Genomic DNA, 57671 nt, shown 5'->3' on the forward strand with positions numbered 1-57671 from the left:
CCGTGAAGCCCCTGCGCGAGCTGCTGCCCGCCGTGCTCCCCGCGGGCGCCGGGCCGGAGGGCGCCGGTGGGGTCGAGCAGGAGCGCGCCCTCGGCGGTGAGCGAGCCGGCGTCGGCGCCCGCGGGGAGCACGGCGGGCAGCAGCTCGCGCAGGGGCTTCACGGCGCCGGCCGCGCGCTCGTCGTAGAGGTCGACGACACGCTGGTCGTAGTCGCGGGTCGCCGGGTCGGTCGGGACCATGCCGGAGGCGTCGCCGACTCCGAGGACCTTCTCGCCGGTGAGGCGCCAGTGCACGTAGCCGGCGAGGGTGGTGAGGAAGTCGATCCGCTCGACGTGCGGCTCGGAGTCGAGGACCGCCTGGTGCAGGTGCGCGAGCGACCAGCGCAGCGGGATGTTGGCGCCGAACAGCTCGGTGAGCTCGGCCGACGCGGGGCCTGTGCTGGTGTTGCGCCAGGTGCGGAAGGGGACGAGCAGCCCGCCGTCCGCATCGAAGGGGAGGTAGCCGTGCATCATCGCCGAGACGCCGAGCGCCCCGACGGAGGAGAGCTGCACGCCGTGGCGCGACGAGGCGTCGGCGACGAGGTCCGCGTAGGCGGCCTGGAGGCCCGCGTGGACGGCGTCGAGGGAGTAGGTCCAACGGCGGTCGACGAACTGGTTCTCCCACTCGTGGCTGCCGACGGCGAGGACCACGGACGGGTCGGCCGCGTCGACCAGGCACGCCTTGATCCGGGTGGAGCCGAGCTCGATGCCGAGGGCGGTGGCGCCGCTCGTGATCACGTCGGCGGGGGTGGGCCTGCGCTGGTCCATCATGCTCCTCGCTCGGGCGATGTGACCGTTCACAAAGCCCCGGGTCAGCGTAGGCGAAACGGCTCGGGGTCGGCAAGCGAGGGGCCCGCCCGACGGGGTCCGACTGCTCCTCCTCCGCCGCAAGCCCCTTCCGCCGGGGGCCGCCCGCTTGGTCGCATGAGGCATGCGTGAGATCAGACTCGTCAGACTCGTCACCCGCCTCGAGAACGCCGCCGCCCTCGATCCGCTCGTCGGCCGGGTGAAGCGGGCCGTGAACGCGGTGGTCCGGCCGCAGCCGGTGCGGGACGTGCTGCACGGCGTCCCGGTCGGCCACCCCGTCCATCCGCTGCTCGTCCTCGTGCCCACCGGCGCCTGGGTGTCGGCGGCGGTGCTCGACCTGCTGCCGGGGAACCAGCGCGCGGCGAGGACCCTCGTCGGCGTCGGCGTGATCAGCGTCCTGCCGACCGCCGCTTCCGGCTTCACCGACTGGTCGGAGCTGCACGAGCAGCAGACCCGCGTCGGGCTGGTGCACTCGGCGGCCAACGTGGTCGCGACGGGCCTCTACGCCGCGTCGTGGGTGCAGCGCCGCCGCGGGCGCACCACGAGCGGGAAGGTGCTCGGGATGCTCGGGCTCGCCGTAGTGTCAGGCGGCGGCTACCTGGGCGGCCACCTCAGCTACCGGCAGGCGGCGGGGGCGAACCACGCGGAGGACGTGCCGCACCGCTTCCCCTCCGGCTGGCAGGAGCTCGGCGCCCTGGCGGACCTGCCGGAGCGCACGCCGGTGAGGAGGGAGGTCGCGGGCCTCCCCCTGCTCGCCTTCCGGCGGGGCGAGCGGATCGACGTGCTCTCGAACGTCTGCAGCCACCTCTCGGGCCCGCTCGACGAGGGCGAGGTCTCGGCGGACGGCTCGGGGGAGGCGTGCGTCGCCTGCCCGTGGCACGGCAGCACCTTCTCGCTCGAGACCGGCGAGGTGCTGCGGGGGCCGGCCACCTCGCCGCAGCCGCGGTTCGAGACGCGGGTGCGCGAGGGGCGCGTGGAGGTGCTGCTGCCGCACGCGGGGTGAGGCGGGGGCCGGTGCTGCTCAGGCCTGAGCCGTCGACGCCCGCTCCACCAGCACCGGCGGCACCGGGCGGTCGACGGCGGGCTCCTCGCCGCGCAGCTCCGCGAGCACGACGCCGATCGTGCGGCGGCCGACTTCCGCGAAGTCCTGGCGGATGGTGGTCAGCGGCGGCTGGTAGTGCGCCGCCTCGGGGACGTCGTCGAAGCCGACGACGCTGAGGTCCTCGGGCACGCGCAGTCCCCGCTCGGTGCAGGCGTGCAGGAGTCCGAGGGCCATCTGGTCGTTGCCGGCGAACACCGCGGTCGGCCGGGGCGAGGAGTCGAGGAGGCGGAGGCCGGCGCGGTAGCCGGACTCGGCGCTCCAGTCGCCCTCCACGACGGCGACAGGGTCGAGGCCGGCCGCGCTCATCCCGGCGCCGAAGCCCTCGAGCCGCGCCTGCGCCTCCACCCAGTGCTGCGGACCGGCGAGGTGCGCGATGCGGGTGTGGCCGAGGCCGACGAGGTGCTCGGTCGCCAGTCGCGCTCCGGCCGCCTGGTCGACGAGGAGCAGGGAGTCGGCGCCGCGGTCCGTCGCGCCGAGCGTCACCGAGGGGACGCCGATCGCGAGGCTCTCGATCGCCTCCAGCGCGCGCTCCTGCGGGGCGAGGACCACGATCGCCTCCACCGACTCCCGCTGCAGGTGGGCGAGACCGTCGGCCAGCGACTCCGCGTCCGGCGCCGCGTTCACGACCGGGACCCGGTAGCCCGCGTCGCGCGCCGCCTGCTCGATCGCGGCCATCGCGGTGGCGGTGCCGTAGAAGCTGTGGCTCTCGGCGGCGAGGATCCCGATCAGGCCGGAGCGGCTCGTCGCCAGGGCGCGGGCGGCGGCGCTGGGGCGGAAGCCGAGGTCCTCGATCGCGGCGAGCACGCGCTCCCGGGTGCGCGGCCGCAGCTGGGGGCTGTCGTTGAGCACCCGCGAGACCGTCTGGTACGACACTCCGGCCCGCACCGCGACGTCGCGGATGGTCGGCGCGCGGTCGAGGGGCATGGCCACACCGTAGCGGTGCGTGCGCCCCCGCCCCCTCCCGCGAGACGCCTCCCGGGTGCGCGTCCGTCGGCGGGTCGCGTACCGGAGTGGCGTGCCGCGGGCGCGGGTCAGGGGCCGCCGAGCCAGTGGTCGATGCGGTGGTGGTCGGGGGTGAAGCCGTGGTCGACGCCCCAGAGGACGGCCTGCGTGCGGCTGGTCGCGCCGATCTTGCCGTAGACGCTGCGGATGTAGGACTTCACCGTGTTGGGGCTGAGGTAGGTGAGGGCGGCGACGTCGGCGTTGCTCTTGCCCTGCGTGATGAGCGCGAGGATCTCCGACTCCCGGTCGGTGATGCCCTCGTGGCGGCCCGGCCAGTCGAGGCCCGGTGCGCTGCCCGCCCGCCGTGGAGGATCGCTGACGACGACCTCGCCCGCCGCCACCCGCTCGAGCGCGGCCACCAGCTCCCGCGCCGGCAGGGTCTTGGAGAGGTAGCCGTGGACGCCCTGCTCGAGGGCGTCCGCGATGAGCGTCGGCGCGAAGTTCCAGGTGTAGACGACCACGTGCTCGGCCCGCTCGTTGCGCACCAGCTCCGCGATCTCGTGGTGGTCCGACTCCGGCTGGGCGAACGAGTCGTAGAGGACGACGTCGATCCGGTCGGAGAGGGAGGCGTTCGCGTCGATCTCGGCGACGACCACCCGATCGCGGTAGTGGTCGAACATGTGCGCGAGGCCCGTGAGGACGACGTCGTAGTCGTCGACGAGCGCGACGGTGAGGGGCGCACGGCGGGTCATGGTCGGACGCTACCGCACGGCTCGTCGGGGCGAGCACACCCCGAGGGGTGTACCGCCGCCTCCTCCGGGGTGGTTGCGTAGCCACCGGTCCCGCAACCGCGGAACCGACCAGCGGGCCCCCACCCGCACAACGGAAGGACGACCGCCATGCTCGGTCTCATCATCAGCCTCATCGTCGTCGGACTCATCGCAGGAGCGCTGGCCCGGCTCATCGTCCCCGGGAAGCAGAGCATCAGCATCGGCATGACCATCGTGCTCGGCATCGTCGGCTCGTTCGTCGGCGGCTTCCTCGGGTTCCTGATCTTCCAGCACGACCCGATGGACGGCTTCTTCCAGCCGGCCGGCATCATCGGCTCGATCATCGGAGCGATCATCGTCCTGCTCGTCTACACCCGCTTCGCCGGCCGCTCCGCCGCGCGCCGCTGACCCGCAGCGCACGGCGACAGCGAGGTCGCTGCCGACCCGCGCTCCGCGGGCGTGCAGGCACCACGCTGACCGGCGGCCCCGGCCCGGCTCCCTCCACGGGCCGGGCCGTCGTGCTGTCCGCGGGGTGCCCGGGCGTCGACCGCGGTCTCCGACGCTGCGTCCGCGGGTGCCGACGCTCCGTCCGCGGAGCCCGCGCCGCGTCCTCCGACCTCCGTGGATCGGCGGCCGAGTCCGTCGACGCCGCGTCGGTGGCGGCCGAGTCCGTCGCCCCAGAGTCGGCAGCCGCGCAGCCCGTCGCCGCCCAGCCGCCGCGCACCGGGGTGCGCGATGCTCGGGCGATGCCGCTCGTCGTCCCCGATGCCCTCGTCCCGCTCGCGCTCCGGCTCGCCCGTGCGAACCGCACCTTCGTCAGCGCGGAGGGAGCCCGTCGCCGCATCCGGGAGCGCGCGCTCCGTCCCGCCTCCTACGGCCCGCCGCCCCGCCTCCGGCCCGGCGTGCGCGTCGACGTGGAGCAGGTCGGCTCCTGGCCGGTCTACACGATCCGCCCGCGGGTGATCCGCGGCGGCGTCGTCTACGTCCACGGCGGCGGCTGGGTGAACGAGATCGCGCCCCAGCACTGGTGGCTCGCCGCCCGCATCGCCGACGAGGTCTCCGTCGCGGTGACCCTCCCGATCTACCCGCTCGTGCCCTTCGGCACGGCGCTCGAGGCGCGCGACGGTGTCCGCGCCCTGGTGCTGCGGAGTCTTGAGCGGCACGGGGCGACCTGCCTCGCCGGCGACTCGGCGGGCGGCCAGATCGCCCTCTCGACGGCCCTCGCCCTGCGTGACGAGGGGGTGGTCCTGCCGCGCACGACCCTCGTCTCGCCCGCGCTCGACCTCTCCTGGAGCAACCCGCGGATCCCCGAGGTGCAGCCGACCGATCCCTGGCTCGGCACCCCGGGCGGTCGCGTCCTCGCCGAGAGCTGGCGCGGCGCCCTCGACCTGCTCGATCCCGTGGTCAGCCCGCTGTTCGGCGACCTGGCGGGCCTCGGCCCCCTCACCGTCTTCACCGGCACGCGGGACGTCCTCAATCCGGACGCCCACGTGCTGGCCGAGCGGGCGGCGGCCGCCGCGGTCCCGTTCGAGCTCCACGAGGCCGTCGGGCAGGTCCACGTGTACCCGCTCGTGCCCACGCGGGCCGGCCGCGAGGCGCAGCACGACCTTGTCGAGGGGCTCCGCGCGGCGGTCTGATCGGAGGCTCGCCCAGGCGTCCGGCAGGCTCCTCTCAGTCCGTCTTCCGGACGGCGGACGGCGCCGCCGCCCGCTCGTCCACGACGTCGAGGCGAGCCAGCGCGTTCGCCGTCCCTCGGCGGCCCCGTGACGCGACCAGGCCGATCATCGCGGCCGCCGCGAGGGCGAAGGCGAGCAGCGACCAGAACCCGCCCTCGACGGCGAGCAGGGTCGACCAGCCGCCCGATCCCGCCGCCCAGCGCACGAGCCGCTGCCAGAGGAGCGGTCGCGGCTCGGGACGCAGGCGCACCACGGTCTCGCCGAGGGTCCGTCCGGACCGCAGCACGATCACCAGCTGGAGCAGCGGAGCGACGAACGGCAGGGCGCCGAGAACCACGTCCCCGGGGCTCGAGCGCGTGTCCACCCCCGCGAGCACGAGGCCGACCCCGGTGATCGAGACGAGCGCGCCCGTGATGAGGCTCAGCGCGAGAACGTCGCAGAACATGCCGAACGCGCGGCGGCGGATCGTGACCGGGCGGGCCAGCTCCGGCACCGCGCCCTCGGTCCGGCGGGTGAAGAGGAGGAGGGCGGGGGAGAGGAGGGTGCCGAGCAGGGCGCCGGCCGTGTTGGCCAGCAGGTCGTCGACGTCGAAGAGCCGGTAGGCGCACGGGTAGAGGAACCAGTCGCCGGTGAGCTGCGTGACCTCGATGAGGAGCGAGACGGCGAAGCCGGCGACGGTGCCGCCGATCAGCCCGGCGACGAGGCGCCCGCGCAGAGCGAGGTGGCGGACGAGCATCCCGAGGGGGACGAAGAAGACCACGTTCAGGAGCACCTGCGCGGACGCGGGGTTCGTCAGCAGCGCGCGGGGCCCGTCGATCCCGCCCTCCTTCGCGATGTCCGCGACGAAGGCGAACAGGCGCAGCTGCGGACCCGATCCGGTGCGGCAGGCGGCGGCGACCGTCGCCTCGTCGGGCAGGGGGAGGAGCGTGTAGGTGACGAGGGCGAGCGCGTAGACCACGGCGGCGAAGGCCAGCACCGCGTTGCCGATCCCGAGGACGCCGCGGCGCCGGTACTGCAGGGCGGCCCAGGGCACGAGGCCCACGAGGGCGACGGCGGAGCCGAACAGGAGGGCGAGCACGGCGGAGGTCATGCGTCGACAGTAGGAGAGCGGAGGCCCTTCTCGACCGCCCGGCGCATCAGGGGCCTCTGACAGCGCGGTTCGTCCCTCCCCAGCGCGGGATCCGGGCGCTCCTCCACGGATCCGAGCGATCCCCGCCCGCCGCCTCCACGCCCTGCTAGCGTTTCCTGGGTCGCGTCCAAGAAACGCGTGCACCCCCGACCCCTCCACGAAAGACGTCATGCCGCTGCGCTCCCGCCTCCTCGCCCTCCCCGCCGCCGTCGCGGCCGCCGCGCTCCTGCTCAGCGGCTGCACCGCCGAGACGCCCGACGCCTCCAGCACCCCCGTCGACGGCGGGACCCTCACCTACGCGTCCGGCGACGCCGAGCCCACCTGCCTCGACCCGCACGTCGGCGGCAACTACCCGCAGGCGCTCCTCGCGACACAGGTGCTCGAGTCGCTCGTCTCGCGCGACGCCGACGGCACCATCACGCCGTGGCTGGCCGAGTCGTGGACCGTCTCGGACGACGCGCTCAGCTACGACTTCACCCTGCGCGAGGGCGCGACCTTCACCGACGGCACCGCCCTCGACGCGGAGGCGGTCGCCGCGAACATCGCGCACCTGCAGGACCCGGCGACCAAGTCCTCCACCGGCTACCTCGCCGTGGCGAAGGTCGCCTCCGTCACCGCGGTCTCGCCGACCGTCGCCCGCTTCACCCTGACCGCGCCGGACAGTGCGCTGCTCGAGTCGCTCGCGCAGCCGTGGACCGCGATCGAGTCGCCCGCCGGCATCGCCCGCGGCGAGGAGGCGAACTGCGAGGCGCCCGTCGGCACCGGCCCCTTCACCGTCTCGGAGTGGGTCAAGCAGGACCACGTGACCCTCACCCGCAACGAGGCCTACGACGCGTCGACCGGCCCGACCGGGGACGGCCACGAGGGCCCCGCGCACCTGGCGAGCATCACCTGGCGCTTCATCCCCGACTCCGCCACCCGCTACGCGGCGCTGCAGTCGGGCGAGGTCGACGTGCTCGACAACGCCCAGCCCGACACTCTGAAGGCCGCGACCGGAGCCACCGACCTCGTCGAGCTCGACGCGCCCCGGCCCGGCTCGGTCAACCGCCTCGAGCTCAACTCCGGGCAGGCGCCGTTCGACGACGAGTCCGTCCGCGAGGCGTTCGTCCGCGGCGTCGGCGTGAACGACGCGATCGACTCCCTCTTCTTCGGCACCGCCGAGCGCTCCTATTCCCCGCTGTCCAGCCGCGAGGCGACCGCGTACTCCGACCCGTCGCTCTTCGAGGACGCCGGGCCCGACTCCGAGACGGCCGCCGCCGAGGACCTGCTCGAGAAGGCCGGCTGGGTGGACTCGGACGGCGACGGCATCCGCGAGAAGGACGGCACGCCGCTGACGCTGCGCTTCCCCGTCAGCACCAACCAGTCGATCCCGGCCGAGCAGTCGCTGTTCGAGCAGATCCAGGCATCGGCGAAGACCCTCGGCTTCGACGTGCGGATCAGCCTGCTCGACCTGTCGAGCTGGTACACCGCGCTCGCGTCGAACGAGTACGAGCTGGTGAGCGCCCCGTACACGAAGGTCGGACCCGACGTGCTGCGGATCCTCTACTCCTCCTCGGGCATCACCCCCGCGCCGAGCGGCTACTTCGCCAACCACGCGCAGATCGCCGACCCCGCGCTCGACTCGCTGCTCGAGCAGGCGAGCGCCACCACCGACGAGGACGCCCGCGCCGACCTGTACGAGCAGGCGCAGCGGATCGTCCTCGAGGGCTACTGGATCCTGCCGCTCTACGACCAGCAGAACCACTACCTGCACCGGTCGGCCGTCCAGGGCCTCGTCGCCCTCGACACCGTGTCGACCCCCTGGTTCGCCGACGCCTGGGTCTGACCCGGCCCCGGAGAGCCGCCTGCACCGATCGAAGAGCGGACGCATGCCGGTCGAGTAGTCGCCGCGGCGGCGCACCGAGACCCCGCGATCGGGACGGGCGGATCTCGATGCGCCCGCTCCGCGGGCTGCTCGATCAGCAGGGGTCCGTCCTCCATGCTGGTCGAGTAGCCGCCGTCGGTCGCGCATCGCGTGCTCCGGAGGGAACGGACCTCGACGACGCCCCCCTCCACCGCCCCGACCAGAGAGGACGCCCGCCCGCATGATCCGCCGCGCGCTCCTCCGCCTCGGCGGCGCCCTCGTGGTGCTCTGGGCCGTCGCGACCGCCGTCTTCGTCCTCATCCGCCTCGTCCCCGGCGATCCGGCGCAGGCGATCCTCGGCGGTCCGGGCTCGCAGGCGTCTCCCGAGGCGCTCGCCGCGGTGCGGGAGCAGTACGGCCTCGACCAGCCGCTCCTCGTGCAGTACCTGGTGCAGCTCGGCAGGCTCGCGCGCGGCGACCTCGGCACCTCCTACTCCCTGCGCACTCCCGTCGCGCAAATCCTCGGCGAGCAGCTGCCCGGCACCCTCCTGCTCGCCGTGCTCGCGCTCACCGCCGCATGGATCCTCGCGCTCACGACCGCCCTCTGGTCGACCCGGGGCGGACGGCTCGCCGCCGCGATCGGGTCCGGCCTCGAGCTCACGGCGGCCGCGCTCCCGCACTTCTGGCTGGCGACCGTGCTGATCGCCGTCTTCGCGACCGCGCTGCGCTGGCTGCCCCCCGTGAGCACCGGGTCGCCCGCCGGGCTGGTGCTGCCGACGCTGACCCTCGCGATCCCGCTGGCGGGCTTCCTCGGCCAGGTGATGCGCCGCTCCCTCCTCGACGCGCTGGAGTCGCCGTTCGTGCTCGCCGCTCGGGCGCGCGGCGAGGGCGAGCTCGGCGTCCGCGCCCGCCACGCCCTGCGCCACGCGGTGCTGCCGGGGGTCTCGCTCTCGGGCTGGGCGTTCGGCTACCTGATCGGCGGGGCCGTGGTGGTCGAGACGATCTTCGCGAGGCCGGGGCTCGGCCGGACTCTGCTTGCGGCGGTGACGGTCCGTGACGTGCCGGTGGTGACGGGTGTCGTGCTGGTCACGGCGCTGGCGTACATCGTCGTGACCCTCGCCACCGATCTGCTGAACCGCGTGATCGACCCGCGGCTGGCCCGGCGGGAGGCGGTCGCGTGAGCGAGCTCGAGCTGCGCGCCGCCCGCCCGCTCCGCCGGGGTCCCTCCCGCCTCCGCGCCGGCGAGGTGCTGGCCGCGTTCTTCGTCGTGCTGCTCCTGCTCGCCGCCGTCGCGCCCGGGCTGCTCGCCCCCTCCGATCCGCTCGCCGTCGCTCCGCGCGACGCCTTCACCCCACCGGGTGCCGCGCACCTGCTCGGCACCGACGAGTCCGGTCGGGACGTCCTCAGCCGCCTCATCGCGGGGGCCGGCGCGTCCCTCCTGATCGGCGCCAGCGCCACCGCGATCGGCCTCGTCCTCGGCGCGGTGCTCGGGGTGGTCGCGGCGTTCGGCGGCCGCGTCGTCGACGGCGTGATCGGCCGCGTGCTCGAGGTGCTCTTCGCCTTCCCCGCGCTCCTGCTCGCGCTGCTCGTGATCGTGGTCACGGGTCCCGGAGTCGTCCCCGCCACCATCGCGGTCGGCCTCTCGACCGCGCCGGGGTACGCCCGCATCCTGCGCACGCAGCTGCTCGGCATCCGCGACTCCGGCTACGTCGAGGCGGCGCGCGTGCTGGGGCACGGACCCGTCCGCATCCTCGTCCGGCACGTCCTCCCCAACACCTTCGGGCCGCTCGCCGTGCTGGCGACCCTCGGCGTCGGCCAGGCGATCGTCTGGGCCTCGGCCCTCAGCTACCTGGGCCTGGGCGCCGAGCCGCCCGCGCCGGAGTGGGGCGCGATGCTCTCGGCGGGCCGCACCTACCTCGCGAGCGCGTGGTGGCTGACCGTGTTCCCAGGACTGGCGATCGTGCTGACCACGATCGCGACGACGATCCTCGGCGGGCGTCTGCGGGGTGCGCGGTGAGCGCGGTCGTCGTCGAGGGGCTCCGGGTCGCCTTCGACGGAGTCGAGGTGGTGCACGGGGTCTCGTTCCGCGTGGACCCGGGGGAGTGCGTCGCGATCGTCGGCGAGTCCGGGTCCGGCAAGAGCGTCACCGCGCGAGCGCTGCTGGGGCTGAGCGGAGGCGCCGTGACCGGGAGCGTCCGCGTCGGCGGGACCGAGGTGGTCGGAGCGGGCGAGCGGGAGCTGCGGCGGCTGCGCGGCGGATCCGTCGGCTTCGTCCCGCAGGACGCGCTGCTCTCGCTCGACCCGCTGCGCCCGATCGGCCGCGAGATCGGCGACGTGCTCCGCCTCCACGGCCGCCTCCCCGCGGCCGAGCGGGCGCAGCGGACGGTCGAGGCCCTGGCGAGCGTCGGCATGCCGGAGCCGGCCGAGCGGATGCGGGAGCGCTCGGGCGACCTCTCCGGCGGGCTCCGCCAGCGCGCCCTCCTCGCGGCGGCCGTGGCGCTCGATCCGCCGCTGCTCGTCGCCGACGAGCCGACCACCGCGCTCGACGTCACCGTCCAGGCCCGCGTGCTCGAGCTCTTCGCCGAGCAGAAGGCGCGCGGCCGGGCGCTCGTCCTGGTCTCGCACGACCTCGCGGTGGTGGCGGGCCTCGCCGACCGCATCCTCGTGCTGGCCGACGGCCGCGTGGTGGAGGAGGGGACCGCGGCCGAGGTGCTGCGCGCGCCCCGCAGCCCCGAGGCCCGCGCGCTCGTGGCCGCCGTCCCCGCCGGGCGACCGCGCGGCTCCCGGCTCACCGACCCGACCGCACCGGCGACTCCGCCCGAGACCCCCGGGGAGGTCGTGGTCGCGGCCCGCGGACTCGCCGCCCGCTTCCCGCTGCCCGGTGGAGGAGTGCGGGTCGCGGTCGACGACGTCGACCTCCGGCTGCGGCGCGGCGAGACCGTCGGGCTCGTCGGCGAGTCCGGGTCGGGCAAGAGCACGGTGGCCCGGCTCGTGCTGGCGCTGCGGCGTCCGGACGAGGGCGCCGTCGAGCTGTTCGGCGAGCCGTGGTCGGCAGCGACCGAGCGCTCCCGCCGTCCCCGCCGCCCGCGGATCGGCGCCGTCTACCAGGACAGTCTCTCCTCGTTCGACCCGCGCTGGAGCGTCGGCCGCCTCCTCCGCGACGCCGGCGCCGCCTCCGTGCCCGCGCTGCTCGAGAGCGTGGGGCTCGACCCCGCCCTGGAGCGGCGCTCGCCGCGGACCCTCTCCGGCGGTCAGCGCCAGCGCGTCTCGATCGCCCGGGCGCTGGCGACGCGCCCCGACGTGCTGATCTGCGACGAGCCCGTCTCGGCCCTCGACGTGTCGGTGCAGGCGCAGATCCTCGACCTGCTCGACGACCTGCAGCGCCGTCACGGCCTCGCCCTCCTCCTCATCTCGCACGACCTCGGCGTGATCGCGCACATGAGCGATCGCATCGCCGTGATGCGCGAGGGTCGGATCGTCGAGGCGGGGCCGGCCACGTCGCTCCTCGCCGTACCGCAGGAGGAGTACACGCGCCGCCTGCTCGCCGCCGCCCCTCGCCTCGAGCGCTGAGCCGTCCGCGGCGCGGCCCCCGCGCAAGCCCGCGCCGCGAATCCGCCGCACCTCCACCACGTGTCGGACCTGCGGCGTAGCGTTGCCGAGGTGATGCGCCCGACGACCCAGACCCTCGGCCAGCTCCGTGCCTCCGGGCACGTGCAGAAGAGCCTCCGCACCGAGATCCGCGACAACCTGCTCGATGCTCTGCGCGAGGGCCGCGACCCCTGGCCGGGCCTGCACGGCTTCGCCGAGACGGTCATCCCGCAGGTCGAGCGCGCCGTCATCGCCGGCCACGACATCGTCCTGCTGGGCGAGCGCGGCCAGGGCAAGACCCGCCTCCTGCGCACCCTCGTCGGCCTGCTCGACGAGTGGACGCCCGTCATCGCGGGGTCCGAGCTCGGCGAGCACCCCTACGAGCCGATCACCACGGAGAGCCGCCGCCGAGCGGAGGAGCTGGGCGAGGACCTGCCCGTCGCCTGGAAGCCCCGCGAGGAGCGCTACGTCGAGAAGCTGGCCACGCCCGACACCAGCGTCGCCGACCTCATCGGCGACGTCGACCCGATGAAGGTGGCCGAGGGCCGCAGCCTGGGCGACCCGGAGACCATCCACTTCGGCCTCATCCCGCGCAGCCACCGCGGCATCGTCGCGATCAACGAACTGCCGGACCTCGCCGAGCGGATCCAGGTCGCCATGCTCAACGTGATGGAGGAGCGCGACATCCAGATCCGCGGCTACGTCCTCCGCCTCCCCCTCGACGTCCTCGTCGTCGCGAGCGCGAACCCGGAGGACTACACGAACCGCGGCCGGATCATCACGCCGCTGAAGGACCGCTTCGGCGCCGAGATCCGCACCCACTACCCGACCGCCCTCGTCGACGAGGTCGCCGTCATCCGGCAGGAGGCGGACCTCGTCGCGACCGTGCCCGACGCGCTCATCGAGATCCTCGCCCGCTTCACGCGGGCCCTGCGCGAGTCGAGCTCCGTCGACCAGCGCAGCGGTGTCAGCGCCCGCTTCGCCATCGCCGGCGCCGAGACGATCGCCGCCGCCGCCCTGCACCGCGCCACCCGCCGCGGCGAGGAGGAGGCGGTCGCCCGCCCCATCGACCTCGAGACCGCCGTCGACGTGCTCGGCGGCAAGATCGAGTTCGAGTCGGGGGAGGAGGGCCGCGAGGACGAGATCCTCGACCACCTGCTCCGTCAGGCCACCGCCGAGACCGTCCGCGCCCACCTGCGCGGCGTCGACCTCGGGCCGCTCGTCGAGGCGGTCGAGAACGGCGCGATGATCACGACCGGCGAGCAGGTGACCGCCCGCGAGTTCCTGGCCGGCCTGCCGCTGCTGGGCGAGGCCCGCGTGTACGACGAGGTCGCCGAGCGCCTCGACGCCGTGGGGGAGGGGCGCCGCGCCGGAGCGGTCGAGCTCGCCCTCGAGGGCCTCTACCTCTCGCGCAAGCTGAGCAAGGAGACGGGCGGGGGCGAGGCCGTCTATGGCTGATGCTCCGCGCGGCAACCGGCGGCTGAAGCGCGACGCGCGCTACGCGAAGTACGACGGGGGACCCGATCCGCTCGCTCCTCCGGTCGACCTGAAGGAGGCCCTCGACGCGATCGGCGAGGACGTGATGGGCGGCACCTCGCCCGAGCGCGCCCTGCGCGAGTTCCTCCGCCGGGGCACCCGCGACCGCGAGGGCCTGGACGACCTGGCCGCCCGCGTCGCCGAGCGGCGTCGCGAGCTCACGCAGAGGAACAACCTCGACGGCACGCTCCGCGAGATCCGCGAGCTCCTCGACAAGGCCGTCCTCGCCGAGCGCAAGCAGCTCGCCAGCGACACGCAGATGGACGACGGCGACCGCGCGCTCGCAGAGATCCAGCTCGACAGCCTCCCGCCCTCACCGGCCGCGGCCGTCTCGGAGCTCCGCGACTACCGCTGGCAGAGCCCCGAGGCGCGCGCCGACTTCGAGCGGATCCGCGAGCTCCTGGGCCGCGAGATGCTCGATCAGCGCTTCGAGGGGATGAAGCAGGCCCTCGAGAACGCGAGCGACGAGGACCGCGCCGCGATCGACGCGATGCTCCGCGACCTGAACGAGCTGCTCGAGGCGCACGCGCGCGGGGAGGACACCCCCGAGCAGTTCGACGCCTTCATGGAGCAGCACGGCGAGTACTTCCCCGAGGGCCCGGAATCGGTGGACGAGCTGATCGACGCGCTCGCCGCCCGCGCGGCGGCGGCCCAGCGGATGCGCAACTCGATGACCGCCGAGCAGCGCGCCGAGCTCGACGCCCTCGCCCAGGAGGCCTTCGGCACGCCGGAGCTCATGCAGTCGCTCGGCCGCCTCGACGAGACCCTGCGGGGGCTCCGTCCCGGCGAGGACTGGGGCGGCTCCGAGCGGATGGACGGCGAGCAGGGGCTCGGCCTCGGCGACGGGACGGGCGTGTTCCAGGAGCTGGCCGACCTCGACGCCCTCGCCGACCAGCTCGCGCAGACGGACCGCTCCTCCCTCGACGACCTCGACCTCGACCTGCTGGCGAAGCGCCTCGGCGAGGACGCCTCCGTCGACGCGCAGACGCTGAAGCGCCTGGAGCGGGCCCTGCGCGACTCCGGGACCCTGCGCCGCGGCTCCGACGGCCGCCTCGCCCTCAGCCCGAAGGCCATGCGCCAGCTCGGCAAGGCGCTCCTGCGCGACATCGCCGAGACCGTCTCCGGCCGTCAGGGCGCCCGCGACGTCCGGCGTGCGGGCGCGGCGGGCGAGCGCTCCGGAGCGACGCGCTCGTGGGAGTTCGGCGACACCGAGGCCTGGGACATCCCCCGCACGGTGACCAACGCCCTCACCCGCAGCGCCGGCGAGGGCCGACCGGTCGGCTCGGGGGTGCGCATCCTGATCGACGACGTCGAGGTGCAGGAGACGGAGGCGCGCACGCAGGCCTGTGTCGCGCTCCTCGTCGACACGTCGTTCTCGATGGCGATGGACGGCCGCTGGGTGCCGATGAAGCGCACCGCGCTCGCCCTGCACACCCTGATCAGCAGCCGGTTCCGCGGAGACGCGCTGCAGCTCGTCGCCTTCGGCCGACGCGCCGAGGTGATGGACGTCGAGCAGCTGGTGGGCCTGGACGCGGAGTGGGACAAGGGCACGAACCTGCACCACGCGCTGCTGCTGGCCAACCGGCACTTCCGCAAGCACCCGAATGCGCAGCCGGTGCTGCTCATCGTCACCGACGGCGAGCCGACCGCGCACCTCGAGCCCGACGGCGGCATCTTCTTCGACTACCCGCCGGACCCGCTGACGGTCGCCGTCTCGGTCCGCGAGCTCGACGCGTCGCTCCGCCTCGGCGCGCACACCACGTTCTTCCGCCTGGGCGACGACCCGGGCCTCGCGCGCTTCATCGACTCGCTCGCCCGCCGGATCGGCGGCTCGGTGGTGAACCCGGAGGCGGAGGACCTGGGAGCGGCCGTCGTCTCCTCCTACCTCGGCGCTCGCGGCGCGGGTCCGGGAGGCGGCGGAGCGCCGGGCGAGGAGCTGTTCGGCCGCGGCTGGAGCTTCTGAGCCCCTCAGGATGCAGGAGGGACCCGCTCCCGCGCCTGAGGATCAGCGCGTCCCCGTCGCTCCTGCGGCGTTCGTCCTGATCTCCGACCGCCCCCGGCTCAGAACAGCGGCCAGGGCACCGCGGGCATCCCGCCCCGCGGGCCCGGGAAGCGGCCGAAGGAGCCGAGCCGCTCGCAGCGCTTCGCGAACGCGGCGACCTCGTCCTCGGTGAGCAGCTCCGAGAGCGCCTCGCCGAGCGGTCCGTCGATCTGCGCGCGCAGGAGCGCCAGCGCCGTCAGCTCCTCCTCGAGCAGCGGTTCGCCGATCCAGCCCCAGAGGACCGTGCGCAGCTTGTGCTCGGAGTGGAAGGTGAGGCCGTGGTCGACCCCGTAGCGGTGGCCGTCGGGCAGCGCGAGCACGTGTCCGCCCTTCCGGTCCGCGTTGTTGGCGACCACGTCGAACACGGCCATCCGGCGCAGCGCCGTCGAGTCCTCGTGCACGAGGGAGATGTCGCGGTCCTCCTCGTCGCTGCCGTCGAGGACGTGCCGCCATCCGTCGGGCACGGCGTCGGCGGGCACCAGGTCGACCGCGTCCTGGTCCGGATCGATGTCCTGCCAGAGCTGGACCATGCCCGGCCCGAGCGGACCGTCGCGGAGCCACGTGCGCGGCACCACGTTCCAGCCGAGCGCCTCCGAGACGAGGTAGGCGGCGACCTCGCGGCCCGCGAGCACGCCGTCCGGGAAGTCCCACAGCGGCTTCTCGCCCGAGATCGGCTTGTAGACGACGGACGTCTCGCCGAGCTGCGCGAGGAACGTCGCGTTCGAGGCGATCGTGATCCGGCCGGCCAGCTCCAGCTCGCCGTCGAGCCCGCCCGGGTCGCTCATGCGGGCGGGCAGTCGTGCCCGTCGGGATCCATCGGCTCGCCGCAGCGGGGGCAGAGCGGACGTCCGGCGCCGACGACCTCGAGGGTGCGCTTCGCGAAGGCGCGCGCCGTCCCGACCGGGATCTTCACCTGCAGCATCTCGGTGGGCTCGGGCTCCTCCTCGGAGTCGTCCTCCGCCTCGGTCAGCGGGTAGGCCTCGATCACGATCTGCGCGGTGGACGGGTCCCAGCCGAGGCTGAGACCGCCGACGCGGAACTCGGGCTCCACGGGCTGGTCGAGGGGGTCGTTGTCGACGAGCTCCGGGGGAGTGCCGGCGGGGACGCTGACCGGGTTGCCCTGGGCGGTCATCAGCTGGTCGAGGATCTCGTCGATCTTCTCGGCGAGGAGGGCCGACTGCTGCTTCTCGAGGCCGACGCTGACCACGCGGGGCCCGGTCTTGGCCTGGAGGTAGAAGGAGCGCGAGCCGGGTGAGCCGACGGTCCCCACGACGACGCGATCGGGCCAGTCGAATCCGTGCACGATCGGAGGCATGCCCCCAGTCTACGAGCGCCCGCCTCCGCAGTGGCTGCGCGCGTCGGCCTCGGGCGGTCTGCCGATCGAGCGGCCCGCCCCTCCTGCTGACCGAGCCCCCCGCGGAGCGGGCGCATCGAGATCCATCGTCGGCGAGCACCCGCATCCCTGCCGCTCGATCGAGCCCTGAAGCGGCCCTCCCGAACCCGCGCCTACTCGTGCCCCGCCCCGCCCCCCACGGCGGCGTCCGCCACAGGGGCCGCCTTCCGCAGCCAGCCCAGGTCCCCGGCGTCCGTGTTCATCGAGACGACCTCGGGCCGCCCCGCGCCGTAGCGGATGATCGACACCGACGCCGGTCCGACGCTGAGCCTCTGGAAGAGGTCGAGGTGCATGCCGAGCGCGTCCGCGAGGATCGCCTTGATCGTGTCTCCGTGGCTGACCGCCGCCCACACCGCGCCGGCCCCGTGCTCCTCCGCCACCGCCGCGTCGTGCCGGCGGATCGCCGACACGGCCCGGGCCTGCATCGCGAGCATCCCCTCGCCGCCGGGGAACACCACCGCGGAGGGCTGGTTCTGCACCGTCGCCCAGAGCGGCTCCGTCGCGAGATCCCGCAGCGAGCGCCCCGACCAGTCGCCGTAGTCGCACTCGGTGATGCCCTTGTCGATCACCGTCGCCGGCGATCCCGTCTGCCGCTCGAGGACGAAGCGCGTGGTCTGCCGGCACCGCTCGAGCGGGCTCGACACCACGGTCGCGAGCTCGACCGCCGCCAGCCGCTCCCCGGTGCGGGCCGCCTGCGTGCGTCCGACGTCGTCGAGCCGCACTCCGGCGGTGCGTCCGGCGAGGATCCCCGCGGTGTTCGCGGTGGTGCGTCCGTGCCGGACGAGGAGGAGCGTGGGCATGGGGCCAGCGTAGGCGGCCGCGCTCCCGCCCCGCCCCGCCGAGGGGCCGGGGCCGCGCGACTCCATCGCGGGACGGATGCCCCGGCCGCAGCGCCTGCCTAGGGTGGAGGAGCGGCCGCCCACCGCGGCCCGGAAGGGACACACATGGACGGGACGACGCCCCCCGGCATTCCCCAGGACGGCACGGACACCGAGAGCCCCGCCGCGCGCACCGCCGCCGACGGCACCGCTGCCGAGCACACCGACTCCGAGCACACCGACTCCGCGACCCCCGCGTGGGCCGCCCCCGAGGCCTCCGGCCGCCACGGCGAGGTCGCTCTGCGGATCCGCGGCCTCCGCAAGCGCTTCGGCGACAAGGAAGCCGTGAAGGACATCGACCTCGACGTCCCCGCCGGGTCCTTCTTCGGGCTCGTCGGCCCCAACGGCGCGGGCAAGACGACGACCCTCTCGATGGCCACGGCCCTGCTCCGCCCCGACAGCGGCGTCGTCACGATCCACGAGGTCGACGTCTGGAAGGACACCCTCGAGGCGAAGCGGCTGATCGGCGTCCTCGCCGACGGCGTCAAGCTGTTCGACCGCCTCACCGGTCTCCAGCTCGTCACCTACTACGGTCTGCTCTGCGGGCTCGAGCGCTCCGTCGTCGTCGAGCGGACCGACGACCTCCTCGCCCTGCTCGGCCTCGATCCGGCCGACCGCACGCTCGTCGTGGACTACTCCGCGGGCATGACCAAGAAGATCGCGCTCGCCTGCGCGCTCGTGCGCGCCCCGCGCCTCCTGGTGCTCGACGAGCCGTTCGAGTCGGTCGACCCGGTCTCGGCGGCGAACATCCGCGACATCCTCACCGGCTTCGTCGCGTCGGGCGGCACGGTCATCGTCTCGTCCCACTCCATGGACCTCGTCGAGCGGATGTGCGACCGGGTCGCCGTCATCGCCGACGGCCGCGTGCTCGCCTCCGGCACCCTCGAGGAGGTCCGCGCCGGCTCCAGCCTCGAGGAGCGCTTCGTCGAGCTGGTCGGCGGCCGCACCCACCAGGAGGGACCGGCATGGTTGCGCATCTCCTGAGGCTGCGGCTGCTCCTGCTCCGCAACTCGCTGACGCGGAACGTGTGGCAGCTGATCGGCGTGATCCTCGGCGGTCTCTACGCGATCGCGGTGCTCGGCCTGGTCGCGGCCGGCCTGGTCGCGCTCGGAGGCACGGACCCGGCGTTCGCGAACGTCGCGATCGTCCTCGGCGGCTCCGCTCTGATCCTCGGCTGGGTGCTCGGGCCGATCTTCCTGTCCGGCTCCGACCAGAGCCTCGACCTGCCCACCCTCGCGACCTTCCCGATCCCGCTGCGGACCCTCCTCCTCGGGCTCGCCGCCGCGGGCCTCGCGGGCATCCCCGGCGTGGTGACCTCGCTCGGCGCGCTCGCCTCCGCCGCCGCCTGGTGGAGCCGTCCGATCGGCATCCTGCCCGGCCTCGTCGCCGCGGTGATCGGCGTCGCGACCTGCGTGGTCGCGTCCCGCCTGATCGGCGCGCTCACCACGGGCCTGGGCTCGAGCCGCCGCTACCGCGAGGTGATCGGCGGCGTCGTGCTCGTCGTCGTCATCCTGCTCGGACCGCTCTTCTTCGGCCTGACGAACGTGATCCGCGACGGCCTGGACGTCCTGCCCGTGATCGCGGGCGCCCTCGGCTGGTCGCCGCTCGGCGCGATCTGGGCCGTCCCCGGATCCGTTGTCGCGGGCGACTGGGTCGCGGCGATCGCGCGCCTGCTGATCGGGCTCGCGACGCTGGCCGTCCTCGTCTGGGCGTGGGCCCGGGCGCTGCGGCACGCGCTCGCGGAGCCCGCCGCGTCCGGCGCGCACTCCGCCTCCGGATCCGCGGGCCTCGGCCTGTTCGGGCGCTTCCCCGGCACCCCGACCGGCGCCGTCGCCGCGCGTGCCCTCGGCTACTGGTGGCGCGACCCGCGCTACAGCCGCGGGCTCCTCGTCATCCCCGCCGTCGTCGTCCTCGCGGTGTTCTACTCCGCGATCGGCAGCGGCGGCGACACCTTCGTGCTGCTCTCGGCCGTGCTCGTCGGCCTGATCTTCGGCGTGACCCTCTGCGCGGACGTGTCGTACGACGGCACCGCCTGGGCGGCGCACGTCAGCTCCGGAGTGACGGGGTCGGCCGACCGCGCCGGTCGCGTCGTCGCCGCCGCGATCATCGGCGTCCCTGCGGTCGTCGTCGTGGCGGTGGGCACCGCGCTGTACGCGGGACGCGCCGACGCGATCCCGGCCGTGCTGGGCATGGCGCTGGCCCTCGTGCTCAGCGGGTTCGGAGTGTCGAGCGTCGCCTCGTCGCTCGTGGTCTACCCCGTGCCCGGGCCGGGGGACAGCCCGCTGAAGACGCCGCCGGGCTCCGGGATGATCTCGAGCGTCGTGATGCTGGGGAGCATGGCCGCGACCGGTCTGCTGGCGCTCCCGTCGATCGTCCTCGGCGCGATCTCGCTCATCGGCGGCGACCCGGCCTTCGGCCTGATCGGACTGGCGGCCGCACTCGTGCTGGGCACCGTCTTCGCGCTGGTCGGCATCCGCGTCGGCGGTCGGATCGTCGACCGCCGAGCGCCGGAGCTGTTCGCCGCCCTCGTGACGATCGGCTGACGCGGGTGGCGGGGCGCGGGTGGGCGGTGCCCGCCCCGCTCCCCGTCACCGCCCCGCTCCTCGCCCCCGCGAGTGCGCGGAAGTCGTCGCACTCGAGCTCGAGTGCGACGACTCCTGCGCACTCGCGGGAGCCGACGAGGACCGCGCGCCCGCGAGTGGCCGCGCGCCCGCGAAGGCCCGCACACGGGAGCCGCGGCAGAATGTGGACATGCGCAGCCTCGAAGTCCTCCTCGATCCGGAGTCGGAGGCTCGCGTCCGCGGCCAGTGGGAGGCGCTCGAGGCGGCCGGCATCCCGAGCCTCGCGCTGCACACGTCCGCCAGCAACCGCCCGCACCTCACCCTGGTCGCCGGGCCCGAGCTGACCGCCCCGGAGCCGGGCGCGCTCGGTCCGCTGCCGGCGACGGTCGACCTGGGCGCCGTCCTCCTCTTCCCGCACGCCGGGCGCTTCGTCCTCGCCTGGGGAGTGGTCCGCTCGCCCGCCCTCGACGCTCTGCACGATCGGGCCACGCGCCTCGTGCCGGGCGGCGTCGACACCTCGCTCCCGGACGCCTGGACGCCGCACATCAGCGTCTCTCGCCGCCTCCGCGCCGAGCAGCTCGGCGCCGCCGTCCCCCTCCTCGGCGAGCCGTTCACCGTCGGCCTCGCGGGCGTCCGCTTCTGGGACGGCGACACCCGCACCCTCACCGACCTCTGAGCCGGACGCCGCAGAAGCCCCCGACCACCCCGCATCCGCCTCCCCAGCTCCCTCCCTGCAGCCCTTCTCCACAGTTCCCCGGACCCCCGGGGCGGCGTCGGAGGCGGCGGGTAGAGTTCCCCGGGTGACAGAGCCCACCGCGACAGCCCTCCCCGCCCCGCCGCTCGCCGACCCCTCGGCGGAGTCCCGCGGCGGCGTCCGGAGCGACGCGGCGAGCGGCGCCCCGGGATCCGGATCCTCCGAGGCGCAGGCGATCCTCGAGAAGGTCTTCGGCTACGGCTCCTTCCGCGGCGAGCAGCAGGCCATCGTCGAGCAGGTCATCGGAGGCGGCGACGCCGTCGTCCTGATGCCCACCGGCGGCGGCAAGTCGCTCTGCTACCAGATCCCCGCCATCGTGCGCCCCGGCACCGGCGTGGTCGTGTCCCCGCTCATCGCGCTGATGCAGGACCAGGTCGACGCCCTCCGCGCGAACGGCGTCCGCGCCGAGTTCCTCAACTCCACCCAGGACGCGGGCGAGCGCAGCCGCGTCGAGCGCGCCTACCTCGACGGCGAGCTCGACCTGCTCTACGTCGCCCCGGAGCGCCTGGGCAACGAGGGCATGAAGCAGTTCCTCGCCCGCGGCCGGATCGCCCTCTTCGCGATCGACGAGGCCCACTGCGTCAGCCAGTGGGGCCACGACTTCCGCCCCGACTACCTCGCACTGGGCGAGCTCGCCGAGCGCTGGCCCGACGTCCCGCGCATCGCCCTCACCGCGACCGCCACCGAGGCGACGCACCGCGAGATCACGTCGCGCCTGCACCTCGGCGCCGCCCGCCACTTCGTCTCGAGCTTCGACCGCCCGAACATCCAGTACCGGATCGTCAACAAGGTCGAGCCGCGCAAGCAGCTGATCGACTTCCTGCGGCGCGAGCACGCGCACGACGCGGGCATCGTCTACGCCCTCTCCCGCAAGAGCGTCGAGGCGACGGCCGAGGCGCTGCGCTCGGCGGGCTTCGACGCCGTCGCGTACCACGCGGGCCTCGACTCGCGGGTGCGCGCCGCCGCCCAGTCGCGGTTCCTCCGCGAGGAGGGCGTCATCGTCTGCGCGACCATCGCCTTCGGCATGGGGATCGACAAGCCGGACGTGCGGTTCGTCGCGCACATCGACCTGCCCAAGTCGGTCGAGGGCTACTACCAGGAGACGGGTCGCGCCGGCCGCGACGGACTGCCGTCCACCGCCTGGCTCGCCTACGGCCTGCAGGACGTGGTGCAGCAGCGCCGGATGATCGACGAGTCGCCGGGAGACCTGGCGCACCGTCGGCGGATGTCCGCGCACCTGGACGCGATGCTCGCGCTCTCCGAGACGGTCCAGTGCCGCCGGGTGAACCTGCTCGCCTACTTCGGCCAGGAGAGCACCGCCTGCGGCAACTGCGACACCTGCCTCGAGCCGCCCGCCTCCTGGGACGGCACGGTCGCGGCGCAGAAGTTCCTGTCGACGGTCGTCCGCCTCAAGCGCGAGCGCAACCAGCAGTTCGGCGCCGGACACATCATCGACGTCCTCCGCGGCAAGACCACGCCGCGCACCACTCAGCACCAGCACGACGGCCTGGCCACCTGGGGCATCGGCGCCGAGCTCAGCGACACCCAGTGGCGCGGAGTCGCCCGCCAGCTCCTCGCGCAGGGCCTGCTCGGCGTGAACGACGACGGCTTCGGCACTCTCGTGCTCACGCCCGCGTCCGGCTCCGTCCTCAGCGGCGAGCGGAAGGTCGAGCTGCGGCAGGAGCCGGAGAAGCCGGCCCGTTCCAGCGGATCCTCCCGCTCCGGGCGGTCCACCGTCGCCGAGCTGTCGGGCGAGGCTCAGCCGCTGTTCGAGCGGCTCCGGGAGTGGCGCGCCGCGCAGGCCCGCGCGCAGGCGGTCCCGGCCTACATCGTCTTCAACGACGCGACCCTCCGCGAGATCGCGACCGCCGAGCCGGCGACGATGGACGCGCTCAGCATCATCGGCGGCGTCGGCCAGAAGAAGCTGCTCACCTACGGCGAGGCCGTTCTCGCCGTCGTCGCGGGGGAGAGCCCCGAGATCGCCGTCCCGGAACCCGGTGAGGAGGCTCCCGCTCCCCGCCGCGCGCCGGCCGGCCGTGGCGGGTCGTCCCGCTCGCAAGGGGCGAAGCCCTCGTTCGGCCGCGAATCGTCCGGTCCGCCGGTGTCCGCCGCGCAGCCGCCGGAGGACGACTGGGTGCCGCCGGACGAGCCCGACTGGGAGCCCGGCTGGGACAGCTACTGATCCATCGCTGAGGCGCGCGGTTCACCGCCCGCGACGGAGGCGGGCGCCGGCGCGGGCGATCGTGTTCCGGCGCCCACGTCGGCGATCGTGCCCACCTCGGCACCGACGCGAGCGTCCTCGGTCCGAGGCGCCGGCGAGCGCCCTCAGCCGCCCGCGCCCGTCGACGCCATCCACCCGCCGAGCAGCGTGCAGCAGAACGACACCGCGAGACCCGCCACCGGCACCCAGAACGCGATGCGCCGCCGCACCAGCAGCACGATCGAGACGACCAGCGCCGCGAGGAACGGCACCCACACTCCTCCTGCTGCGAGGACCATCCCGCCCTCGATCAGGCCGATGTCGCAGGCGTTCGATCCGCCGCACGAGTCGCTGGCCATCGCGAAGAACAGCCCGAAGAACGACAGCAGCAGCGTCACCGCGGAGGCCACGAGGATCAGCACGATCGTCAGCACCAGGTCCCAGACGCGGACCGGACGCCGATGCGGCACCCCGGATCCCGGCGCCCCGGATCCCGGAGTCCTGGTTTCCGGCACCCGGTATTCCGGCGCGGCGGGAGGCCCGGGAGGCGCTGCCGCGACGTCCGAGGGCGGCGCACCCGGAGTCCCGAGAGACGCGGGCGAGCCGACCACGGGCGGCCCGGCCGCCGGCTGTCGGGCGGGCGGAGGGGGAGGCAGCGGCGGCTCGCTCATGCCGAGAGACTAGCGAGGCGGCCTTCGGTGCGGCGTCGCTCCTCTGCTGGGATCCGCAGGGACAGTCCGTTCAGCACACGGACGAGCCGCCCCCTCCTCCGCTCCCGTCGGCAGGGACAGCCCCAGCGCACAGACGAGGCGCCCCGCCCCCGCCTGGTCGGTTCCGACAACGCGCTTCCGCCTCCGCCCGGCGCCGTTTGTGCCCGGGCGACGGAACGTTTCCGCCGCGCCGCCGCGCGACCTACCGTGCGAGGACCGCCTCCGCTGCCGCGCCCGTCGGCGCACGACGCACCGGGAGCGGCCCGAACCGCAGACGGTCGAAGGGACACGAACACCATGGTCAGCACCGCTCCCCACCCCCGCTCCGCCGCCGACGCCGCCGACCGGGCGGCCACCGGACGCACGCGGGCCCGGCGCTCCCGCTCGGGCTCCATCGCGCCCACGCCGCCGGTGGACTCCCTCGGCTCCGAGGTCGACGCGCGCCTGGACGAGGACGGCGCCCCCGCCGTCGACGTCGCCGCCCTCGGCGAGACCCTGCTCGGCGCCTGGCGCGAGCAGCGCCTCGCCAGCCGCGCCCTGACCGCCCGCCCCGAGCTGCACCGCACCGACGGCCTCCCGATGAAGGAGCACCGCCTCCGCGTCTCGGAGCAGATGCGCGTGCTCGCGGCCGAGGGTGGCGTGCACCGCGCCTTCCCGGTCGACCTCGGCGGCGAGGCCGACCACGGCGGCAACATCGCCGGCTTCGAGGAGCTGGTCACCGCCGACCCGTCGCTGCAGATCAAGTCCGGCGTGCAGTGGGGGCTCTTCGGCGCCGCGGTCCTGCACCTGGGCACCCGCCCGCACCACGAGAAGTGGCTGCCGGGGATCATGAGCCTCGAGATCCCGGGCGCCTTCGCGATGACCGAGACCGGCCACGGCTCCGACGTCGCGTCGATCGCCACGACCGCCACCTACGAGGACGGCGAGTTCGTGCTGCGGACGCCGTTCCGCGCGGCCTGGAAGGACTACCTCGGCAACGCGGCGGTGGACGGGCGCGCGGCGGTCGTCTTCGCGCAGCTGGTCACCCTAGGGGTGAACCACGGCGTCCACGCCTTCTTCGTCCCGATCCGCGACGAGCAGGGCGCGTTCCTGCCCGGCGTCGGCGGGGAGGACGACGGCCTCAAGGGCGGTCTGAACGGGATCGACAACGGCCGCCTCCACTTCGACGGCGTCCGCGTCCCGCGCGAGAACCTGCTGAACCGCTACGGCGACGTCGCCGCCGACGGCACCTACTCCTCGCCGATCGCGAGCCCGGGCCGCCGCTTCTTCACCATGCTCGGCACGCTCGTGCAGGGCCGCGTCTCGCTCGACGGAGCCTCGGTCGCCGCGGCGAAGATCGCGCTGACGGTCGCCGTCACCTACGGCGATCAGCGCCGCCAGTTCACCGGCGGGGGCGAGCGGGAGGAGGTGCTGCTCGACTACCAGCGGCACCAGCGCCGCCTCCTGCCGCGCCTGGCCACCACCTACGCCGCCGCCTTCGCGCACGAGAAGCTGCTGACGGCGTTCGACGAGGTGTTCTCCGGCGCGAACGACACCGAGCAGTCGCGGCAGGACCTCGAGACCCTCGCCGCGGGGCTGAAGGCGCTCTCGACCTGGCACGCTCTCGACACGCTGCAGGAGGCGCGCGAGGCCTGCGGAGGCGCAGGCTTCCTCGCCGAGAACCGGCTCACGCAGCTGCGCGCCGACCTCGACGTCTACGCGACCTTCGAGGGCGACAACACCGTGCTCCTCCAGCTGGTCGCCAAGCGCCTGCTGACCGATGTCGGACGCCGCTTCAAGGGCGCCCAGCCCGCGGAGCTGGCGCGGTACGCCGCCTCGCAGGTCGCGGGGGCGACCGTCGACAACTCGGGTCTGCGCCGTCTGGCCCAGGTCGTCGCCGATCGCGGATCGACGGCCCGTTCGGTCGGCCAGCTGCGGGAGGACCAGCGCGAGCTGCTCACCGGCCGCGTCGAGAGCATGGTCGCGGGGATCGCCTCACGGCTGCGCCCGGCGTCGAAGCTGCCCTCCGACGAGGCGGCACGCCTGTTCAACGCGCACCAGAGCGAGCTCATCGAGGCGGCGCGCGCGCACGCCGAGCTGCTGCAGTGGGAGGCGTTCACGGAGGCGCTCGCCGGCGTCGAGGACGCGGGCACCCGCACCGTCCTCACCTGGCTCCGCGACCTGTTCGGCCTGGGCCTGATCGAGAAGCACCTCGACTGGTACCTCATCCACGGGCGCCTGTCGTCGCAGCGAGCGGTCGCGGTGACGTCCTACATCGACCGGCTGCTCGCCCGCATCCGCCCGCACGCCGCCGACCTGGTCGCGTCGTTCGGCTACGGGCCCGAGCACGTGCGCGCGGCGATCGCGACCGGCGCCGAGGCGGAGCGCCAGGAGGAGGCGCACGCCTGGTACGAGGCCGCCCGCGCCTCCGGCACCCTCCCCGCTCCGGAGAAGCGCCGCTGAGCCCCTCCTCGAGATGCCGCTCCGGTACGCGACACGTCGCGCGAGGCGTACCGGAGTGGCATCCCGTGGCGACAGGACGGGGAGGGGCGCGTCAGGACGCGAGGAACGCCAGCGCCTGGTCGCGCTCGGCGCGCAGCTCGAGCACGGACTCGTCGATCCGCGCGCGGGAGTGCGCATCGATCTCGAGCCCCTCGACGATCCGCCACTCGCCGTCGACGGAGCGGACCGGGAACGAGGAGATCAGCCCCTCCTCCACCCCGTAGGAGCCGTCCGACTCGACAGCGGCCGAGGTCCAGGATGTGCCGTCGACCCAGTCGCGCACGTGGTCGATCGCGGCGGAGGCGGCGGACGCGGCCGAGGAGGCGCCGCGGACCTCGATGATCTCGGCGCCGCGCTTGGCGACCCGCGGCTCGAACTCCGTGTGCAGCCACTCGGCGTCGAGCAGCTCGGGCACCGGCCGTCCGCCGACGGTGGCGTGCGTCGCGTCGGGGTACTGCGAGGCGGAGTGGTTGCCCCAGATCGCGACGCCCTCGATCGCGTCGACGGGGGCGTCGAGCTTCGCGGCGAGCTGCGCGAGCGCCCGGTTGTGGTCGAGGCGCGTCATCGCGGTGAAGCGGCCGGCGGGGATGTCCGGGGCGCTGCGCCGCGCGATCCAGGCGTTGGTGTTGGCCGGATTGCCGACGACCAGCACGCGGATGTCGGAGGCGGCGTGCGCGTTCAGCGCGGCGCCCTGGGGTCCGAAGATGCCCGCGTTCGCGGCGAGCAGGTCGGCGCGCTCCATGCCCGCGCTGCGCGGCCGGGCGCCCACGAGGAGGGCGACGCTCGCGCCGTCGAACGCGGCGGCCGGGTCGTCCGTCGCCTCGATCCCGCGGAGGAGGGGGAAGGCGCCGTCCTGCAGCTCGAGCGCCGTGCCCGCGGCCGCGCGGAGGCCGGAGGGGATCTCGAGCAGGTTCAGGCGGACGGGGACGTCCGGTCCGAGGAGCTGACCCGAGGCGATGCGGAACAGGAGCGCGTAGCCGATGGCGCCTCCCGCTCCCGTGACCGTGACCGTGACCGGAGTGCGCTGCTGGTTCATGCGCCGAGCGTATTCCCGCCGGCTGGGGGAGGGGGAGGAGTCAGCCGGACGGCGGGCCCTCGGCGGGAGGCGCCGTCGACCCGCGGAGCACGAGCTTGTTGCGCAGCCGCACGTGCGGCTCGGCCACGCTCCCGCCGTCGATCAGCGTCAGGAGCGCCCGGGCGGCCGCGCGCCCCACGCGGTGCAGCGGCTGCCTCACCGTCGTGAGCGCGGGGACCACCCGGGAGGCGTCGGGCACGTCGTCGTAGCCCACGACCGACAGCTGCCCCGGCACCGAGAGGCCCAGCGCCCGGGCCGCCTCGATCACGGCGATGGCGGAGGCGTCGTTCGCGGCGAGGACCGCCGTCGGGCGGTCGGGCAGCAGCAGCAGCTCGTGAGCGGCGACGAGGGAGGGGTCGTGCCGGTAGTAGCCGACCCGTACGAGCGCGGGGTCGTAGGGGAGGCCGGCGTCCGCGAGCGCCCGCTGGTAGCCGGCGCCGCGCCGGTGCGACGACTCCAGGTCGGGGCGGCCCGCGACGAAGCCGATGCGGCGGTGGCCGAGCCCGATCAGGTGGCTCGTCGCCAGCTGCGCTCCGCCGAAGTCGTCGGTCGCCACCGAGTGCAGCTCGGTCTGCGCGGTCAGCGGATCCACGACGACGAGCGGCAGGTTCGACGAGGGGATCACGCCGGAGGGAGTCACCAGGATCGCTCCCGCTACGTGCGCCTCGGTGAGGCGCCGCAGGGACTCCTGCTCCCAGCCCGCCCGGCCCCGGCGGCTCGCCCCGCTGCCGGCGAGGAGGTCGAACCGGGTCCCCCGGAGCGCCGTCGCCACTCCCTGGAGCACCTCCGTGCCGAACGGCTCGAAGTCGCCCAGGAGCACGCCGATGACGTCCGAGCGCTCCGCGCACTCCGTCGTCGCGACCTCCTGCTCGGCCTCCGCCGTCGCCGCCCCTGCGGACATCCTCGTCCCCTCCCGCCGTCCCCGCCCGGCCGCGGCGGAACGCGGTCATCGCCTCGCTGCGCTGCTCCGGACGGTTGAGAACACGTCCTTGCAATCGGGAATGTTCCCGGTAACATTGCCTCAAGACTAGCTGAGGGAAAGCTCAGCAGTCGAGAGAGACGAGTGTCGGGCAGCCTTTCTCCCCTCAGTGCTGAGGGGGTCGAGAGCTGGAGCTCGCGTGGCCAGGCTGTGGAAGCCGCCGCGCACGAGCCGTCCGCCGCTCTCCGCGCGTCCTGCGCTCCAGGCGCGGCCGAACGCCCCTCGGGCTGCGCCGCGCTCCGTCCTCTCGCGGCCTCGGGCCGCGCCACCACTCCGCGCCGTCCGGCGCTCGACCTGATCGGCGACGATGCCGATCGAGTGAGGAACACCATGTCCACGCGACGCACCCCCCGACCCCTCTGGCTCGTCCGCTCGGGCGCCGCTCTCGCCGGCTGCCTGCTCCTGTCCGGCGTCGCCGCCGCGGCTGCGGCCGCCGACACCGAGTACGGCTCCGACGACGTCGACGTGAACGTCAGCATCGAGGAGCTGGAGCAGCCCGGCGCCCTCTCGATGTCGATCGACGGCACCTCCGCCACGCTCGCCGAGGAGGGCTCCACCCCGATCGTGCGCGCGTTCACCGGGCAGCTGCCCGACGTGACCGTGACGGACACCCGGACCGTCGACGAGATCCCGGCCGGAGCCGGCTGGTACGTCCTCGGCTCGGCGAGCGCCTTCACCGGCGACGCGGACCAGGAGGACATCTCCTCCGACCACCTCGGCTGGACGCCCGTCCTCGTGGACGGCGGCGAGTCGGGCCTCGTGTCCGAGGGCGACCCGGTCGACACGATCCTCGACGAGGGCGCCGACGCCGTGGGCCTGTTCGACCAGGAGCTGCTCGCGCTGTCGCTCGACTCGCAGGAGACCGCGACGGACGGGTCCTGGACCGTGTCCGCGGGCCTCACCCTGAAGACCGAGGCCGACGTCGCCCCCGGCGACTACTCCTCCGTCCTGACGCTGTCGCTGTTCGAATGACCCCGATGCGCGCAGTCGCCTCCACGGCGATCGGCGCCCTCCTCGCAGCGGGCCTGCTCGCCTCCGGCGCGGCTCCGGCGACCGCGGCCGGCGCCTGGTCGCCGAAGGCCTCCTACACGTCGACGGACCGCGGCGACGGCACCTACTCCGTGCCGCTGCTGAACGCCGACGTGCCCGACGTCAGCGTCGAGCGCGTGCCCGCGTCCGAGAACGACGAGGGCCGCGACATCTACTACATGATCAGCACCACGATGCACCTCAGCCCGGGCGCCCCGATCATGAAGTCCTACGACCTCGTCAACTGGGAGATCGTCAACTACGTCTTCGACCGGCTCGAAATCGGCGACCGCTTCTCGCTCCGGAACGGGCAGAACTCCTACGGCAACGGCCAGTGGGCCTCGTCGCTCCGGTACCACGACGGCCGCTACTACGCGGTCTTCAACACCAACAACCTCGGCGGCTCCTACCTCTACTCGACCGACGACATCGAGGACGGCGCCTGGACCCGCACGGCCCTCGGCCGCGCCTTCCACGACCCGTCGCTCTTCTTCGACGACGCGGACGGCGGCACGCCGTACATCTTCTACGGCTCCGGATCCACCAGCGCCGTGAAGCTGAGCGAGGACCTGACGACCGTCGTCGCCGAGTACCCGAACATCCTCCGCACCTCGGATTACCCGGGGGCCGGCTACCTCGGCGGCCTCTTCGAGGGCGCGCAGGTGCAGTACATCGACGGGCAGTACTACATCGTCATCATCACCTGGCCCTCGGGCCAGGGCCGCCAGGTGGCGCTGTTCCGCTCGTCCGAGCTGCTGGGCCGCTACGCGACCGCCGACGGCAGCAACCCCTACGAGGGCAAGGGCGTGCTGAACTCCAGCGGGTTCGCCCAGGGGAGCCTCGTGCCGATCGCGAAGGAGGACGGCTCGACCGCCTGGCACGGCATGTTCTTCCGCGACAGCTTCCCGACCGGCCGCATCCCCGGGCTCATCCCGGCGACGTGGAAGGACGGCTGGCCGACGTTCGGGACGAACGGCTCGGTGCCGGTGGGCGGGAGCTTCCCGAAGCCGATCCGCCTCAGCCCCGAGGAGGAGCTGTTCGAGCGGCAGAAGAGCATCGTCGTCTCGGACGACTTCGACAACGACGCCCCGGCGAAGGCCTACCAGGACGAGTCGTGGACTATCCCGCCCGCGCCCGCCTACGACGCGTCGCTGCTCGGCGTGCAGCTGCTCCAGAACCCGGGAGCGGAGTCGGGGACGGCGCCGTGGGCAGGCCAGTTCGGCGCGACGCTGTCGGCCGACACGACCGACCCGGCGTCCGGCACCGCCGCGCTCCGCGTGGGCACCCGCACGCTCAACGGCTCAGGCCCGAGCCAGGTGCTCGCGAACAAGCTGCAGCGCGGCGTGACCTACACCGTGTCCGCGAAGGTGAAGTACACGACCGGCCCCGCGTCGGTCCGCTTCAACCTCTGCGCCGACTTCGGCGCGGGACCCGTGACGATGGCGTCCGCCGCCGTCACGCAGGGGCAGTGGACGACGATCACGGGGACCTACACGGTGCCCGAGACCGCGAACGTCGGCAGCGTGAAGTTCGCCGTCGAGACGCCGTGGGGCAACCCGCAGCCGGCGTCCTCGAGCACCGAGTACCTGCTCGACGACGTCTCGCTCGTCGGCGCCGCCCCCACCCTCGAGCGCCCGACGGCCGCCGAGATCCAGCCGAACGGCTCGACCCTCGCCCTCCCCTGGCAGTGGAACCACGCCCCCGACAACCGCTACTGGTCGCTGACCGAGCGCGAGGGCTGGCTCCGCCTCACCAACGGGAAGGTGCTCAGCGGAACGGCCGCGCACACGCGTCTCTCGGGCTCGCCCGAGATGACGTACCTGGAGGAGGCGCGCAACACGCTCTCCCAGCGCATCGTGGCTCCGAAGCAGTCGGCGGAGGCGGCGTTCGACGTCTCCGGGATGAAGGACGGCGACGTCGCCGGCCTCGCGGCCTACAACCGCGGCTTCTCCTACGTCGCGGTCAAGCGCGTGGACGGCGTCACCACCGTCGGCGTCGTGAACCGCAGCCAGCCGTTCGCGACCACGTTCGACCAGGCGGCCGTGGAGTCCTTCCTCCCCGGCACCACCGCCGCCCTCGGCGACGCCTCGCAGGTGCGCCTGAAGGCCGACCTCGAGCTCTCGGCCCCGGCCGGACAGCTCTGGACGACCTTCTCGTACAGCCTCGACGGGACGAGCTGGACGAAGCTCGGCAGCCGCGTCGGCCCGCAGACCCTCGACGGTCAGCTCACGCACTTCATGGGCCACCGCCTCGGGCTGTTCAGCTACGCGACGAAGACCGCCGGCGGCCACGTCGACGTCGACGAGTTCCTCCTGAGCGACACCCTCTCCTCGGAGGGGAAGGCGCTCGACCGCTCGCAGCTCGACGCGGCCGTCGCCCACGCGGCGACGCTCCGCTCCGACGACTACCCGGCCGACGCCTGGTCCGACCTCCAGTCGGTCCTCGCGAAGGCGCAGGCGGTCGGCACCGCGGGATCGCAGAACCAGATCGACGCTCCGGAGCGCGCGCTCAGCTACCAGCTGGCCCGCCTCGGGACGCTGAAGGAGGCGTCGCTCGACGTGACCGCCGCCGCCGCGACCCGCTGCATCGCCGGGAAGGTCGTCGTGACCGTGCGGGCGACCAACGCCGACGACGTGCCCGTCGCCCTCCGGATGGAGAGCGCCTCCGGCACGAAGACGGTCGCCGCGCTCGCACCCGGCGCCACGACGAGCCACGCCTTCACCACGCGGGCGGCCTCGGTCCCCGCCGCCGAGGTGGTCGTGACCGCGACCGCCACCCTCGACGGCGAGCCGGTGACGACCACGGTGAGAGCGCCCCACCCGGCCGCGTCCTGCGGCTGAGCACTCCGGGGGCGGCCCGCGCGGCCGCCCCCGCCCCCGAACGCGTCAGCGGCACCCGTCGCCGACGATCTCCTGCACGACACGATCAAGGAGGATCCGTGAGATCACCACAACGAGAAGCCGCTCCGAAGGGGCGGTTGCGGCTGAGGCTGCTGGCCACGGCCGCGCTGACCGCGCTCCTGGTGGCCCCCTTCGCCGCCCAGACCTCGTCCGCCGCTGAGGCGGAGCTCATCGTCAACGGCGGCTTCGAGAGCGGCATCAGCAGCTGGTTCGTCAACAACGGCAACGCCGCCGACGCCGGCACCATCGCGACGACCACGGATGCGCGCACCGGCACCGCCGCAGCGCTCGTCACCGGCCGCACGACCACCGGCGCGGGCGCCATGCAGGACCTCAGCGGCAAGGTCGTCGCCGGCCAGACCTACCAGGTCAAGGCGCAGATCAAGTACGAGAACGCCGCGAGCCCCGCGACCAAGCAGTTCTTCGCCACCATGCACTACGGCGGAGGCACCTACACGAACCTCGCGAGCGTCACCGCCACGAAGGGGCAGTGGGCGACGATCAACGGATCGTTCACCATCCCCGCCGGGCAGAGCGTCGCCACCGCGCGCCTCTTCTTCGAGACGCCGTGGACCGCGACTCCGTCTGCCGCGCCCGAGACGCACCTCATGGACTACAAGCTCGACGACGTCTCGCTGGTCGGAGCGGCGCCGCCCGCGCCCGCCTCGCGCACCATCGAGGTCGTGGGCAAGATCCCGGGCGACCACAACCCGCTCATGGGCTGGAAGTTCGGCGCCGACGGCTTCGGCTTCGTCGAGAACGGCCGCGTGTACATGTACATGACGAACGACACCCAGGGCTACGCTCCCAACCCCGCCACGGGCGTCTCGGCGGGCATCGACTACGGCAAGATCAACCAGATCACCGTGATCTCCTCGGACGACCTCGTCAACTGGACCGACCACGGCGAGATCCAGGTCGCCGGCTCCACCGGAGTCGCGCCCTACACCGGCAACTCGTGGGCTCCCGGCATGGCGAAGAAGACCGTGAACGGCGTCGACAAGTACTTCCTCTACTACGCCAACGGCGGCGGCTCCAGCAACGTGATCACCGGCGACTCACCGGTGGGCCCGTGGACCAGCCAGCGCACCTCCACGCTCATCAACGCGTCCACCCCGGGCGCCGAGGCGGTCGCGTGGAAGTTCGACCCGGCACCGCTCGTCGACGACGACGGCCAGGGCTACCTGTTCTTCGGAGGCGGACCCGCCTCGACCGCGCTCCCCGCGGCCGAGCGCTTCAACAACCCGAAGAACATCCGCGTGATCGAGCTCGGCGACGACATGATCTCGACCCAGGGCACTTCCGCTGTCGTGGACGCGCCCGTCGCATTCGAGGCGGCCCAGGTGTTCAAGCGCCAGGACAAGTACTACCTCTCGTACTCGTCCCACTTCGGCGGCAACGACTTCGGCGGCAACCAGACCCGCGAGCCCGGCTACCCGGGCGGCGGCGAGATCGGCTACATGATCTCGGACGACCCGATGTCCTGGCCCAAGGAGAACTACGCCGGCGTGATGTTCCCGAACCAGAGCCGCTTCTTCGGAGCCGGCACCGGCGGCAACAACCACCAGTCGGTCTTCGAGCTGGGCGGCAAGTACTACTTCACCTACCACGCGCCGACGCTCAACAAGCGGATCAACGGCGACACCACCCAGGGGTACCGCAGCCCGCACATCCAGGAGCTGCAGTTCAACGCCGACGGCACGGTGCAGCAGGTGGTCGGCGACTACAAGGGCGTCGACCAGGTGAAGGACTTCGATCCGTACCGCACCTTCCCGGCCGAGACCATCGGCTGGAGCAAGGGCATCGCGACGGCGCCGCTCGACACCCCCGCCGCGGGCGCGACGCAGAACCTCGTGCTGAAGGACCTCGACAACGGCGACTGGACCGCGCTGTCCGCCGTCGACTTCGGGGACACCGGAGCCGCGACGTTCACCGCGAAGGCCAAGGCGCTGCAGGCCGGCGGCACCGTCACCGTCCGCCTCGACTCCGAGACCGGGCCCGTCGCGGGCACCGTCGCGGTGAACGGGACGACCGGTGAGTGGACCGACGTCAGCGCCGCGCTGACCGGAGCGACGGGAGTGCACGACGTGTACTTCAGCTACTCCGGACCCTCGGGCGACCTGTTCGAGCTCGACACCTTCGCCTTCACCGAGGGCGAGCCGGCTCCGGCGCTCGACATCACGGCGAGCGCGGCGACCCGCTGCATCGCGGGCAAGGCGATCGTCACCGTCCAGGCGAGCAACGGCTCCGACGTCCCCGTCGGCGTGACCTTCACGTCGACGTCCGGCACGAAGTCGTTCACCTCGGTGGCGCCCGGCAAGACCGTGTCGCACGCCTTCACCACCCGTCAGGCGAACCTGCCCGCCGGTGCGGTGACCGTCGAGGCCACGGCCACGATGAACGGCGCCCCCGTCGAGACGGAGGTGAGCGCTCCGTACGCGGCGCGCCCGTGCTCGTAGCGCACGGCTGAACCACCGGGGAGCGCCCCCGGCCCTGCGGGGCCGGGGGCGCTCCTGCGCGTGCGGGGGAGATCTCGATACGCCTCCGGGGCTGCTCGATCAGCATGTTCGCCGTACTGCTGGTCGAGCAGCGGCGCCTCGAGACCCCAACTCGGTCAGCGGGCGTCGGCCAGGCGCATCGTTCCGCCGGCCTGGGCGGCGAAGGCGCGGGCGGTCGCCGCGATGGTGCGCTGCATGACCCGCGCCGCGGCGGTCGGCGCGAGGTCCGCCGGGCGCGCAAGGCTGATCGTCCGGGTCAGGGTGGGCTTCTCGAGCGTCGGCTCCTCGAGGCGGATCGAGCGCAGCCCCGGGCGCCCCTGCAGCACCATCGCCGGGACGACCGCGACGCCGAGGCCCCGCTCGGCGAAGCGCAGCACCGCGTCCATCTCGGCGCCCTCCAGCACCACGTCCGGCTCCAGGCCCGCGGCGGCGAACGCGGCGTCGGTCGTGCGGCGCAGGTCGTAGCTGGAGTTGAAGACGATCTGCGGGAGGCGGGCGACCGCCGCCAGGTCGAGCGCACCGGTCGCGGCGAGGGGAGGCTCCGCGGCGGAGGAGACCACGACGAGCTCCTCGACGAGCAGCGGCGTCACCGTGAAGGCGCCGGGAGCGGCCGCGGTCGAGGTCGTCACCAGCGCCAGGTCGAGCTCGCCCCGTGCCAGCCGGTCGAAGAGGCTCCGCGACCCGTCCTCGGCGAGGTGCAGCTCCACGGCGGGATGCGCGGAGTGGAACGCGTGCAGCACCTCCGCGACGAGGCTGATGCAGAGCGTCGGCGTCGCGCCGAACCGCACTCGGCCGCGCTCGAGTCCGGCCAGCTCGGCCAGCTCGCGGCGCACCGATCCGGCGTCGGCGAGCATGCGCCGGGCGAGCGGCAGCAGCAGCTCCCCGGCCGGTGTGAGGGTGCTGCCGGAACGCGCCCGGTGGAAGAGCTCGGAGCCGAGGTCCTGCTCCAGCGCGGCGATCCGGCGGCTCAGCGAGGGCTGCGCGAGATGCAGCTCCTCGGCGGCGCGGGTGAAGCTGCCGAGGCGGGCGACCTCGACGAATCCGGTCAGCTGCTCGAGATCCACATGCATACCCTATGCGCATGGCTGTGCCCAGCATTATGCATTGGAGTAATCGAAGCGCCGTGCCTAGCGTGGAAGCATGACCACTTCAGAGACCACCGCACCGGAGCGCCGGATCTCCACCTCCGTCCTCGTCATCGGCACCGGCGGATCGGGCCTGCGCGCCGCGATCGAGCTCGCCGAGGCGGGCGTCGACGTCCTCGCGCTCGGCAAGCGCTCGAAGTCGGACGCGCACACCTCCCTCGCTGCCGGCGGCATCAACGCCGCCCTCGCCACGATGGACCCCGACGACAGCTGGCAGCAGCACGCGGCCGATACCATCACCGAGTCCTACCAGCTCGCCAACCCGCACACTGTCGAGATCGTCACCTCCAACGCCGCCCGCGGCATCCAGGACCTCGAGCGCTACGGCATGCCGTTCGCCCGCGAGGACGACGGCCGCATCTCGCAGCGCTTCTTCGGCGCGCACACCTACCGCCGGACCGCCTTCGCGGGCGACTACACCGGCCTCGAGATCCAGCGCACGCTCGTCAACCGGGCCGCCCAGCTCGAGATCCCGATCCTGGACACCGTGTACGTCACGCGCATCCTTGTCAACGAGGACGGAGCAGTGTTCGGCGCCTACGGCTTCGACCTCGTCGACGGCACCCGCTACCTGATCCACGCGGATGCGGTGATCCTCGCCGCGGGCGGGCACAACCGCATCTGGCGCCGCACCTCCTCCCGCCGCGACGAGAACACGGGCGACTCGTTCCGCCTGGCCGTCGAGGCCGGCGGTCGCCTGCGCGACCCCGAGCTGGTCCAATTCCACCCGTCGGGCATCATCGAGCCCGAGAACGCGGCCGGCACGCTGATCTCCGAGGCCGCGCGCGGCGAGGGCGGCATCCTCCGCAACGGCCTCGGCGAGCGCTTCATGGGCAAGTACGACGCCGAGCGCCTCGAGCTCTCGACCCGCGACCGCGTCGCCCTCGCCTGCTACACCGAGATCAAGGAGGGTCGCGGCACGCCCAACGGCGGGGTCTGGCTCGACGTCTCGCATCTGCCGCGCGAGACGATCATGACCCGGCTGCCGCGGGTTTACCAGACGATGCTCGAGCTGCAGATGCTCGACATCACGAAGGACCCGATCGAGATCGCGCCCACGGCGCACTACTCGATGGGCGGGGTCTGGGTGCGCTCGGACGACCACAGCACCGACGTCCCCGGGCTCTACGCGATCGGAGAGGCCTCCAGCGGACTGCACGGCGCCAACCGCCTCGGCGGCAACTCGCTGATCGAGCTGCTGGTGTTCGGCCGGATCGTCGGGCAGGCGGCGGCGGAGTACTCCGCCTCACTGACCGCCCAGACGCGCTCGGCCGCGTCCGTCCAGGTCGCCCGCGACGAGATCGCCGGCCTGCTCGCGGCCGACGGCACCGAGAACGTCCGCGCTCTGCAGCGCGCGATCCGCAACACGATGACCGAGCACGCTGGAGTCGTCCGCGACGAGGAGGGCCTGCTCGCCGGGCTCGCCGAGCTGGACGCGATCGAGGCGCGCATCGCCGACATCGGCGTGCACCCGGACATCGCCGGCTTCCAGGACCTCGCCCACGCCTTCGACCTCAAGTCGGCCGCGATGGCCGCGCGGGCCACCCTCGAGGCAGCGCTCGAGCGCCGGGAGAGCCGCGGCTGCCACAACCGCAGCGACTACCCGGACATCGACCCGGCCCTCCAGGTGAACCTCGTCTGGTCGCCCTCCGCGGGGATCACGCGCGAGGAGATCCCCGCGGTGCCGGAGGAGATCCAGGCGCTGATCAGCGGCGAGGTCGCCACCGCGGGCAAGCTGCTCGAGTAGCCGGAACCGCGACGGCACGACGCCGGTCGCCCTCACCGCCTGCTCGCCGGGCACCACCGGCGCCCAGGCGCCCCCCGGGATCCTCCTGGGGACCACGGACAAGGTCACCGCCCTGGATCCCGCCGGCTCCTGGGACCTCGGCTCGGCGACGCTGCAGAACCAGGTCTTCTCCTGGCTGCTGACCTCCGCCCCCGGATCGACGGATCCCGTGCCGGACCTCGCGGCCTCGGCCGAGTTCACCGACCCCACCCACTACCGCGTCGCCCTGCGCGAGGACGCCGCCTTCGCCAACGGCAATCCGCTCACCGCCTCGGACGTGGTCTTCACCTTCGAGCGCCAGGTGGCGATCGCCGCTCCGAACGGCCCCTCGTCGCTGCTCTCGGACATGGTCTCGGTCCAGGCGGAGGACGACTCCACCGTCGTCTTCACACTGGCCACCCCGGACAACGCCCTCTGGCCCCAGATCCTCACCAGCCCCGCCGCCGCGATCGTCGACGAGGACGTCTTCTCGGCCGACTCCCTCACCACCGACGACGACATCGTCGCCGGCGACGCCTTCAGCGGGCAGTACTCCATCACGAGCTACACGCTGAACTCGCTCGTGCAGCTCACCCGCAACGACTCCTACGACGGCCTCCTCGGCGCCGCCGCCAACGAGTCCGTGATCGTCCGCTACTAGGCGGACGAGAGCAACCTCAAGCTCGACATCCAGCGCGGCGAGATCGCGGTCGCCTACCGCACGCTGAACGCGACCGACACGGAGGACCTCCGCGGCGAGGAGGGCCTGACGGTGCACTCCGGTCCCGGTGCCGAGATGCGCTTCCTGGTCTTCAACCCCGAGACCATGCCCTACGGCTCCGCGACCTCCGAGGCCGACGCCGACAAGGCGCTCGCCGTCCGCACCGCCGTCGCCGACCTGATCGACCGCGACGAGCTGTCGGACCAGGTCTACAAGGGCACCTACGCGCCGGTCTACTCGATCGTCCCCAGCGCCCTGACCGGATCGACGCCGGCGTACGAGCAGGCCTTCGGCGACGGGAGCGGCGGTCCCAGCGCGGACGAGGCCGCCGCCGCGCTCCAGTCCGCCGGGATCACCGGTCCCGTCGATCTCAAGCTGCAGTACAACACCGACCATTACGGCTCCAGCACCTCGGACGAGTACGCGCTCATCAAGAACCAGCTCGAGCGCAGCGGGCTGTTCACGGTCGACCTTCAGTCGACGGAGTGGACGCGGTACGTGAAGGAGAAGTCGACCTCCTACCCGCTCTACCAGCAGGGCTGGTTCGCGGACTACCCGGACTCGGACAACTACCTGAACCTGCTCTACGGCACCGACGAGGCCCCCTCCATCCTCGGCGCCGCCGTGAAGGACGACGCCTACAACGAGGTCGTGCTGCGCGAGCGGAGCCTGGCCCCCGGCGACGAGCGCACCGCGGCGATCGAGGAGGCGCAGCGCCTCGCGGCGGAGAAGGCGATCACCGTGCCGCTCCTCGAGGGCACGGAGACCGTCATCGCCTCCTCCACGATCTCGGGCATCGACGACACGCTCGACGGCTCCGGCCGGTTCCGCTTCGGGCTGCTCCGGAGCGAGTGATCGGGACGCGCTGATCGGCCGGACGGGCCGCGGCGCCGCAGAGGGGGAGACCCTCGGCGGCAGCCGCGGCCCGTCCGTGCGTCCGGGGGCGGCTCTGCGAGGACGGCTCTGCGAGGACGGGGCACCCGGATCGATCAGCGCGCCAGCGCCGCCAGCTCCGCCCGGGTGCGGGCCCCGGCCTTGCGCAGCAGGTTCGACACGTGGAACTTCACGGTGTTGCCGCTGATGCCGAGGTCGTCCGCGATCCGCTGGTTCGAGGCGCCGAGCGTGATCAGGTTCAGCACCTCCCGCTCGCGGGCGCTGAGCTCGGCGAGGTCGAGCCCGTCGGGCTGCGCCGGCGGATCGAGGGGGAGGCGGATCGACAGGGTCGACCCCCAGCCCGCGGTCGACGCGACCGAGAGCTCCCCGTCGAGCCCGCGGACGCGCTCGGCGATCGGGCGCAGGGCGTCGTCGCGGGTCGTCAGCTCGCCCTGGCCGTCGTCGCGGATCTCGATGAGCAGGTTGAGCCCGTCGCAGTCCCACTGGATCCGCACCCGGCGCGTCTGCTCCGACTCCACGAAGGCCAGCACGGCGCTCCGCACGATCGCGCGGGCGGCGTGCGCCACCTCGCCGGGGAGGGCGCGCCCGGTGGCGGGCGGCTCGACGAACTGCACGTCGAGGTCGCCGAAGCGCACGAGCGGACGCAGGTCGCTCCGGAGCCGCGCGAACGCGCCCACGACGGGCTCCAGCATCGCGCTGCGCTGCTCGTCCGAGGCGGTGCGCAGCTCGACCAGGGCGTTCGCGGCGATGTCGATCGCGACGGTGCGGGCCGCACGGTCGTCGAGGCGCTCGGCGCGCAGGGCGGCGAGCACCGACTCCAGCGCCACCGCGTGCCGGTCGGCCTGCTCGGCCACCGTGCGGGCGTGCTGCTGCAGCAGGGTGCGGGAGGCGGGGGACTCGGCGGGATCCATCCCCCGAACCTACCCGTCCTACCCGCGAGCGGCACCGCCCACCCGATCGGGTAGGTAGTCCTCCTCGATCAGGTGGCGCGCGGATCCGGTCGCCGGGCGCACTGTGGACCCATGCCCGCTGACGACCGCACCACCGACCCCGCAGAGGCGCTCGCCGTGATCGCCGCCGAGGTGTCCGCCGCGACCGCCTCGCTGACGACCGACCGGCTCGAGCCCGTCCTCGAGCTGCTCGCCGGCGCCGACCGCGTCTTCGTCCACGGCGCCGGCCGCTCCGGCCTCGCCCTGCGGATGACCGCCATGCGCCTCATGCACCTCGGACTCGTGGTGCACCTAGTCGGCGACGTGACGACCCCGGCGATCCGCGGCGGCGACGTGCTGCTCACCGCGAGCGGCTCCGGCACCACCGGGGGCATCGTCCGCGCCGCGCAGGCCGCCGTCGACGCCGGAGCGCGGGTCGCGGCGATCACGACCGCCGCCGACTCCCCGCTGGCCGGGCTCGCCTCCGCCGTGGTGGTCGTGCCCGCCGCCGACAAGCTCGACCGCTCCGGGGCCGCCTCGGCGCAGTACTCCGGCGGGCTCTTCGAGCAGGTCGTCGTGCTCACCGGCGACGCCCTGTTCCACGCGCTCTGGCAGCGCCGCGGCGACAGCGCCGACGAGCTCTGGCCGCGCCACGCGAACCTCGAATGACCCGACTCCCCACCTCGACAGGAAGAAGAACCCCGTGAAGCTCCAGTTCGCCATGGACACCCTCAGCACCGACGCCGCCCTCGAGCTCGCCGCTGCCGCCGCCCCGCACGTCGACATCCTCGAGCTGGGCACCCCGCTCATCAAGAGCGCCGGCCTCTCCGCCATCACCGCCATCAAGGAGGCGCACCCCGACAAGACGGTCTTCGCCGACCTCAAGACGATGGACGCGGGCGAGCTCGAGGCCGACATGGCCTTCGCGGCCGGCGCCGACCTCGTGACGGTCCTCGGCGTCGCCGGCGACAGCACCATCTCCGGCGCGATCGCCGCCGGGAGGAAGCACGGCAAGGGCGTCGTCGTCGACCTCATCGGCGTGCCCGACAAGGCCGCCCGCGCCCGCGAGGTCGTCGCCCTCGGCGCCGAGTTCGTCGAGATGCACGCCGGTCTGGACGAGCAGGCGGAGGAGGGCTTCACCTTCGAGACCCTGCTGCGCGACGGCGAGTCCTCCGGCGTGCCGTTCTCGGTCGCGGGCGGCGTGAGCACCGCCACCATCGAGTCGGTGCAGCGCGCCGGCGCCCTCGTGGCCGTCGCGGGCGGGGCCATCTACGGCGCCCCGGACGTCGGCGAGGCCGCCGCGGCCCTCCGCGCCGCCATCGTCTGACCCGTCGGCGCCGCCGCCCCCGAGGCCCGCTGATCCGGGTCGCGAGGGCGGCGGCGCCCGCCTCCGCGCGGGAGGCGGCAGCGCATCCCCGCCGGACGCCCGGTCCCTCTCGACTCGCCGACGACGCGGTCCTACAGTGGCTGCGACGACCCTCGACTCCCGCCGCGGGACCGACGGCGCCGTCGCGAGCGGAGGGAAGCCGTGTCCTCGACCGCCCCCGTGCCCGGACCCGCCGTCGACGCCTCGACGAGGCTCCGCGACTTCCACCAGATCCTCCTCAACACCGCCGTAGCGAACGTGACGACGAGCTTCCTCTGGTTCGCGCTCACGTTCTGGGTGTACCTCGAAACGCGCTCCGTCCTGGCGACCGGGATCATCGGCGGCGCCTACATGCTGCTCGTCGCGGTCTTCGCGATGGCCTTCGGCACGATCGTGGACCGGCACCGCAAGTTCCGCGTCATGGTCTTCGCCGGGGCGGTCACGCTCGTGTCGTTCGGCGTCGCGGGCGGTCTCTTCCTCGCGCTGCCCGAGGCGGCGCTCCTGGACTTCCGCGCCCCCTGGTTCTGGGTGTTCTCGGGAACGATCCTCTTCGGCGCCGTCATCGAGAACATGCGCAACATCGCCCTGTCCACGACGGTGACCCTGCTGGTCCCGGTGGAGGGGCACGCCCGCGCGAACGGCCTCGTCGGGACGGTCCAGGGCCTCGCCTTCGTGGTGACGAGCGTCTTCAGCGGGCTCGCCATCGGCCTGCTCGGCATGGGGTGGACGCTGGTGATCGCGATCGGTCTCTCCGCCGCCGCGCTCCTGCACCTCCTCTTCCTGCGCATCCCGGAGGACCGGCCCGCGCCGACGGGGGAGAGGGCGCCGCTGATCGATCTCCGCGGCAGCATCACCGCGGTGCGGGCGGCGACCGGGCTGTTCGCGCTCATCGTCTTCTCGACGTTCAACAACCTGATCGGCGGCGTCTACATGGCGCTGATGGACCCGTACGGCCTCGAGCTGTTCCCGGTCGAGCTGTGGGGCGTGGTGCTCGGAGTGACGGCGACCGGTTTCGTCATCGGCGGTCTGCTCGTCGCGAGGTTCGGTCTCGGGAGGAACCCGATCCGGACGATGCTGCTGCTCGTGATGGCGATGGGCCTGATCGGCGCGGTCTTCACCCTCCGCGACTGGTGGTGGCTCTACGCCGGCGGCATCTGGATCTACATGACCCTGATCCCGGCGGTCGAGGCCGCCGAGCAGACGGTGATCCAGAAGGTCGTCCCCTTCGAGACCCAGGGGCGCGTCTTCGGCTTCGCGGCGGCGTTCGAGTCGGCCGCCGCTCCGATCACGTCGTTCCTCATCGCCCCGATCGCCGAGTTCGCGCTCATCCCGTACATGGAGTCGCCGGCCGGGCGCTCGGCGTTCGGCGGGCTGCTCGGCGACGGCATCGGCCGGGGGATCGCGCTGGTGTTCCTGGTCGGCGGAGTCGTCATGATCATCGCGGCCGGCGCGGCGATGCTCACCGGCTCCTACCGCGTCATGTCGGCGCAGTACCTGCGGGAGGCCGCGGCGAGCGGGGAGGCGGAGCCCGTCGGCACGGAGGCGCCGGAGACGCACCGGACCGCGCCGAGCACCGTCGAGCAGAACCGCTAGCGCCCGCAGACGCCGCCCGTCATGCGCCTCCGGGGGGTCCGGCGGACCGGACGGCGCCGACACGAGGAAGACGTGCCGGACGCCCCCTCCCCAGGGTGCGGCGTCCGGCACGTCGGCTGCGACCACCCGGTCGAGGGGCCCTCCTCGACTCCCGAGCGCTCCGCTGCCCCGCGCCTCCGGAGGGAGACATCGGGGCATGCGGCGCCGGCGGGGGGGAGGGCTCTGGTTCCCCGCCCCGCCGGCGCCGGCCGCCCGCGAGGGGCGGCGAGGATGCTCGTTCGGGCGTGCCTCGAGTGACGGCTACATGCCGTCACTGAGCATGGACTGCACCAGCTTCACGTGGCGCTCGAGGTTCAGCTGGCTGAACTCGCTGTTGTAGTTGAGGCCGTAGTTCAAGATGTGACCCGGGGTGCACTGGATTGTCGCGTCCGGTCCGTCCCAGGTGCGCAGCAGTGCCAGGGCCGAGTCCCAGCTGCTGTTCTCGCAGTTCGTGTTGAAGGTGGTCGACGTGCCCAAGCCCACGGTGTGCGAGATCTCGTGCATGGCGGTGCCCTCCACCATGTAGACGCGCTCCTTGCCGAAGCGGATCTGGCCGTAGATGTTCGCATCGGCCGTCGGGGTTCCGGGGCTGTACGAGACGGTCAGGGAGCGGGAGATGTTGCTGAGGCGGTTGTAGCGCGCCACGGCGCGGTCCATCGCGTCGGTGATGCGGGCGTAGGCGTCGGCCTCGTCCGCGGTCGGGCTCGCGACGCGGTTCAGCGTCCAGGTGATCTTCTGCACGGTCGGATCGGTCAGTGCCCAGCGCTGGGCCTTGGAGCCGGTGCAGGTCCACTGCTGAATGGGGGAGCCGTCGATCTGGCGGAAGTCCTTGTTGTCGAGGCAGAGGTCGCTGTGCCGATTGGCGATCTCGGCGTAGCCTCCGCCGACGGAGGTGATCCGCCACTGCTGGGCGGTGCTTCCGTTGCAGCTCCACTGCCGCACCTCCGAGCCCGGAGTGGTGCCGAAGTCGAAGTTGTCGAGGCAGAGGTTGCTGAAGGTGTTCTTGATCTCGGCGTAGCCGGTGCCGAGGTCGGTGACCTGCCAGCGCTGGTTGCTCCCCTCGGTGCAGCTCCACTGCCGCACCTCGGCTCCGGGCTGAGTGCCGAAGTCGAAGTCGTCGAGACACATGCTGCTGTGCTGGTTGCGGATCTCCTGCGCCGATCCGAGGCCGACCGGGGCGGTGGCTGCAGAGGCGGGCGAGCTGATGCCGAAGGTCGTGATGCCGACGACGGCCGCGATCAGGGCGCCGATCAGGCGCTTGGAGGGGTGGGACTTCGTTGTCCGGGACATGGGTGCCTTTCACAGACATCCGGCGTCCCCGAAGGGACGCGGATGAGGGTCGCAGGAAGGAGCCGTGTCCGAAGGGATCGGAGCACGGCAGAGGATGCGCCGGAGCGACCGGGATGGTGATCCGGTCGTCCCGCCGCGGGACGCGTCAGCGCCGACGCTCCGAGTGGGATGGGAAGCTGATCACGACCTGCATGTTGACGTGGACAACCATCGACCGGTCGCGGAGCCGGTGTCAAGTGCCGGTCTCGAGCGGATCCGGTCCGAGCCCCGCCGGGCGAGGGTGATCCGTCCACGCGGATCCCCGTGCTCGCAGGGAGAGAGCGCTCACACCCGCCGTCGCTGCGGCATCGCCCGGGAATCCGCCATTGTTACCGTTAACAAAAGTCGGTACGGTGTCACCTGAAGTGGGCAAGCGCGTCCTCGCGCCTCGCGTCCCACTCCGACCGGTTCGAAGGCGAACCTGAGAGGAACGTCGATGATGACGACAGCACCACCCTCCCGCCGCACCCTCCCGCCGCAGGCCCACGCCCGGCCCCGATGACTGTCGGCCCGGCCGACACCTTCCACGCGGTGACCGCGGTCGGCGCCCGCAGCGCGCGACGTCTCGTCCTCGCACCCACGTCGACCTCCGCCTCCCGATCACGGGTCGCCAGGCCCGCGTCCCGGGCCGCCTTCCGGCGATTCCCTCCCCGCCAGACGGACGCCGGACTCACCACTCCGCCGGCCGATCGCGCGGGCTCCGTCCTCCCCCTCCGACCCCTCACCTGAAGGACCCCCCATGTCACGAACCCCCCGGCAGGAGCGCACCCGGCGCTCACGCCTCCCCCGAGCGGGCGCCGCGCTGACGCTCGCCATCGCCTGCCTCGGCGGCGTACTCGGACCGATCGGCGCCGCCGGCGCCGCAGAGACCGTCCCCGCTCCCGCGCTGCAGTACTCGTTCGACGGCATCGGCGCGACGCTCGCCAATGGAGCCGTCGTCGCCGACTCCGCTCCGGGCAACCACCCCGGCACCCTGATCAACTCCGGCGCGACCAGCGTCGCGGGTCCCTCCGGCGCCTCCACCGACCGCGCTCTCTCGCTCCCGGGCGGATCGAGCACGTCGGCCGCGCCGCACGTCCGGATCGCCCCGGGCCTGATCCCCGCCGGCACGCAGGACGTCACGATGTCCGCCTGGCTGCGCTGGAGCGGTGCTCCGGACTGCACCTGGCCCTTCACGCTCGGCTCCAGCGTCGACTCCCACGTCCTCTCCACCACGAAGTGCGGACCGGCCGGCTTCGGCGCGATCAAGAGCGGCTCCGAGGTGCGGGCCGCAGGCAACACTCCGGTCGCCGCGAACCGCTGGGTGCACATGGCGGTCGTCGTCAAGGGCGGCCAGTCGGTCTCGACCTACTTCGATGGAGCTCTCGTCGGCCAGGGCAGCACGACCTTCACCGCCGCGTCCGCGATCGGAACGTCCACGTTCTCCGGCTTCCTCGGCAAGTCGTTCTACGGCGCGGACGCCTACTGGGCCGGTGCCATCGACGACATGCAGGTCTGGACCTCCGCGCTCACCGCCGGCCAGGTGCAGCAGAGCGCCGCATCCGTGCACTCGGTTCTCGCGAACCAGGACGCCGCCGTCTCGCTCGGCGACACCTCGAACGTGACCTCGAACCTCGCACTCCCCACGACCGGCGCCAACGGCTCCACGATCACCTGGACGTCGAGCGCCCCCGGCGTCGTCAGCACCAGCGGCGTCGTCACCCGGCCCGCCGCGGGCAGCCCGGACGCCACCGTCACGCTGACCCCGACCGCCGTCCACGGCGGCATCACCGTCGTCGGCCGTGCGACCACCGTCTTCGTCCCGGCGTACGCCGCCGGTGACAGCGCCGAGGCCGAGCTCGCCCGGGCCGTCGCCGACGGCATCAGCAACGATCCCGCTCTCGCCGGACCGGTGCGCGGCAGCCTGAACCTGCCCTCGACCGGAGCCGACGTCGCCGCCACCGCCGCGCGCGCGAACAGCTCCAGCGCCGTGGTCAGCTGGACCTCGTCGAACGAGGCCGTCATCACCTCCGCCGACAAGGGCACCGCGCCGAACGTCGTCGCGAAGGGCTCGCTCACGCGTCCGTCCGCCGACACCACCGTCACCCTCACCGCGACGGTCACCGTCGCCGGCACCACGCCCCTCGTGCGGACCCTCACGCGTACCGTTCCGGCCGCGGCTCCCGTGGCCGCGAGCGACCTCGACGCGTACCTGTTCGCGTACTTCACCGGCGACAGCATCGAAGGCGAGAAGATCCGCTTCGCGACCTCCGACGGCAACGACTCGCTCACGTGGAAGACCCTGAACGACGCCCAGCCGATCCTCACCTCCACCATGGGCACGAAGGGGCTGCGCGACCCGTTCGTCTTCCGCTCGAAGGAGGGCGACCGCTTCTTCCTGATGGCCACCGACCTCTCCGTCGGCACCACCGGCTTCGGCGGATCGACCAACCGCGGCAGCCGCTACCTCGAGATCTGGGAGTCCACCGACCTCGTCAACTGGGGCCAGCAGCGCCACGTCGAGGTCAACCTGCCCAACGCGGGCATGACCTGGGCACCGGAGGCCACCTACGACCCCACCATCGACGCCTACGTCGTCTACTGGACCTCGGCCCTCTTCACCGACAGCACGCGCAACGTCGAGGACGGCAACGGACCGCAGATCCTCACGTCCACCACCCGCGACTTCCGCGACTTCACCACCCCCGAGGTCTGGTTCAAGGCCGCTGACGTCCCCTCGCTCAACAAGAGCAACGGACTGATCGACGCCACGATGCTCAAGGACGGCGACACCTACTACCGCTTCACGAAGGCGACCCAGACCAGCGGCTGCCCCTCGCCCGACATCATCGGACAGAAGTCGACGAACCTCCGCGCCACCACCGCCTCCGGTGCGTGGAGCCTCATCGACACCTGCATCGGCCGCACCGCCGGAACGCCGGAGGTCGAGGGTCCCGAGATCTTCAAGACCAACGAGGGCGACCGGGCGGGGTACAAGTACTTCCTCTGGACCGACAACTACGGCGGACGCGGCTACATCCCGCTCGGCACGAACTCGCTCGAGGGCGACATCCAGTGGACGATCCCCAGCAGCTTCTCGCTGCCGACGTCGCCCCGCCACGGATCCGTCGTCTCCATCACCGCGAAGGAGCGCGACGGGCTCGCCGCGAAGTGGAACCCGTCGCTCCTGGTGACCTCGATCGACGCCGTGGCGCGGACCGTTCAGGCCGGATCGACCACCGTCGACCTGCCCGCCACGGTGGGCGCGACGTTCAAGGACGGCCACCGCGAGACGGTCGCCGTGACGTGGGCGACCGCCGATCTCAGCTCGCTGAAGAAGGCGGGCGACACCGTGCAGGTGCGCGGACAGCTCGCCAACTCGGCAGCGACGCCGGCCATCGCCACCATCACCGCCACGGCTCCTCCCGGACCGTCGCTGACGGCCTCGGCCGCGAGCCGCTGCGTCGCCGGCAAGGTGACGGTCACCGCGACCGGCACCAACACGAGCGGCTCCACGGTCGAGATGACCGTCGGCTCGCAGTGGGGGAGCAGGACCTTCGCCGGGGTCGCTCCCGGCAAGTCCGTGTCCGCCGCCTTCACCACCCGGGCGACCTCGGTCACCGCGGGCGAGGTGAGCGTCGCCTCGAAGGACGCGAACGGCACCAGGACGGCCACCGCGCCGTACTCGGCGCTCACCTGCCGCTAGGCCGGTGACAGGGGAGGGGCGGCGTCCAGCCGCCCCTCCCCTGACCTCCTCCGTTCCGGGGCCTCCGGCCACCGGAGCAGGGGAGCAGGGACCCTGGGTCCGTGCTCCCCGCATCCACCTCTCCCACGGAAGTAGACGAACAATGCGGTTCCGACGCACGACGGCCCTCCTGGTCGCCGCGAGCCTGACAGCGGGAGGGGCTGCGCTCGGCGCGGCACCCGCACAGGCCGCGGTGCCCAGCCCGGTCCTCTCCTACGACTTCTCCTCGTCCGCCGCCGTCGGCTCCGCCGTGGGCGCGGGCACGACCCTGACCGACTCCGCTGCGGGCCGCTCCGCCACCGTGCGCGGGACCGGAGCGACGACCGTCGCCGGTCCGCGCGGCGGCACCGACCGCGCACTCCGCCTCCCCGGCGGCGCCGCAGGCAGCTCCGCCGCCTACGCCGAGATCGCGCCGGGACTGACCACGGCGGCCACCACCGACGTGACCATGTCGGCCTGGCTGCGCTGGGAGGGGAACCAGAACTGCAGCTGGGCGTACGCGCTCGGGCAGTCGACCGAGCGGTACCTCTTCACCACGCCCCAGTGCGGAAGCAGCCTGATCGGTGCCGTGAAGAACGGCTCGGAGCAGCGCGCGGCCGACTCCGGTCCCGCCGCCACCGGCCGCTGGAGCCACGTCGCCGTGGTCCTGCGCAGCGGCGTCAGCGTCTCGACCTACGTCGACGGCCGGCTCGCCCAGACCACCCCGACCTCCGCGACCGGAGCGGCGACTGTCGGCACCTCCGCCTTCTCCGGCCTCCTCGGCAAGTCGTTCTACGGCCCCGACCCTCTCTTCGCCGGGGCGATGGACGACGTGCACGTCTACTCCTCCGCACTGACCCAGGACCAGGTGCGCGAGGACGCGGCTCCGGCCGCTGCCGCGATCGCTGCATCGGACGCCGCCGCGGCGACCATCGCCGTGACCGGACCCGTCACCAGCGACCTCTCCCTCCCGACCCGCGGCGCGGGCGGCTCCGTCCTCACCTGGGCGAGCAGCGACCCCGCGGTGATCGGCACCGACGGCTCCGTGCGCCGCCCGGCACCCGGCTCGGCGAACGCCACCGTGACCCTGACCCCGACCGCGACGTTCGCCGGATCCGCCGCCACCGGCACCGCGCGAACCGTCACCGTCGCCGCCGACACCGAGGCCGACGCCACGGCGCGCCTGCGCACGGCCCTCGTCGTCCCGCCGACCGTCGCCTCCGGAACCGCTCTTCCCACGGTCGCCGGCTACACCGTGTCGTGGAGCGCGGACGGTGCCGGCCTGTCCGGCAGCCGCCTCGTGAACGACTCGGCGACCGACCGGGCACTCGCGCTCACCGCCTCCGTGAAGGTCGGCGCCACCACGCTGACGAAGACCTTCCGCACCACCGTCCTCAGCGCCTCCACGGCGAAGACCGTGGTGTCGTACACCCGGACGCCGACCGGCGAGGACAAGGCGAACCAGGACACGATCGCCCGCGGCCTCCACCTGGCACTCGGCTCGTCCGTCGCCGACGCAGCACCGCTCTCGGGCAACTCGGGAGTCCTCTTCGCCGACGGGGTCTTCCTCGGAACCGACAAGGCCGACAACCGCGGCCTCGCGAACCCCTCGCTGTTCACCTTCGCCGACGGCACCGTCGGCGTGATCGCCACGCGCGTCCTGCAGTCGGGCGCGTCCGACGGCACCGGGGCCTCGAGCGCTCTGATCTTCAAGGCCACGGACGCCACCGCGTCCGACTTCACCGAGCTCGGCCTCATCGACCTCGGCACCACCGGCGGCGTCGTCGCGCCGAAGGCCGTCTTCGACACGGACCAGAACCGCTACCTCGTCTCCTGGACGGACTCCTCCGGGGCGGCGAAGTACACGACCGTCACTGACCTCGCCCGCACCGAGCTCCGCGCGCAGGCGTTCTGGCCGAAGGACGGCGGCCGTCGCAGCGTCGTCGTGACCGACGGGAACCGCGGTGCGGTCCTCGGAGGAAGCCCCGCCACCGTCGCCGCTCCCGACCTCTCCGGAGTCCCGGGCCGCGTCGCCGACGCTCTGCCGGGCGGCGCGCTGACGGTCTCCGGCTCCGTCGCCGACTCGCTCGTGAAGAAGTTCGGCCGCACGGTCAACACCGGATCCTCGGTCGCACCGCAGACGATCGATCAGGGCGACACCTCCGCCCTGTCCGGAGTGAAGGCGCAGCTCTCCTACAACGACGGCTCGACCGGCAGCCTCGGCATCGACTGGAACCAGCAGCAGCTCGCCGACCTCGCCGCGAAGGGCCCGGGAACGTACGACCTCTCCGGGACCGTCCGCCAGCGGCAGTACAACGAGCCGTTCGCCTACAACCGCGCGGATCCGACGATCTACCGCTACGAGCGCAACGGGAAGACGCAGTACCTCTTCACCGCCACGGACGACACGAACAACAACAACGTCGCCTCGCAGCACCTGCCGATCCGGGTCGCCGACAGCATCGACCAGCTCAGCGACGACAACGGCGGACGGGCCCGTGAGGTGGACCTCCTCAACCGCACCACGCGGATGGACCGCACCGCCGAGGGCAAGGTGATCGCGGGCTGCTACTGGGCCCCCGAGATCCACGAGATCGGCGGCAAGCTCTCCATCCTGTTCGCCCCGTGCTTCAACCCGGACAACGACCAGTCGAACCAGAACGGTCAGTGGTTCACGGTGCAGGCGCACATCATGCAGCTGCGCGACGGCGGAGACCCCGCGAACCCCTCCGACTGGAGCGCGCCGCGCGCCGTCGTGAAGAGCGATGGGAGCGCCCTCGGACGCCCCGGCACGGGACGCAACATCAGCCTCGACATGACCTACTTCGAGTCCGGTGGAACTGCGTACTACGCCTGGTCCCAGCGCTACGTCGACAACGGAGTGAGCGACCCGGCGACCTGGATCGCCAAGGTCGATCCCGCGAACCCCACCCGCGTCATCGGCGAGCCGACCCCGATCATCGTGCCCTCGCTGACGTTCGAGGACCACCTGTCCGAGGGAGCGTTCGCGATCCAGCGCGACGGGAGGATCACGCTCGTCTACTCCAGCAGCGGCGTCAGCCCGAAGTACATCGTGGGCGGCGCCTGGGCGAAGGAGGGCAGTGACCTGACCGACATCGCGAGCTGGACCAAGTACGACGCCCCGCTCCTGCAGAGCGTTCCCATGCCCGACGGCGTCCTCGACTACCGCACCTACGAGCAGGGTCCCGGCCACGGAGCCGTCACCCAGGACGAGGACGGCAACGACGTGTACGTCTACCACACCTGGGGCAACGGAGTCGGGGGTGACGGCCGCGACACCCGTCTCGCCCGCATCCACTACGCCGCCGACGGCCGGCCGGTCTTCGATCTGACGCCGACGGAGGAGGTCGCACCCGCGAACCGGACTGTGACCGCGAAGGTCACAGTCACGTCGCCGCTGACCGTGACAGCCACGGCGTCGACCCGCTGCGTCAGCGGGAAGGTCGTCCTGACCACTGTGGTAAAGAACGACAGCCGCTCGATCATGGACATCACGACGGTCACCGCCTTCGGCTCGAAGACCGTGACCGGAGTCGCTCCGGGATCGTCCGCGTCGAGCGCCGTCACCACCCGAGCGGTCTCGATCCCCGCGGGGTCGGTGGCCGCGACAGGAAAGGCCGTCGTCGACGGGAAGACGGTCAGCACGCAGACGAGCGTCGACTACCCGGCGCGCAGCTGCCGCTGAGACGGTGAGGGAGCGGGCGCCACGATCGCCCGCTCCCTCACCGCCCCGCCCCCGACCGGCACTGCGCCGCCCTGCAGTGCCGCCACCTCAGAAGGACGACCGACGAGATGCACCACAGAGTGAGAACCGGGACGGTCCCGACCATCGGGCCCGTGCTGACGAAGGTCGCGCAGTCGCACACCCTCACCGAGGAGAAGGACGACGGAGCGGCCGGCAGCGCAGCTGCGGTCGGAGGACACGACCTCCTGCTGATCAACGGCAACGCCCTCCCTCTCTCCTGAGCCCCCCTGCGCCGTTCGGACGGGTCCTCGACCCTGATCGCCCGACGATCCCGCCGCGGCGGCATCACCACCGGCTGCGGACCGGGGCGGCGATCGGGCCGTATCCTGCTGTCCGGACCGATCGCTGATGTGCGAACCTCTCCTGAGCGGACTCCCGGATGCGGGCCGACCGTGACCGGTCCGGCCCGTTCCTCTCGTTGCAGCAGGAGACCGCCGTTCCCCAGGAGATACCCGTGATGCGCCTCGATCGATTCCTCGTGTCCCTGGCACGCTCTGCGCGGTGCACGAACCGCTGCGGAGCCTGCGGGCTCGACTGCAGCATCGACGTCTTCATCCTGATCGCGCTCGCGACCGGAGAGAACCGCGACGAGACCCGCCTGCGAGCAGTCCTCGACCTCCGCTCCGGCGACCGTGTCGAGGTCCTCGAGGTGCGCAAGCGGCTCCTCCGGCTCTCCCGCCGGGGCCTGGTGCTCCTGGAGAGAGGCAGGAGGACCGCACTGCAGCGCATCGAGCGCTTCTCGATCACGCGCGACGGCCGGGCCTTCCTGGCGTCCCACGCGAGAGCGCTGGACCTCCTCGCCGAGGAGATCCACGTCGCGCTGCTGTCCCGCTGACGAGCGGAGTGCCAGTGCGGGCGCACGCGGGACGTCTCCTGGTCGGCCGTCGTCGGACCGGTCGTGTCGGTGACGCTCCAGGTGGAGCGACTTCGACACGTGCGTCGCCTCCGACCGCGTCCCGAGCGCTCCGGGGCAGCACGAGGCATCGCCGACCGTCATGGGCGCCGCGCTCGCGACCGTGCTGCCGCGGCGCGAGGCGGTGGCGGCGCTCCTCGAGGACGCCGTCGCTGCTGCATCCTCAGCAGTGCGAGGCCGGCCTGGGGCTCGCCTCGACCCAGGAGCCGGGTCCGGGGACAGGCCTGTCCTGATCCTCGACTGCAGAAGGAAGAGTCTCGGTCCCGGTCGAGCTCCTCCGACCGGGATCCGCCTCACGCCGGAAAGTGCCCTTCGTGCATCACCCCGGGCTGGAGAGCTGGATGATCTCGGAGATCACCGCGGCTCGAGTGTCGTCCGGTATCCGATCGCCTCCGAGGGAGTGGTGTGACCACAGGCCGTCAGCCGCAAGGCAGGCGATGAACTGGCGGAGAGCGATCGGATCGGTCGCGGTCTCCTCTGCGGAGGGCGTCCACCTTCGGCGCACCTCCGCTACCGGCGCTCGGAGAGCGGTGTCGCTGCCCGTGGCCTGGAGGAGTCCGATCTGCATGTGCGTCGACGGCGTCAGGGCGACGGCGACGTAGGCACTCACTCGCTCCGTCAAGGTGGCCTCGTCCGCGGTCTTCCCCGCGACGTCGATCAGCTGGGCTTCCCAGCCGGCCGCGACGTGCTCCTGGAGAGCATGGGCGAGATCGGCTCGATCGCGGAAGTGGTACATCATTCCACCGCGTGTCAGCCCAGCCTCTTCGGCAGTCGCTTCGAGCGTGACGCGAACAGAACCTTCCCTCGCCGCGACACGGACCGCTGCGTCGAGGATCCGAGTCCGGTTGTTGGGTCGCGTCGCGCGAGGAGACGTCCGAGGAGAAGGCAGGACCTCCTCACCGCTGGGCGGGTTCGGTTCCATGTCGTGATCGATTCCGCCGCTCCCTCGGTCCGAGTGAGCGGCTAGGGATGGCGGGTGCTGAGGAGCCCGGAGGGTGTCGACGCGTCACCGCACGAGCGGGTGCGACAGCGTCGGCCGCCAGTCTGCCATCCTCTCCTGCCGACGTCGGAAGGTGAGGCTCGACCCCCTCGGTGTCGAGCCGTCCTGACGACGGACTGCAGCCGGAGGGACGGCTGTCACGGTCGACGAATCAGAAAGCAACTGTACATTCATGATTGTATAGTTGTGGTACGGTAACGGCCTGCCCAGCTTCGGAGCTGCGGGCGGTCAGATGCACTGCCGGTGCGGGATCCGAGGCTGAAAACCTCCAGCGACTTCATTCCTCAGAAGCCTGGAGGTTTCTTCATGTCCAGAATCGCGGACAAGCCGAACGCCCGCTGGTGGGCGCTCGCCGTTCTCGCCATGACCCAGCTCGTCGTCGTCCTCGACACGATGATCGTCACCATCGCCCTGCCTCAGGCCCAACTGGATCTCGGGATGAGCGACAGCCTGCGCCAGTGGGTCGTCACCGCCTACGCCCTCGCTTTCGGAGCACTTCTCCTTCTGGGCGGTCGGATCGCCGATTACTGGGGCCGCAAGCGCACCTTCATGGTCGGAATGATCGGCTTCGGAGCGGCCTCGCTCTGGGCCGGACTGTCGCAGAGCGGCATGGAACTCGTCATCGCTCGCGGCGTCCAGGGCGCCTTCGCGGCACTGCTCGCCCCCGCCGCACTCGCCATGCTCACCGTGACGTTCGCCCACGGCAAGGAGCGCAATCTCGCCTTCGCCGTCTTCGGCACGGTCGCCGGATCCGGAGCCGCAATCGGCCTGATCCTGGGCGGCGTGCTCACCGAATTCACCGACTGGCGCTGGTGCCTCTTCGTCAACCTCATCTTCGTCGCCTTCGGCCTCGTCGGCGGGGCTCTCGTGCTTCGCGAGAGCAAGGCGGAAGGAGACAACCGCTACGACGTCTGGGGAACCGTCACCGTGACCCTGGGACTGGGCGCGATCGTCTACGGGTTCACCCGAGCCGAGCACGGATGGGGCGCGATCGACACCGTCGCCTTCCTCGCACTCGGCATCGTCCTGCTGACCGTCTTCGTGCTCATCGAACGCAAGGTCGACCAGCCGTTGCTGCCCCTGCGCGTCATCCTGCGTCGTGTGCGAGGCGGCGCGATCCTGATCCAGGCCGCCAATGGCGCCGTGATGATCGGGGCCATCCTCTATCTCGCGTTCTACTTCCAGATCGTGCTCGGAATGGGACCGCTGATGGCAGGACTCGCGAACCTCGCCATGACCGTCGCGATCATGGCGTTCTCGCCCGTCACCACGAAGATCCTCAACACGTTCGGCCCCCGACCCCTGATGATCGTCGGGCCGCTCGTCTCGGCAGCAGGGCTCTTCCTGCTCCTCGGCATCACCCCGGACGGGAACTACTTCCTCCAGGTCCTGCCCGCCCTGGTCGTGCTCGGAATCGGACTCTCCATGCTCTTCGTGCCCGTCCAGAACCTCGCCCTTCTCGGGGTCGAGAACGAGGACGCCGGAGTGGCCTCCGCCGTCGTCAACTCCGTCTTCCACATCGGCGGGTCCATCGGTCTCGCGGTGTTCACCGTGTTCTACGCGAGCACCGCGGACTCCGCCATCGCGTCCGGAACGGCCGAGCTCACCGCATTCACCGACGGCTACAAGGCCGTGTTCCTGGCCGCAGCAGTGACCATGGTCGCGGCCTCTCTCACCGGATTCCTCCTCATCCGAGGGAAGAAGGAAGACCTGAACCCCGCCTGGGACGAGGCGGAGGCCGCCCTCGTCCACTGAGACGATGCCGAAGGGGCGGGCCGGTTCGTGCAGCAGCGGCAGACCGGCTCGCCTCTTCCCGTCCGACTCACGACACCCCGTACGTCGCCGACCGACGACCTCCCCTCGATGGGGAGTCGTACGTGGATCGCAACGGTCCGGTCGTCCGACGCGGCCGCGTCATCCGGTGGGTCTTCTCCCGCGATGCCGGCTGCACCGCCGAGATCATCGAGGGTCGCGACCCGGTCGCCCGGCACATCACCGCAGACCGGAACGACGACGCCCGGCCGCCCTCAGGTGAGAGGCGGCCGGGCGTCGTCGGTCGGAGGACCCGGTCAGGTCAGCCGCAGCGGAGCGCCGGGTAGGCGGCGCTCACGGGAGCGGAGGCGCTGCCGACGGTGGCGACCCCCTGGACGGTGCCGGCGGCGACCGAGGCGGCCCGCGTGGTCACGGCCAGCGAGGCGGTCCGGCCCGCATCGATCTGCTGCGTCTTCGCGCCCCACAGGGTGTTCCAGCGGAGGTCGGCGGTCGACGCGGCCTTGTTGACAGTGGTCAGCGTGACCACCACCTTGCCCGCGACGCAGCGAGCCGCTGCAGTGGCGGTGACGGGCACAGCCGGCGCCTTCACGGTGATCGTCGCCGTGACGGTGCGGTTGGCCGAGGCCACCTCCTGCTCCTTCGAGAGCGAGAGGTCGAGCCGGCCGCTCGCGCGGATGTTCACGCCCTTGAACCAGGTGTTGCGGTCCGAATCGAACAGGCCGCCCGCGTTCTGCGGATCGGTCGCCGTGTGCGGGTCCGGGTAGGGGCGGGCGTGGTAGGCGAGGAGCAGGTTGCCCGACTCGTCCTCGACGAACGAGTTGTGCCCGGTGCCGGCCTGCTGGCGCGAGAAGTACTGCGTCTCGTCCGCGCCGAGGCGGCCCAGGTAGGTGTCCTCGGTGTCCAGCACGGGGAACGCGGTCTGCGTCCACGTCGCGGGGTTGAGGAGGTCGGCACTCGCGTCGGCCGTGAGCAGGCCGAGCGAGTAGTACTTGTCGACCGTTCCGCCCGAGTAGGTGAGGTACATGCGTCCTCCCTTGGACACGATGAACGGCGCCTCGACGACGCCCTGGTCGTTGCCCTCGGTGGTGTCGGACGGGGTCGGCGAGCGCTTGCCCGACTCCCACGGCTGGCTCTCGCCGTAGATGCGGGTGACCGCACCGGTCACCAGCGGGACGGTGCCCTTGGGCCCCATCGTCGCCTTGGCGAGGGAGAGCGTGTTGCCGTTGGGCAGGACCCAGTAGCCCTGGGTGGCGCCGTTCTCCTGGCGGTCGATGTAGCTGACGTCGAAGGCCGCGCCCTCGAGGACGACCGGCTCGCCCCACTTCGTCTGGTCGAGGAATCCGCCCTCGGCGATCGAGGCGTCGGTCCCGGTGTAGGGGATCAGGACGGTGTTGTCGCACCAGCCGCCCACAGGCGCGTAGCCCTTGTTCATGCCGGCGACGATCCACCAGGTGCCGTTGATCTTGTGGAACTCCTGCGCCCAGATGTATCCGCCCCAGCCGTAGAAGGTGTTCGGGTACTGGCTCTGGCGACCGGGCGTGCCGGCGTCGGGGTCGATCACGATCTGCTCGGGAGCGGAGTCGAGACCGGCGATGGTCTTCGAGCGCTTGAGGCCGATCTTGCGGTAGCTGGAGCTCTCCTCGATCGGGCCGAGCGAGTCCTGACCGTAGTGCGAGCCCGTGAGGTAGTAGTAGCCGTCGTCCTCGTTGAAGAAGACGTGCGGATCCGCGCGGGCCTCGTTGACCATCGCCTCGGGGTCCTGCTGGACGGAGCCGGTGACCCGGTAGGTCCCGGGACGCGAGGTGT

Annotated in this window: 41 protein-coding genes and 1 pseudogene (1 of these 42 running past the window's edge); 27 read left to right on the top strand and 15 right to left on the bottom strand. The window is 72.8% G+C overall.

All coding sequences use genetic code 11. The features are described from left to right. The coding region (locus C5D36_RS12680) for an FGGY family carbohydrate kinase (protein WP_374953779.1) at nt 1-809 on the bottom strand (809 nt) is incomplete at its 3' end. Nucleotides 810-969: 160 nt separating this feature from the next. On the opposite strand from C5D36_RS12680, the gene C5D36_RS12685 reads away from it, so the two are divergent. Next, on the top strand, nt 970-1848 hold the full coding sequence (locus tag C5D36_RS12685; protein ID WP_104225039.1) for a Rieske 2Fe-2S domain-containing protein: 879 nt from the start codon (nt 970-972) through the stop codon (nt 1846-1848). Between the two features lie 18 nt (nt 1849-1866). On the opposite strand, the gene C5D36_RS12690 is transcribed toward C5D36_RS12685, so the two are convergent. Together C5D36_RS12690 and C5D36_RS12695 are read right to left on the bottom strand one after the other, a co-directional pair. Then, a complete protein-coding gene (locus tag C5D36_RS12690) occupies nt 1867-2871 on the bottom strand; it encodes a LacI family DNA-binding transcriptional regulator (RefSeq protein WP_104225040.1) in 1005 nt (334 codons plus the stop codon). Between the two features lie 107 nt (nt 2872-2978). Then, on the bottom strand, nt 2979-3641 hold the full coding sequence (locus C5D36_RS12695; protein ID WP_104225041.1) for a response regulator transcription factor: 663 nt from the start codon (nt 3639-3641) through the stop codon (nt 2979-2981). A 147-nt stretch (nt 3642-3788) separates the two neighbouring features. Between C5D36_RS12695 and C5D36_RS12700 the strand changes: the two genes are divergently transcribed. Both C5D36_RS12700 and C5D36_RS12705 read left to right on the top strand, forming a co-directional pair. Next, the gene (locus C5D36_RS12700) at nt 3789-4067 is read left to right on the top strand and encodes a GlsB/YeaQ/YmgE family stress response membrane protein (RefSeq protein ID WP_104225042.1); all 279 of its coding nucleotides are present in this window, start codon (nt 3789-3791) and stop codon (nt 4065-4067) included. A 338-nt stretch (nt 4068-4405) separates the two neighbouring features. Then, a complete protein-coding gene (locus tag C5D36_RS12705) occupies nt 4406-5296 on the top strand; it encodes an alpha/beta hydrolase fold domain-containing protein (RefSeq protein ID WP_104295999.1) in 891 nt (296 codons plus the stop codon). A 34-nt stretch (nt 5297-5330) separates the two neighbouring features. Here the strand turns inward: C5D36_RS12705 and C5D36_RS12710 are convergent, their stop codons facing one another. Then, nucleotides 5331-6425: a VanZ family protein gene (locus tag C5D36_RS12710; RefSeq protein ID WP_181072888.1), complete on the bottom strand. Its 1095-nt coding sequence runs from the start codon at nt 6423-6425 to the stop codon at nt 5331-5333. A 208-nt stretch (nt 6426-6633) separates the two neighbouring features. On the opposite strand from C5D36_RS12710, the gene C5D36_RS12715 reads away from it, so the two are divergent. The 6 genes from C5D36_RS12715 (at nt 6634) to C5D36_RS12740 (ending at nt 15393) form a co-directional block, all read left to right on the top strand. Next, nucleotides 6634-8289 carry an ABC transporter substrate-binding protein gene (locus C5D36_RS12715; RefSeq protein ID WP_104295974.1) on the top strand — a complete coding sequence of 552 codons (1656 nt, stop codon included), beginning with the start codon at nt 6634-6636 and terminating at the stop codon, nt 8287-8289. A 259-nt stretch (nt 8290-8548) separates the two neighbouring features. Beyond that, a complete protein-coding gene (locus C5D36_RS12720) occupies nt 8549-9487 on the top strand; it encodes an ABC transporter permease (protein ID WP_104295975.1) in 939 nt (312 codons plus the stop codon). Further along, a complete protein-coding gene (locus C5D36_RS12725) occupies nt 9484-10323 on the top strand; it encodes an ABC transporter permease (RefSeq protein WP_104295976.1) in 840 nt (279 codons plus the stop codon). The genes C5D36_RS12720 and C5D36_RS12725 overlap by 4 nt, the downstream gene beginning before the upstream one ends. After that, the gene (locus C5D36_RS12730; protein ID WP_104295977.1) at nt 10320-11876 is read left to right on the top strand and encodes an ABC transporter ATP-binding protein; all 1557 of its coding nucleotides are present in this window, start codon (nt 10320-10322) and stop codon (nt 11874-11876) included. Before C5D36_RS12725 ends, C5D36_RS12730 begins: the two co-directional genes overlap by 4 nt. A gap of 93 nt (nt 11877-11969) precedes the next feature. Beyond that, complete coding sequence (locus tag C5D36_RS12735) at nt 11970-13352, top strand: magnesium chelatase (RefSeq protein WP_104233651.1); 1383 nt, start codon at nt 11970-11972, stop codon at nt 13350-13352. Next, the gene (locus C5D36_RS12740) at nt 13345-15393 is read left to right on the top strand and encodes a VWA domain-containing protein (protein ID WP_104295978.1); all 2049 of its coding nucleotides are present in this window, start codon (nt 13345-13347) and stop codon (nt 15391-15393) included. Before C5D36_RS12735 ends, C5D36_RS12740 begins: the two co-directional genes overlap by 8 nt. A gap of 98 nt (nt 15394-15491) precedes the next feature. On the opposite strand, the gene C5D36_RS12745 is transcribed toward C5D36_RS12740, so the two are convergent. The 3 genes from C5D36_RS12745 to C5D36_RS12755 all read right to left on the bottom strand — a co-directional run bounded on the left by C5D36_RS12745 (nt 15492) and on the right by C5D36_RS12755 (nt 17664). Next, on the bottom strand, nt 15492-16256 hold the full coding sequence (locus C5D36_RS12745; RefSeq protein ID WP_104226043.1) for an SCO1664 family protein: 765 nt from the start codon (nt 16254-16256) through the stop codon (nt 15492-15494). Next, a complete protein-coding gene (locus tag C5D36_RS12750; protein WP_104295979.1) occupies nt 16253-16786 on the bottom strand; it encodes a DUF3090 domain-containing protein in 534 nt (177 codons plus the stop codon). The genes C5D36_RS12745 and C5D36_RS12750 overlap by 4 nt, the downstream gene beginning before the upstream one ends. Before the next feature lie 191 nt (nt 16787-16977). Then, nucleotides 16978-17664, bottom strand: coding sequence for a histidine phosphatase family protein (locus C5D36_RS12755; RefSeq protein ID WP_104238837.1), 687 nt, complete (start codon nt 17662-17664; stop codon nt 16978-16980). A gap of 144 nt (nt 17665-17808) precedes the next feature. Here C5D36_RS12755 and C5D36_RS12760 point away from each other — a divergent pair, with 144 nt between their 5' ends. The 4 genes from C5D36_RS12760 to recQ all read left to right on the top strand — a co-directional run bounded on the left by C5D36_RS12760 (nt 17809) and on the right by recQ (nt 23239). Further along, nucleotides 17809-18726, top strand: a complete 918-nt coding sequence (locus C5D36_RS12760) for an ABC transporter ATP-binding protein (RefSeq protein ID WP_104295980.1) — start codon at nt 17809-17811, stop codon at nt 18724-18726. Continuing rightward, on the top strand, nt 18708-20285 hold the full coding sequence (locus tag C5D36_RS12765; RefSeq protein WP_104295981.1) for a transporter: 1578 nt from the start codon (nt 18708-18710) through the stop codon (nt 20283-20285). Before C5D36_RS12760 ends, C5D36_RS12765 begins: the two co-directional genes overlap by 19 nt. Before the next feature lie 208 nt (nt 20286-20493). Next, nucleotides 20494-20979 (top strand): 2'-5' RNA ligase family protein, encoded by a 486-nt coding sequence (locus C5D36_RS12770; RefSeq protein ID WP_104295982.1) that lies wholly within the window; start codon nt 20494-20496, stop codon nt 20977-20979. Nucleotides 20980-21103: 124 nt separating this feature from the next. Beyond that, nucleotides 21104-23239 (top strand): DNA helicase RecQ, encoded by a 2136-nt coding sequence (gene recQ / locus C5D36_RS12775; protein ID WP_104295983.1) that lies wholly within the window; start codon nt 21104-21106, stop codon nt 23237-23239. Nucleotides 23240-23382: 143 nt separating this feature from the next. On the opposite strand, the gene C5D36_RS17030 is transcribed toward recQ, so the two are convergent. Then, on the bottom strand, nt 23383-23928 hold the full coding sequence (locus C5D36_RS17030) for a DUF6264 family protein (RefSeq protein WP_219812599.1): 546 nt from the start codon (nt 23926-23928) through the stop codon (nt 23383-23385). A 336-nt stretch (nt 23929-24264) separates the two neighbouring features. Between C5D36_RS17030 and C5D36_RS12785 the strand changes: the two genes are divergently transcribed. Further along, a complete protein-coding gene (locus C5D36_RS12785; protein WP_104295984.1) occupies nt 24265-26409 on the top strand; it encodes an acyl-CoA dehydrogenase in 2145 nt (714 codons plus the stop codon). A gap of 91 nt (nt 26410-26500) precedes the next feature. Here the strand turns inward: C5D36_RS12785 and C5D36_RS12790 are convergent, their stop codons facing one another. Continuing rightward, nucleotides 26501-27484 (bottom strand): malate dehydrogenase, encoded by a 984-nt coding sequence (locus C5D36_RS12790; protein WP_104295985.1) that lies wholly within the window; start codon nt 27482-27484, stop codon nt 26501-26503. A 40-nt stretch (nt 27485-27524) separates the two neighbouring features. Next, entirely contained in the window at nt 27525-28424 is a 900-nt protein-coding gene (locus C5D36_RS12795) for a substrate-binding domain-containing protein (RefSeq protein WP_104295986.1), read from the bottom strand. Nucleotides 28425-28832: 408 nt separating this feature from the next. On the opposite strand from C5D36_RS12795, the gene C5D36_RS12800 reads away from it, so the two are divergent. From C5D36_RS12800 to C5D36_RS12810, 3 genes are all read left to right on the top strand, one after another. Then, nucleotides 28833-29474: a hypothetical protein gene (locus C5D36_RS12800; RefSeq protein WP_104296000.1), complete on the top strand. Its 642-nt coding sequence runs from the start codon at nt 28833-28835 to the stop codon at nt 29472-29474. Nucleotides 29475-29479: 5 nt separating this feature from the next. Beyond that, a complete protein-coding gene (locus C5D36_RS12805) occupies nt 29480-32371 on the top strand; it encodes a family 43 glycosylhydrolase (RefSeq protein WP_258062940.1) in 2892 nt (963 codons plus the stop codon). A gap of 98 nt (nt 32372-32469) precedes the next feature. Next, on the top strand, nt 32470-34890 hold the full coding sequence (locus C5D36_RS12810; protein WP_219812600.1) for a family 43 glycosylhydrolase: 2421 nt from the start codon (nt 32470-32472) through the stop codon (nt 34888-34890). A gap of 155 nt (nt 34891-35045) precedes the next feature. Here the strand turns inward: C5D36_RS12810 and C5D36_RS12815 are convergent, their stop codons facing one another. Continuing rightward, nucleotides 35046-35999 (bottom strand): LysR family transcriptional regulator, encoded by a 954-nt coding sequence (locus tag C5D36_RS12815; RefSeq protein WP_104295989.1) that lies wholly within the window; start codon nt 35997-35999, stop codon nt 35046-35048. Between the two features lie 70 nt (nt 36000-36069). On the opposite strand from C5D36_RS12815, the gene C5D36_RS12820 reads away from it, so the two are divergent. Beyond that, nucleotides 36070-37821, top strand: coding sequence for an L-aspartate oxidase (locus C5D36_RS12820; RefSeq protein WP_104233661.1), 1752 nt, complete (start codon nt 36070-36072; stop codon nt 37819-37821). Nucleotides 37822-38029: 208 nt separating this feature from the next. Next, nucleotides 38030-39415 (top strand): annotated as a pseudogene (locus C5D36_RS17210) (ABC transporter substrate-binding protein). Between the two features lie 134 nt (nt 39416-39549). Here C5D36_RS17210 and C5D36_RS12835 read toward each other — a convergent pair. Beyond that, the gene (locus tag C5D36_RS12835; RefSeq protein WP_104295992.1) at nt 39550-40365 is read right to left on the bottom strand and encodes a LuxR C-terminal-related transcriptional regulator; all 816 of its coding nucleotides are present in this window, start codon (nt 40363-40365) and stop codon (nt 39550-39552) included. A gap of 111 nt (nt 40366-40476) precedes the next feature. Between C5D36_RS12835 and hxlB the strand changes: the two genes are divergently transcribed. From hxlB to C5D36_RS12850, 3 genes are all read left to right on the top strand, one after another. Then, nucleotides 40477-41052, top strand: coding sequence for a 6-phospho-3-hexuloisomerase (gene hxlB / locus C5D36_RS12840; RefSeq protein ID WP_104295993.1), 576 nt, complete (start codon nt 40477-40479; stop codon nt 41050-41052). A 34-nt stretch (nt 41053-41086) separates the two neighbouring features. After that, entirely contained in the window at nt 41087-41710 is a 624-nt protein-coding gene (gene hxlA, locus C5D36_RS12845; RefSeq protein WP_104282514.1) for a 3-hexulose-6-phosphate synthase, read from the top strand. 201 nt (nt 41711-41911) lie between these two features. Next, the gene (locus C5D36_RS12850) at nt 41912-43342 is read left to right on the top strand and encodes an MFS transporter (protein ID WP_104226030.1); all 1431 of its coding nucleotides are present in this window, start codon (nt 41912-41914) and stop codon (nt 43340-43342) included. A 300-nt stretch (nt 43343-43642) separates the two neighbouring features. Here the strand turns inward: C5D36_RS12850 and C5D36_RS12855 are convergent, their stop codons facing one another. Continuing rightward, a complete protein-coding gene (locus C5D36_RS12855; RefSeq protein ID WP_104226029.1) occupies nt 43643-44671 on the bottom strand; it encodes an RICIN domain-containing protein in 1029 nt (342 codons plus the stop codon). A gap of 778 nt (nt 44672-45449) precedes the next feature. On the opposite strand from C5D36_RS12855, the gene C5D36_RS12860 reads away from it, so the two are divergent. From C5D36_RS12860 to C5D36_RS12870, 4 genes are all read left to right on the top strand, one after another. Further along, a complete protein-coding gene (locus C5D36_RS12860; RefSeq protein WP_104226028.1) occupies nt 45450-48395 on the top strand; it encodes an immunoglobulin-like domain-containing protein in 2946 nt (981 codons plus the stop codon). Between the two features lie 142 nt (nt 48396-48537). Further along, a complete protein-coding gene (locus tag C5D36_RS12865; RefSeq protein ID WP_104226027.1) occupies nt 48538-52119 on the top strand; it encodes a family 43 glycosylhydrolase in 3582 nt (1193 codons plus the stop codon). Nucleotides 52120-52238: 119 nt separating this feature from the next. Continuing rightward, complete coding sequence (locus C5D36_RS16920; protein WP_181067898.1) at nt 52239-52400, top strand: hypothetical protein; 162 nt, start codon at nt 52239-52241, stop codon at nt 52398-52400. Nucleotides 52401-52633: 233 nt separating this feature from the next. Next, nucleotides 52634-53014 carry a hypothetical protein gene (locus tag C5D36_RS12870; protein WP_104249689.1) on the top strand — a complete coding sequence of 127 codons (381 nt, stop codon included), beginning with the start codon at nt 52634-52636 and terminating at the stop codon, nt 53012-53014. Nucleotides 53015-53411: 397 nt separating this feature from the next. On the opposite strand, the gene C5D36_RS12875 is transcribed toward C5D36_RS12870, so the two are convergent. Then, the gene (locus tag C5D36_RS12875; protein ID WP_104295994.1) at nt 53412-54014 is read right to left on the bottom strand and encodes a TetR/AcrR family transcriptional regulator; all 603 of its coding nucleotides are present in this window, start codon (nt 54012-54014) and stop codon (nt 53412-53414) included. A gap of 384 nt (nt 54015-54398) precedes the next feature. On the opposite strand from C5D36_RS12875, the gene C5D36_RS12880 reads away from it, so the two are divergent. Further along, nucleotides 54399-55847, top strand: coding sequence for an MFS transporter (locus C5D36_RS12880; protein ID WP_104247852.1), 1449 nt, complete (start codon nt 54399-54401; stop codon nt 55845-55847). A gap of 319 nt (nt 55848-56166) precedes the next feature. Here C5D36_RS12880 and C5D36_RS12885 read toward each other — a convergent pair whose 3' ends face one another. Next, a protein-coding gene (locus tag C5D36_RS12885; RefSeq protein WP_181072892.1) for a family 43 glycosylhydrolase crosses the window boundary here: on the bottom strand, nt 56167-57671 show its final stretch. The gene runs 1807 nt beyond the window's last position; the window shows 1505 of its 3312 coding nt (coding positions 1808-3312); its start codon lies off the right edge, out of view — the gene reads right to left on this strand; its stop codon occupies nt 56167-56169.

The organism is Rathayibacter sp. AY1C6 (genome assembly GCF_002931535.1).
Taxonomy (GTDB): Bacteria; Actinomycetota; Actinomycetes; order Actinomycetales; family Microbacteriaceae; genus Rathayibacter.

What these genes read in the sequence shown, in the direction of transcription:
- C5D36_RS12685 (WP_104225039.1), top strand. Translation starts at nt 970, where the DNA reads ATGCGTGAGATCAGACTCGTCAGACTCGTCACCCGCCTCGAGAACGCC.
- C5D36_RS12690 (WP_104225040.1), bottom strand. Translation starts at nt 2,871, where the DNA reads ATGCCCCTCGACCGCGCGCCGACCATCCGCGACGTCGCGGTGCGGGCC.
- C5D36_RS12695 (WP_104225041.1), bottom strand. Translation starts at nt 3,641, where the DNA reads ATGACCCGCCGTGCGCCCCTCACCGTCGCGCTCGTCGACGACTACGAC.
- C5D36_RS12700 (WP_104225042.1), top strand. Translation starts at nt 3,789, where the DNA reads ATGCTCGGTCTCATCATCAGCCTCATCGTCGTCGGACTCATCGCAGGA.
- C5D36_RS12705 (WP_104295999.1), top strand. Translation starts at nt 4,406, where the DNA reads ATGCCGCTCGTCGTCCCCGATGCCCTCGTCCCGCTCGCGCTCCGGCTC.
- C5D36_RS12710 (WP_181072888.1), bottom strand. Translation starts at nt 6,425, where the DNA reads ATGACCTCCGCCGTGCTCGCCCTCCTGTTCGGCTCCGCCGTCGCCCTC.
- C5D36_RS12715 (WP_104295974.1), top strand. Translation starts at nt 6,634, where the DNA reads ATGCCGCTGCGCTCCCGCCTCCTCGCCCTCCCCGCCGCCGTCGCGGCC.
- C5D36_RS12720 (WP_104295975.1), top strand. Translation starts at nt 8,549, where the DNA reads ATGATCCGCCGCGCGCTCCTCCGCCTCGGCGGCGCCCTCGTGGTGCTC.
- C5D36_RS12735 (WP_104233651.1), top strand. Translation starts at nt 11,970, where the DNA reads ATGCGCCCGACGACCCAGACCCTCGGCCAGCTCCGTGCCTCCGGGCAC.
- C5D36_RS12740 (WP_104295978.1), top strand. Translation starts at nt 13,345, where the DNA reads ATGGCTGATGCTCCGCGCGGCAACCGGCGGCTGAAGCGCGACGCGCGC.
- C5D36_RS12745 (WP_104226043.1), bottom strand. Translation starts at nt 16,256, where the DNA reads ATGAGCGACCCGGGCGGGCTCGACGGCGAGCTGGAGCTGGCCGGCCGG.
- C5D36_RS12750 (WP_104295979.1), bottom strand. Translation starts at nt 16,786, where the DNA reads ATGCCTCCGATCGTGCACGGATTCGACTGGCCCGATCGCGTCGTCGTG.
- C5D36_RS12755 (WP_104238837.1), bottom strand. Translation starts at nt 17,664, where the DNA reads ATGCCCACGCTCCTCCTCGTCCGGCACGGACGCACCACCGCGAACACC.
- C5D36_RS12760 (WP_104295980.1), top strand. Translation starts at nt 17,809, where the DNA reads ATGGACGGGACGACGCCCCCCGGCATTCCCCAGGACGGCACGGACACC.
- C5D36_RS12765 (WP_104295981.1), top strand. Translation starts at nt 18,708, where the DNA reads ATGGTTGCGCATCTCCTGAGGCTGCGGCTGCTCCTGCTCCGCAACTCG.
- C5D36_RS12770 (WP_104295982.1), top strand. Translation starts at nt 20,494, where the DNA reads ATGCGCAGCCTCGAAGTCCTCCTCGATCCGGAGTCGGAGGCTCGCGTC.
- C5D36_RS17030 (WP_219812599.1), bottom strand. Translation starts at nt 23,928, where the DNA reads ATGAGCGAGCCGCCGCTGCCTCCCCCTCCGCCCGCCCGACAGCCGGCG.
- C5D36_RS12785 (WP_104295984.1), top strand. Translation starts at nt 24,265, where the DNA reads ATGGTCAGCACCGCTCCCCACCCCCGCTCCGCCGCCGACGCCGCCGAC.
- C5D36_RS12790 (WP_104295985.1), bottom strand. Translation starts at nt 27,484, where the DNA reads ATGAACCAGCAGCGCACTCCGGTCACGGTCACGGTCACGGGAGCGGGA.
- C5D36_RS12795 (WP_104295986.1), bottom strand. Translation starts at nt 28,424, where the DNA reads ATGTCCGCAGGGGCGGCGACGGCGGAGGCCGAGCAGGAGGTCGCGACG.
- C5D36_RS12800 (WP_104296000.1), top strand. Translation starts at nt 28,833, where the DNA reads ATGTCCACGCGACGCACCCCCCGACCCCTCTGGCTCGTCCGCTCGGGC.
- C5D36_RS12805 (WP_258062940.1), top strand. Translation starts at nt 29,480, where the DNA reads ATGCGCGCAGTCGCCTCCACGGCGATCGGCGCCCTCCTCGCAGCGGGC.
- C5D36_RS12815 (WP_104295989.1), bottom strand. Translation starts at nt 35,999, where the DNA reads ATGCATGTGGATCTCGAGCAGCTGACCGGATTCGTCGAGGTCGCCCGC.
- C5D36_RS12820 (WP_104233661.1), top strand. Translation starts at nt 36,070, where the DNA reads ATGACCACTTCAGAGACCACCGCACCGGAGCGCCGGATCTCCACCTCC.
- C5D36_RS12835 (WP_104295992.1), bottom strand. Translation starts at nt 40,365, where the DNA reads ATGGATCCCGCCGAGTCCCCCGCCTCCCGCACCCTGCTGCAGCAGCAC.
- hxlB (WP_104295993.1), top strand. Translation starts at nt 40,477, where the DNA reads ATGCCCGCTGACGACCGCACCACCGACCCCGCAGAGGCGCTCGCCGTG.
- C5D36_RS12855 (WP_104226029.1), bottom strand. Translation starts at nt 44,671, where the DNA reads ATGTCCCGGACAACGAAGTCCCACCCCTCCAAGCGCCTGATCGGCGCC.
- C5D36_RS12860 (WP_104226028.1), top strand. Translation starts at nt 45,450, where the DNA reads ATGTCACGAACCCCCCGGCAGGAGCGCACCCGGCGCTCACGCCTCCCC.
- C5D36_RS12865 (WP_104226027.1), top strand. Translation starts at nt 48,538, where the DNA reads ATGCGGTTCCGACGCACGACGGCCCTCCTGGTCGCCGCGAGCCTGACA.
- C5D36_RS12875 (WP_104295994.1), bottom strand. Translation starts at nt 54,014, where the DNA reads ATGGAACCGAACCCGCCCAGCGGTGAGGAGGTCCTGCCTTCTCCTCGG.
- C5D36_RS12880 (WP_104247852.1), top strand. Translation starts at nt 54,399, where the DNA reads ATGTCCAGAATCGCGGACAAGCCGAACGCCCGCTGGTGGGCGCTCGCC.